Raw genomic sequence first — 57,671 nt, 5'->3', positions numbered from 1 at the left:
TGAAAATCGAAGATGTTTGGGTGAGGAACGACTGGGGAGAGGATCAGGTCAAGGGTGTCTCCCTGGAAATTCGAAGCGGCGAGATTTTAGGATTAGCTGGTGTATCCGGAAACGGTCAGCGTGAACTGGCCGAGGCGTTAGCCGGACTCCGGAAATGTTCCAAAGGGCGGATTATCATCGATAGCATTGAAATGACCAAAGCTTCTCCATATGAAAGGATTCTTGCTGGACAATCCTATATCCCCGAAGAGCGCAATAAAGAAGGAATCATTCGGGAATTTGATATCATGGAAAACTTCATTTTAGAGGATCATGATAAAATCCCGTATTCAAAGCATTGGATTCTGAATTTTTCCAATATAGCCGCAGCAACGCAGAAAGCTGTGGATGATTTTTCTGTAAAAACTCCAACACTGTCAACCAAGGTAAAGAATTTATCCGGCGGAAACGTACAAAAACTTATTCTCGCGCGGGAGCTAAATCGCAATCCGAAAATCCTGATTGCTGCTCAACCTACAAGAGGTGTAGATATCGGAGCAACAGAGTATATTCATCGTCGTTTATTGAAACAACGCAGTGAAGGAACAGCAACACTCTTGATTTCTGAGGATTTGGATGAAATCAGAGCTTTGTCCGATCGAATTGCGGTTATCTTTGAAGGTCGGATTATTGGTATTGTGGATGGACCGACTGCCACTGCGGAAAAGCTTGGATTAATGATGGCAGGAGTACAGGAAGAAGAACAAAAGTAGAACCTCTTCTTGATGCGGAATTACAAAATTTGGAAGAGCCATCCAAAAAAACAACAAATTAAAATTTGAATTTACTGTTCGAATCAAGAAAGAAGGTTTGTCGTTCTTTTTTTTCGATTTAGTGGAGGAAAAGAAAGAAAAAAAAGTAATTGAGTTATTTATACGCGTAGTATAAAACAACTCAATTACTATTGATCCTTCCTATATTTCGAGTTGCTATCCTTTTTGCCAGATTGTGATATCTACAATTTATCCAGATAATGATCTTTATCAGGGAGATATGGCATATCCGGACCTTCCAAATGCAAAAATTCGCATAAGGCTGCTTTCATAGCTGTCCGATCATCCCAGGGAAATTCAGTGGTACCGAAACACATCGACTGTTCATGCCCTTTTCCGCATGAAATCACGATGTCTCCTGGCTTTGCCATGGCGATCCCCAGTCGAATAGCATCCCGCCGATCCGGTTCAATAAAAACATTCTTATTTAGAACAGCACCATCTTGAATGGCTGCATCAACCATATCACTGAGAATATCCGACAGAGGTTCGGTGCGGGGATCTTCCGCAGTAAGGATAGTGATGTCCGCATTCTTAATGGATACTCTCGGCATCATTCTGCGTTTTTCCCGATCACGCAATCCGGCTGAGCCAAAAATTGCGATAATGCGATTTGCCTCTGCTCCGGTTTCCTGATTTTGCACCAGCATGGCTCTGGCAGAATCCAAAGCTTGTTTTAAGGCATTCGGAGTATGTGCGAAATCGACGATTGCGGTAAAATTTTGTTCGTAATCAATGACTTCCATCCTTCCTGGAATGGATTGAACAGCAGCGATTCCTTTTGCAGCGGTTTCAGGAGAAACGCCAAGGCCGTAAATTGCAGCTGTCATTGCAGCAAGCAAATTGGAACCATTATAAATTCCCAACAAATTTGTGGTTACTGGAATTTTTGTTTCACCCGAGATACCCTGCAGATTTTTGAAAACAACATCCGCTTTCAACCCGGAAGGCGAGGAGACGATACTTTCAATCCGGCTGACAGCATTCTGTAATTCTCCGGATGCAGAGTAGGAAACTTTTCTGACCGTAGTGATTTTTTTTAGAAAATTGTAAGAATCAGGATCGTCCACATTAAGAACAGCCAAAGGTTTTGTCGCCCTGTCCTTTTTCCCTAAATTCTGAAAAAGGATTCCTTTTGCAGCAAAATATGCTTCTCGTGAATTATGATAATCCAGATGTTCATGCGTAATGTTGGTTACAACGGCAATATCGAAATCGATTGCAGCTACACGTTGTTGTGCCAGTCCGTGAGAGGTGACTTCACATACCGCATGTGTAACCCCTGCATCTCTCATTTCCGCAAGATAATGCTGGATATCCGGACTTTCCGGTGTGGTGACATGAAATCCGGTATCAATTTCCTGATCGTCAATTACTGCTGACACAGTGGATATCAAACTGGCTTTAAATCCTGCTTCCCGCAGGATGTTATATAAATATGTCGAGGTTGTTGTCTTGCCATCTGTGCCAGTGACACCGATCATGACCATCTCATTTGATGGGAATCTATACAATGCTGCTGATGCCCATGCCATCGCGAGGCGCGCATCAGCAACCCGAATATAGGGAACAGCAAGTTCAGATGGCATGTCTTTGGTACCAATCACTGCGCAAGCTCCTTTTTGGATTGCGTGTTGGATAAAATCATGGCCATCAACATTAATCCCTGCAAGTGCAACGTAAATGCTGCCTGGCTGGATTTTTCTGGAGTCAAAAGCTACTTTATTGTAAGTAATATCTGGGTAATTTCCGGAAATACTGCGTATATCTGGCAGTACTGCGATGCATTGATTCAGTTTTAAACTGTAATCTGTCATTAAAGCGCCACCTTCAAATTTTAGGGTACCTTTATTCTACCAAAGATCGGAATTTTCATTGAGTATAAAAACCGGCAATCAGCTATTCAAACTATAAAACAGCTACATATGATTTTTTCATATTTCGAATTCCTGCTATTTTTTCCGATCACCAGATTTATAATGAATTGCAGATTGTATTGAGAGGAGTGGATGCGGATGAAAGTCGATAAGGAAATAAAATTTGATATTGTCGAGAAAATTGCAATTCTTTCTACTGATTCGAAGGGATGGTCTAAAGAACTGAATCTGGTCAGTTGGAATGATGCAGAACCCAAATTCGATATCCGAAGCTGGTCTGAGGATCATTCAAGAATGGGAAAAGGGATTACGTTGTCGGAGGAAGAGGTTTCCGTACTGTTGGAAGTCTTGAAAACGAAACTGGAATCATAAAAAAAAACAGAGGTCTGACTGACCTCTGTTTTTTTGTGTACTTTTACGAGCGGGATTTCAACGCAGACCAGCCGGCATAGACAGCTGTTTCGCCCAGTTCTTCTTCAATGCGGAGAAGTTGATTGTATTTGGCAACACGGTCTGAACGGCATGGCGCGCCGGTTTTAATTTGTCCCATGTTCAATGCCACTGCAAGATCAGCAATGGTAGAATCCTCTGTTTCACCGGAGCGGTGAGAGGTGACTGCACGCCATCCATTGCGCTGGCAGGTTTCTACTGCTTTAATAGTTTCGGTCAGAGAGCCAATCTGATTTAATTTGACGAGCAGTGCATTGGCAGCTTTTTCTTTGATTCCACGGATAACGCGTTCCGGATTGGTTACCAGCAAATCATCACCGACAATTTGCAGGCGGTCGCCGCACTCTTCAACGAGCATTTTCCATCCGTCCCAGTCATCTTGAGCCAATCCGTCTTCAAGGGAAACGATCGGATACTGATCAACCCAGGACTTCCAGAAAGCAACCATCTGTTCACTGGTCAGCATTTTACCTTCCTTGCGTAGGTTGTATTTCTTCGTTTCTTCATCAAATAATTCTGAGGCAGCCGGATCCAATGCGATTGCAACATCTACGCCTGCTTTATAGCCAGCTTTTTCAATGGCTTCCAGAATTAATTCAACGGCTTCATTATTAGCTTTCAATGCAGGAGCAAATCCGCCTTCATCACCAACCAACGTCGCATATCCATGGGATTTCAGAACAGATTTCAATGTCTGATAGATTTCTGCACCCCAGCGCAGTCCCTCTGCAAACGTGGGTGCGCCTAATGGCATGACCATGAATTCCTGCGCATCAGTGGATTGCCAGGAAGTATGTGCGCCGCCATTGAGGATGTTCATCATGGGAACTGGAAGTGTATGAGCCCAGACGCCGCCGATGTACCGATAGAGCGGTAAACCGAGGGAATTTGCAGCTGCTTTTGCAACCGCTAAAGAAGTCCCTAAAATGGCATTGGCACCAAGTTTGGATTTGTTCGGTGTACCATCTAAATCCAGCAAAGCCTGATCGATTTCCATTTGTTCCACTGCGTCATAGCCAGTGATTTCGTCTGCAATGAGATCATTCACATTCTCAACAGCGGTCAACGTGCCTTTGCCGTTGTAACGCTTTTTATCGCCATCGCGTAATTCCAGCGCTTCATGAATGCCAGTGGACGCGCCCGAGGGAACTGCTGCTCGTCCGTAATTACCATCCATTAATACAACTTCAACTTCTACAGTCGGATTTCCTCGTGAATCTAAGATTTCGCGTCCGATTACTTGTTCGATTATGGTATCCATCATTTCATTTTTCCTTTTTGTGAAAATGTAAGCATCGAATCATGCTATTTTTCTTTAATTATAAGCGAATATCCTGATCCATTTGTGAATTTTGGCAGCAATCAGTAACTCATACTTTAGAAAAGCCTTTTAAAAAAGACAGATGAAATGTGTTACAGCATGATTTTTACAAGGAGCGCAAAAAAAGTCGTAAACTACGAATTATTCCTGAATGTCGAATTACAGAGCAAGGCATGCAGATCACTTCAAGATTTTCCCGATGAAATGTACGGATAAAACCCAGTGATTATTGAAAGAGTATTTGAACTGCTTATGGCTTGATCCACAACACCGTCAACAGGATCAGTACAATCATTAGGATACCAATAATTAGAATCCAACCTAATGAAAGGTCATTGCCTATGATTTTTTTCAACCGATTTATCGCTTTCTGGAAAAAACCGTTATGTTTGGGATTATTCACTTCAAACTGAAATAGCGGTTGGCTAAGTATGACTCTTGTCACAGGTTCCGGTTGTTTCCCTGCCGGATTCAGCCACTGAGTCGGATGTTCGGATAGAACGGTCGGTGGAAGCGGCGGATTGGATTTGGCTGTATTTTGGGTTGATGCAGTTTCCGATTGGATCAGATTCCTGCAAAAATCAGTAACAGAACGAAAACGGAAGACGATGTTGGGAGCCAATGCCCGCATAATAGCAGAATCAGCTTCAGCAGGTAATTGCACTCCCAATTGGGAAGGAGAACGAATTTCATCATGCATCGCTCGAGTTGGAGCATCCGGAGGAACAATTCCTGTTATAGCACGATAAAAAGTGGCTCCGATCGCATAGACATCCGTCCAAGGCCCTTGCGTAGAAGTGCTGGTATATTGTTCCATGGGTGCATACCCTGGTTTGATAATGGTACGGATGCTGTGTGTATCATCCCTTTGATGAAATCTCGCTGCGCCGAAGTCGAGTAACTTCGTCTGTCCGCCCCTTGTAATGTAGATATTATCCGGTGCAATATCACGATGGAGCATTCCTTCATGATGCACGATGTCCAATGACTGCATGACCGGGAAAAGAAGATTTAATGCTTCCTCAAATGGAATTCTTCCACCCCTGCTTTCCAGGTAGTCCTTAAAAGACAAACCTTCAATATATTCCATAACAAAGTAGGCTGTACCATTTTCTTGAAAAAAATTAAAGACGCTCACAATATTGGGGTATCGTATCAATTTTGCTAAAATAGTAGCTTCTTTGTAAAACAGTTCGACACCATGCAAAAAAGCAGTCTGAGTCTCCTGCGTAATTGGCTGCAGGATTAAACCTTGTCGTATGGCTAAGCCTGAAGGGAAATACTCCTTGATTGCCATACGCTGGTTGGAAGACAAATCGTATCCGAGATATGTGATTCCAAATCCGCCCTGTCCTAAAGCTCTGCCTACCAGATACTGACGGTTTAAAATCGTCCCCAGCGGGAGCTGCTGCGGGTAGTTACATGCGCTGTAGTTTTCAAAGCCACAGTATGGACAAGGATTTTGTCCACCTGTGCCAGAAAAACAATTGAAACAAATGTTGTTGTTTGTCAATTTTTCCTCGTTTTTCCGCTTGAAAACCGCAAATTCTTTTGTTTGACCATATCTATATGATAAGATTTTACCATTGCGATAGCGTCTCGCTTTCCTAATCCGATTTGTGTTCATTAATTCCAAATATGGATTCAATCGAAAATAAAAAGAAAATTTGATATTCTTCTCATATTTCGAATTATTGCCATGTAATGTACGTTTGGGAAAACTTTTTTGATTGCAGTATAATTTGTTAGCGATTATGAGGAGTGTCTTTAGACGAAATTGAAAAAGTTGGAGACAGTCCTTTTTTGATTTTTAGAATTGGAATAAGATGACTGATTTAGACCAAAAGAATGAAACCGTATTCCATCATGAATTGGAATACAATCCTTCCCGTTCATTAGTAACTATGCTGATTGGGAAACCATTAAGCACATCGGAAACAGCCCATCAGACAATTGGCAAAACAATTGGATTGGCTGTTTTTGCATCGGATGCGTTATCATCAATGGCATACAGCACCCAGGAAATGATGATGATTCTGGCAGCAGCCGGTACTGCAGCATTCGGATTCACCATGCCGATTACGCTTTGTATTGTCGCTTTGCTGGCGATTCTGACGCTTTCTTATGAACAGACAATTCATGCTTATCCGGATGGGGGCGGTGCTTATATCGTTGCTCGAGATAATCTTGGCGACCTTCCAGCGATGACAGCGGCGGCAGCTTTGTTAACGGACTATATCTTAACAGTAGCTGTTTCTATTTCTTCCGGAGTGGCGCAATTTACCTCTGTTTTCCCGGAACTATATCCGCATCGCGTTGCGATTTCGATCGGATTTGTCTTGCTCGTGATGGTGATCAATCTGCGCGGCGTGAAGGAATCAGGCACAACATTCGCTATTCCGACTTATATCTTCCTATTCTCTATTATTATTATGGTCGGTTCGGGAGTATACCAGTTCCTGACTGGTACGCTGGGAGTTGTACAAAATCCTCCGCCATTAGAACATGAAGGTGCTTTTGCTGCTGTAACGACATTTTTGATTTTGAAAGCTTTTGCCAGTGGGACAACAGCACTGACCGGAGTTGAAGCAATTTCGAACGGTATCACAGCTTTTAAAGAACCGCGCTCAAAAAATGCTGGACAGACGCTTGTAATTATGGCGTTTTTACTGGGTACGCTTTTGTTGGGTGTCGCATTTCTTTCTTATCGGACGGGCGTAATTCCATCCGAACTGGAAGCGAATATCTCGCAAGTTGCAAGAACAGTCTTCCATTCAAAAAATATCTTCTATTTAATCACCGTCGGTTCCACTATGCTGATCTTGATCATGGCAGCAAACACAGCTTTTGCGGATTATCCGCGTTTGAGCGCCATGCTTGGCAGAGATGGTTTCCTTCCGCGGCAGTTTTCATGGCGTGGCAGCCGGCTGGTTTTTTCGAGAGGTATTATCTTCCTGGCGCTGATGGCTTGCGCACTGATTATCTTTTTCCAGGCTAGTGTTAACCGATTAATTCCTTTATACGCTGTTGGTGTTTTTGTCTCTTTTACACTTTCTCAATTTGGAATGGCAAAACGTTGGCATAATGCCGGAAAAATGAAGGAAGGTGAAGAAATTCACGGTCGCGGATCAACTTTGAAATATGATCGTCATTGGTTGATGAAGATGTTCATGAATGGTTTTGGAGCATTTTGCACCTTAATCATCTCGTTGATTTTTGGGGTGACCAAATTCACCAGCGGAGCCTGGTTTGTGTTGATCCTGACACCGGTCCTGGTCTTTTTGTTTTCAATGATTCACTCGCATTACCAGGGTATTCGCAAAAAATTATCTCTTCGCGGAGGCGAAAAAGCCGGATCGCAGATAAATCGGCACAGAGTGATCTTGTTGGTGAGTGGTGTTCACCAATGTACAATGAAGGCGCTGCGCTATGCAAGAACGATTTCTGATGATATTACTGCCGTTCATGTAGCGGTGGATCCTCAGGAATCTGAGAAAATTCAATCTGGATGGCAGGAATGGGGCGATGGATATCGTTTATCCATATTAGAATCCCCCTATCGTCATTTAATTGAGCCGCTTGTTGCGTACATAGAAACCTTATTAGAACGATTGGAGCCCAATGAAGTCGTTACGGTCATTGTTCCTCAATTCGTCAGTAAAAATCCTGCAACAGCGATACTGCATGCACGAGCTGCGGATACATTGCGGAAAGCGCTGATTCATTATCCGAATGTTGTCATCACGGAAGTCCCATATGATATTGACGATCTTTAATCGGGATCTGTAGAAAAAGGAAAATTATCGATGAAAGTAATAGTGATTGGCTGCGGTACCTTCGGTTTGAATGTTGCGATTGAAATGGACAGGGGCGGGCACGAAGTATCGGTAGTGGATATTAAATATAAAAGCTTTGAGATGCTTCCGGATTCTTTCCATGGAAAGCGGATTAATGGGGATGCGCTTGCACATGATGTTCTTGATCGGGCGCATGTTGACCTGGTCGATGCTGTAATATTGACAACTACGGATGATATTCTGAACCTGACTCTGTCTCGGATGTTTCAGGATAAGTTCCATAAGAGTAATATTATTGCTTTGAACACAAAGCCGCAGTATCGTATGTTTTACGATAATATGAACATTCAGACAGTATCCATGGTAAGCTGGGGTATTTTGCGGATAGAAGAGTTATTGACAAATAAATTGGAACAATCTCCGTATTCACTGGGAACGATCGAGGTTGGTGTCTATAACGTCGTTGTTCCAAAAAGCGATATGAAATTTTTGTCGGATGATCTTCTGAAAGTAAAACAATGCATCATTTTTGCATATACACATAATGACAAAACAATGAGTCTCTCTGAAGGAATAACGGTGGAATCGGGCGATGTATTGCACGTAAGCACCAATACAGAAGGGCTTCGTAACCTTTATATGAGTTTGGGAATGAAAACAAAAGAAGGGATGAAATGAATATTCTAATTGCTTCAGCAGGCAGAACCAGTTCACAGTTGGCTAGAGTTCTCATTTCTCAAAAGCACAATGTTTCAGTGGTTGAATCTCGTCCGGAAGTACTGTCGCTGGTTCATAAAGAGTTGCCAACAGAAATCATTTATGAAGGGGATTTTTTAGATATTCCAACGCTGGAAAGAGCCGGTATCAAAGATGCTGATGTTCTTGTCGCTGGCACCGATGATGATCATTTGAATCTGCTTTTATGCTATCTCGCTGAAGAAAGATATCAAGTCCCTCGAAAAATTGCACGTGTCAATAATCCAAAACATGCTTGGCTGTTTGACAGCTCATTCCATGTCGATTATGCGCTGAACCAGGTTGCATTGTTGTCGATGATGATTGAGGAAGAAATTTCGACAGGACATATGATGGTCCTTCTCAAGCTGGGGAAAGGTAATTTTTCATTAGTTAAGGAAGTCGTTCCGGCAAATGCCCCGATCATTGGCAAGTCACTGAAAGATCTGGGACTCCGATCTGTTATTGCTGCAATTATTCGCAATGACGAAGTGATTCCACCACACGGGGATACGGTTTTCATGGAGAATGACGAAGTCATTGCACTCGTGGATCGGGAAAGTGAAACACATCTTGCAGAATTATTCAATTCGTTATCGTTTATCGATTCCGCAAAAAAAGATTCTTAATCGGCGATGATTTCGTTGTAATATGCGTGTCATAAAACTTCAAAATCAGCTCTTGATTTTTTCTTGTATATGATATAGTTGAAGAATCAATATGAAAAATTACAATTCTTTCTTCTTTTTTGGTTATTACTTTTATCACACTAACACACCAGGTGCAGAGTGATCTTTTTGGTTAAGTGAATTTGTAAACAGAGACCTCCTGCACAAACAGGAGGTCTTTTTTTTATATTTTTCAAACAGGAGTAGTAGCATCATGAAAAAATTATCCGTTCTTTCTTTATTAATTGTTGTTTTGGCTTCTGCCATTCTCACCGGTGTCGTTTATGCTCAGGATGAACTTATTCAAATTGGTGTCTTACAGTTAGTGGAACACGCTGCACTTGATGCTGCAAATTCCGGATTTGTTGCCGGATTGAAAGATTCCGGATTTGAAGAAGGGAAAAATATTGAGATCGACCAACAGAATGCCCAGGCTGATCAGGCTAACCTGATGACCATCAGCGACAGGTTTGTCAAAAATAAAGTGGATTTGATCTTGGCGATTGCAACACCCGCAGCGCAGGCTGTCGCTTCTGCCACAACAGAAATCCCGATTTTAGTGACAGCCGTAACCGATCTCGTCGGAGCAAGACTGGTAGAAAGCAATGAAGTTCCAGGTACCAATGTCTCCGGAACAACCGATGCAGCCCCCATTGATAAACAACTGGCGTTATTAATGGAACTGTTCCCTGAAACAAAAACCTTGGGTATTATCTACAATTCTTCAGAAGTGAATTCAGAAATCCAGGCGAAACAAGTTGAAGAAGAAGCAACGAAATTGGGCCTTGCTGTTGAAAAAGGAACGATTACATCGGTCAACGATATCGAACAGGTCGCTTCATCTTTGAGCAGCAAAGTAGATGCAATCTATGCGCCTACGGACAATACTATTGCCTCGGCTATGCCAAATCTGGCCAAGGTAACCGAAGAAAAGAAGATTCCTACCATTTGTGGTGAACCTGGAATGGTAAAAGCAGGCGGTTTGATGACGATCGGTATTGATTACTATAAGTTAGGTTATCAGACAGGATTAATGGCTGCCCGAGTTCTAAAAGGTGAAGCAGAACCTTCAACCATGCCAGTCGAGTCTTTAAAGGATGTAGATATTGTTCTGAATCAGGATACGGCTGATGCTATCGGATATACTTTCCCGGAAAGTATTTTGGAAAAAGCTGCCATAGTCTATCCTGAATAACATCCGTTTTGTTTGTAATAATAAAAAAATATCCTCGTCGAGAGGATATTTTTTTATCTGTCAATTATTAGTTGGATTTTTGTCATCTTTTTACGAAATACTGTGATAAGTCTCTGGCGACGATCGTATTTGGAAAAATGGATTGTGCTTCAGCCAGAATGTCTTTTTCTCTGTGACGACGTGATACATGCGTCAAATATAGCTGCTGCACGCCGGCTGTTTTAGCAAGCATTGCAGAAGATTTCGCTGTCATATGAGAAAATTTTTTCGCCAGGTCGATTTCTTCTTCTAAATAGGTAGCTTCTATAACCAGTGCATCTGCACCCTGAATATATGAGATCAATGAATCAGTCTCGCCGGTATCTCCGACGACAGCGAGGGTTGCACCTGGTTTGAAGGGACCTAATACCTGATCCGGTTCAATAAAGCGGCCATCCGGAAGTGTTACACCTTCTCCATTGGTAAGATCACGCCGCCAGGGTCCCGGCGGTATTGCCAGTGCTTCTGCTTTTTCTGGAAGGAACGGGCGTCGACCATGTTCCTGGAATAAATATCCAACCGAGTCAGAACCTCGATGAATGACGGGGAAACAACTGATAGAGAAATTTTTCTCATCAATAAAGGTTCCATAGGTCAAATTATGAAAATGAAGCTGAGCTGGGATCTGACTGCCGCGTAATACAACGGTATAAATTAAATCCTGAATGCGGTAGATCGCATCTTTCCCGCCATAGATATCCATATCTTCCATACTCTCCCAGCGGATCAAGGTCGCAAGAAGACCTGCCAGTCCGAGAATATGATCCAGATGTCCGTGTGTGACCAGTATTTTATTCAGATTTTTGAATCCTGCTCCGGCAGTCAAAATCTGACGCTGCGTTCCCTCTCCGCAATCCACCAGATAGCGATGATCTTCATGCTGAATCAATAATGAAGGCAGACTGCGATGGACGGATGGCGCAGATGCAGAGGTTCCTAAAAAAAGTAATTCGAACAAATTTTTCTTCCTTTTGAGGCGATCGATGAATAAATCTACACAATTTTACCAGAGAGTACGAATAACCAGTAATTCGAAAACGCAGACTTATTCAATAAAGTAATTTCAAATAGGGGGCGATTGATTCGAAAGGTCGGTTTATATTTCGAATCGCTGGCTCTACTTGACTTTAAGCCGTGAATGAGCTTTAATTAATATGGTGGCTGGCTTATGGGTGACCCCCTCATCTATAATGTCCAGACCACCTTTTTATTTTGATTATCGATGAAAAAATGCAGGTGTGTTTATTGATAGTTGGAGCCCGAAATACTCAAATAGCAAAAAAATCAGGATTTAATCAGTTTTTTGAAACATTGACTTGTTATTCGAATTCAGAGTGAAAACCTATTGTTGTGATATTTTCACATTTCACGAAAAAAATACTATAACAAAAAATCTTCATCATATTTCGAATTACTGATTGATATACCGATTTCTTGCGATGCGGTTTTTTTATCCGTTATACTTAAATAGGGGTTGTTCCATATTATGCAAGTTGTGGAATAGCCCCATTTTTTCTTCCAAAATTAATGAAAATATTGAACTTGCACAGGATTAAAATCCAATCTAAAAATTGCGACAAAAAATCTCTTAGCCTTTTAGCTAAGTTCAGAACTACAAAATACAGAGCAATCATGACCTTGCATGTATGTTCAGTCTTTCCTTTGATACAATCCATTCCATAGAACCGTTTCCCTTCACCAAATTTGCCTTCAACAGCATTCCGTTTTCTGGAATCCATTTGGGCAATTTTTCTTTCCGCTTTCTCCTGATTGACCTGTTTTCTGCCAAGTTTTGGCCCACTCAGTCGTATTCCTAATTCAGCACATTTTCGCCGGTTTTCTTTTGTTCGATAGATTTGATCTGCCAGAACAGCTTCCGGATAATGCCCCGTGCGAAGTTTATACGCTTCTATCTGTGACCAAAGGTCTTCACTTTCATTGTAGGAATCGAATTGGACGCGATCCAAATATGAATACCCATCAATTACGCTGATCGATATCTTTGCTCCGAATTCTGTTTTATTTTTTGCTTTTCCCCGGACAATCGGACGAATGTATGGCTGTGAAATGCTGACAATCCGGTTTTCGACATTATGCTTTTTTGCGCGATACATTTCCTCCTGTTGTTGATATACCAGACGAGTTGTCTCCAATTCCCTTTTTTGTTTCTCACTCAATAATTCAATTAAACCCGGCTCTTTTTCCAGCATCTGATCGATAGTTTTGAAATTCCTCCTGACATAGCCGATTTGTGCTTTTATTGCATTTCGGATCGCTCTTTGACTTGGATTCCGGTTCTTTGCAAACATCAAATACTTTTTTCGGGCAGTTTTTCGATAAGTCCTTGGTTTCTTTTTCCGTTCGCTGCTTCCAGCATACATGATGTCGATGATTTTTTCCTGCTTTTCCCTTCCTTCATTCAATAGATCGGTATCTTTCGGATATCGTATATCGGAGGGTACGCAAGTTGCATCAATTATCAGTTCGCCCTTGTTGTCACCTTTTCTCTCATCATCGCTCTTTTTTCCAGCCGTATTTGAATTTTCTCCGGGACGTCCGATTTCCTCAATCAGTCCCATAATCATCCCCAGATCGATCCTGTCTCGCCATTTGCTCAACATACTGTAACTGAATGGCAGCTCAAATTCAAACCTTTCCAACCCGATAAAGTATTGTAAGTACGGACTTTCCACAATTGCTTCTATCGTTTTCCGATCTGACAAATCCATCATTCGCTGGATTATCAACGTCCCCAATCCCATTCTTACCGGATGCGCTGTGTGCCGGGATTTCTCAGAAAATTGTTTGGCATATTCTTTTTCAAAACTATCCCATGGGATGATTTCTGCTAATCTTACCCATCGGTTTTCCGGATTTAAATTCCGATCGAATTGATACCACTGAGCGGTTTTACACAAATCTTGCTGTTGATTCTTTCGCAGATACATCGGCTTTTCTTTCTGATTGATGCAAGGTTTTTTGGTTCTTTTTGCTTTTTTCCGTGCACTAATTGTATCAGAAAGATCCTTTTTTATCCAATTTTACTCGTAGTTTTATGCCATCCTTAACAAATATTTCCTTTAGGAACAACCCCNNTAGGGGTTGTTCCATATTATGCAAGTTGTGGAATAGCCCCATTTTTTCTTCCAAAATTAATGAAAATATTGAACTTGCACAGGATTAAAATCCAATCTAAAAATTGCGACAAAAAATCTCTTAGCCTTTTAGCTAAGTTCAGAACTACAAAATACAGAGCAATCATGACCTTGCATGTATGTTCAGTCTTTCCTTTGATACAATCCATTCCATAGAACCGTTTCCCTTCACCAAATTTGCCTTCAACAGCATTCCGTTTTCTGGAATCCATTTGGGCAATTTTTCTTTCCGCTTTCTCCTGATTGACCTGTTTTCTGCCAAGTTTTGGCCCACTCAGTCGTATTCCTAATTCAGCACATTTTCGCCGGTTTTCTTTTGTTCGATAGATTTGATCTGCCAGAACAGCTTCCGGATAATGCCCCGTGCGAAGTTTATACGCTTCTATCTGTGACCAAAGGTCTTCACTTTCATTGTAGGAATCGAATTGGACGCGATCCAAATATGAATACCCATCAATTACGCTGATCGATATCTTTGCTCCGAATTCTGTTTTATTTTTTGCTTTTCCCCGGACAATCGGACGAATGTATGGCTGTGAAATGCTGACAATCCGGTTTTCGACATTATGCTTTTTTGCGCGATACATTTCCTCCTGTTGTTGATATACCAGACGAGTTGTCTCCAATTCCCTTTTTTGTTTCTCACTCAATAATTCAATTAAACCCGGCTCTTTTTCCAGCATCTGATCGATAGTTTTGAAATTCCTCCTGACATAGCCGATTTGTGCTTTTATTGCATTTCGGATCGCTCTTTGACTTGGATTCCGGTTCTTTGCAAACATCAAATACTTTTTTCGGGCAGTTTTTCGATAAGTCCTTGGTTTCTTTTTCCGTTCGCTGCTTCCAGCATACATGATGTCGATGATTTTTTCCTGCTTTTCCCTTCCTTCATTCAATAGATCGGTATCTTTCGGATATCGTATATCGGAGGGTACGCAAGTTGCATCAATTATCAGTTCGCCCTTGTTGTCACCTTTTCTCTCATCATCGCTCTTTTTTCCAGCCGTATTTGAATTTTCTCCGGGACGTCCGATTTCCTCAATCAGTCCCATAATCATCCCCAGATCGATCCTGTCTCGCCATTTGCTCAACATACTGTAACTGAATGGCAGCTCAAATTCAAACCTTTCCAACCCGATAAAGTATTGTAAGTACGGACTTTCCACAATTGCTTCTATCGTTTTCCGATCTGACAAATCCATCATTCGCTGGATTATCAACGTCCCCAATCCCATTCTTACCGGATGCGCTGTGTGCCGGGATTTCTCAGAAAATTGTTTGGCATATTCTTTTTCAAAACTATCCCATGGGATGATTTCTGCTAATCTTACCCATCGGTTTTCCGGATTTAAATTCCGATCGAATTGATACCACTGAGCGGTTTTACACAAATCTTGCTGTTGATTCTTTCGCAGATACATCGGCTTTTCTTTCTGATTGATGCAAGGTTTTTTGGTTCTTTTTGCTTTTTTCCGTGCACTAATTGTATCAGAAAGATCCTTTTTTATCCAATTTTACTCGTAGTTTTATGCCATCCTTAACAAATATTTCCTTTAGGAACAACCCCTAAATAATTACATCCTTTTATTATTGAGAAAAACACTCTTTACAGCATGAAACAGCAAATTGGGAGATGAAAATGAACAAAGATATCCATGAAAAAATGAAGACGATCCTTTTGGGTACTTTAACGGTAGGCGTGATTGCTGGAATTTCCGGAAATATTGTTTATGATTATTCGATCAACAGAAACAGAAAATTCTTCTTTGGACCGACTTTATGGAAAAACGATTCAATGACGAGAGGACAATTCCTCAGAACAGATGTGGCAGAGGAAGCTTTGCATTGGGCTGAACGAACTGAAATTTCCGAATTGAACGAAAAAGCATTTGATGGTGTTGCACTGCATGGATATTCTTTCATGCAAAAAAAGCATTCAAATTTATGGGTAATCGCTGTACACGGCTATGCTGGAATGGCTTCCCAAATGTTTCCTGTTGCAAAAATATTTTATGAGCGAGGTTTTAATGTTTTGCTGCCGGAATGCCGCGGCTCAGGTAAAAGCGGCGGGAATTGTTTTGGTATGGGCTGGCTTGATCGTAATGATATCTTAAAATGGACCTATCAGATCATTGACAAAGACCCGGATGCCAGAATTGTATATTATGGAGTATCCACAGGAGCTGATGCTGTGATGATGGCTGCCGGTGAATCATTACCTTCCAACGTTCGATGTGTGATCGAAGACAGCGGTTATTCTGATCTGATAGGCTTGTATAACCATCACTTTGAACGACATTCGATTCCTTGGTTTCCGCTTCATGTTGCAGCCAGCTTTGTGACAAGAATTCGAGCCGGATATTCGTTTTTTGACGCTTCCGCAATCAATCAGGTGGCAAAGAGCAAAACACCAATTTTATTTATTCACGGCGGACGCGATAAAGAAGTTCCTTCTGAAATGGTTTATCAATTATATAATTCCACAAATTGCGTTAAAGATATTTTGGTGATACCGGAAGCTTCTCACGCATATGCGATGTATGTCGAACCAGAACTTTATTGGAAAAAGATCTGGGATTTTACCGACCGTTTTATTGACAATTCAGAAGAGGAAAGAGATTATCGTTCAAAGATCATGGGGCAGATTAATAAAATTCGAGGAAAATAACCATTGATCAGTTAAAACTGAATTTTCTTAAAAAATACCGCGAATTTTCTTGCGCCAGATTCCTTTTTTGTAATAAACAATCATGAAAATACTGGCAAGTGTCCAACACGATGCGATGCATACAAAGATCAGCCGGGAATTTCCCGTCAGTTTGACGATCAGATAAGCGGAAGAAACGCGCAAGATAACATTGCAGAAGAAACTGGCCATGAGCGGAGCCACGGAATCCCCGGCTCCACGCACAGCGCCGCTTAATATCACATACGTATTTACAAGAATATATCCGGCGCTGAGTGTGCGTAGAATGTTTGTTCCGGTTTTTACGACATCGATGTCTTTGGTAAACCATGACATTACATTATCGCCGAAGACAAAGAGCAGTGCAACCAGACCGATTGTAGTAAACTGACTTAGAATAAGCGTCTTTTTAATGCCACTCTGTGTTCGTTGAATTTTTAATGCTCCGATATTTTGCCCGACAAATGTAGTAATTGCCGTTGCAAAAGAATTCATCGGCATCATTACGAATTGATCGACACGGGTTACGATTGTATAGGATGCAATCAGGACTGAGCCAAAACTATTGATCAAATTTTGCTGCAATAAAAAGCCTACAGAAAAAATGGCGCTCTGGAGACCGGCTGGCAGTCCGATGGAAATTAATTCTTTCCCGATTGACCAATCCGGTTTAATTCCGCTCAAATTTATGTCATATTTTTTCTGAGACAATATCAGATAAATAAAAGTAACGACTGCAGCCGTTGTTTGAGCCAGAAGCGTAGCATAAGCTGCGCCTTTGATTCCGAATTTCAGAATCACAACAAAAATGTAAAGAAAGATTCCATTGATTATATTGGATACAATCAGAATAACCAGCGGAATGATCGAATCGCCCATTCCGCGTAAAATGCCGCATAAGATATTATAGAAAAAAACCGAAATGATCCCGAGAAACATAACCCGTGAGTAGGTTAATGCCATATCAAAAATTTCAGCGGGTGTATGAATCATTTGCAAGAGCCATTTGATGATAAACAATCCAATACCTGTAAACAGGATTCCACTGAAAACGGTTAACCAGATAGAAACTAAGATGGATTTGTTTAATTTTTCATTGTTCTTTGAACCGCAAGACTGCGAAACGATGACAGTAGCGCCGGTGGAAATCCCTGTAAATAATCCGATCAGCAGGTTGTTCATCGGCGAATAAACACCGACAGCTGCTAATGCATTGCTGCCGATAAAATTCCCGACAATGATAGAATCAACGGTATTGTAAAGCTGTTGAAAAATATTGCCAACAAATAACGGCCATGAAAACAGAAGAAGCTGCCGAATGATACTTCCTTCTGTCATGTCGAATCTGGCTGTATGAGTTTGTTTTTGCATTCGGATAACGACCGAGTCCTTTTAAAAAGATATGCAAAAAAGCAACTGGATTGACCAGACGGCTGCGTCAGTTTTCCATCAATGGCAAGTCGATCAATGTGTCCCAGAAAAAGGCAATTATGGCAGTTAAGAATAAAAGCGATTGCTCTTCTGTTTCAGTTTTTTGAATTTTGCTGATCCGGTTGCTTACCATTTCAGCTTTCTTCTCTGCCGAGAAAATGGCTTCCAGCCGTTTTTTTGCATCCGCGTCTTTGCGGATAATCTCATAAGCATAATGACATTTTATTACACCAGAGTTTTCAAGTTCCCTGATATCATTTATTCGGATACTCTCTGTCAGACGGTTAAAGGATGGTTTAAAAGAATAAACGCATTTTTTCCGAAGCATTGGCTGATAATGGCAAAAGCCAACCAATTTTTCATCGGAATCATATAATAAATTTGGAATCATCCCATCAAATTTAAAAAGTCGATTGTGTGGAGTAAGTATATCCAATGCTCCAATTTTTTCATGGTTACCGTTCATCAGTGTCAGGCGTTTCTGATTGGCATTCAATTTTTTTAATGGGTGTCTTTCTTTTTTTTCAGAAACAGTGTAGTAAGAAAAGATTTCTTCAGGTGTTTGATTTCCGGGATTAAAAGGATTATAGGAACCGATAATGAATGCTTTCTTCTCTTTTAATTCCTCCGGCTGTTGATAAACGAATGGACTCGCAAAAGAAAACGCGTAATTATGCTGACCATCAGAAAAATGTACTAAACTCTGAACGTTGCCTTCAATCGGAAATTTGATATCCTCGAGATTCATTTTCTCTCCGTTATATTACAGAATGATTCTATGTACTTATATATGATTATACTCTGAATCCCGCCCATATTTCGAATCATTGGCGATGCGAAATATGAAGAGAATTCATCGTGGATCTAATGGCTTTGCGTGAAATGTAAAAGCAATACAATTACAAAATTCCCATTTTATTGAGGCTTTCCTAATTTCATATTATTGTTGCGCCATGAGATCTTCTTGCGTGAAGTTAAAATCTTGAAGATCATGCTGACGATTATTTTTGGCTTAAAAATTGCACACAATTCAATAAAGAGATTTTGGAAATGTTAGAATGGGAAACGGCGGTATTTTGTTCGATCTGAATATACTCCCTATGAATTTGATCAATAACAGAAATCTGGGCGAATTACCCGGATTGCAGGTATTCTCCGCTCCCAAAAAATGTGACAAATCACGCCAAAATGATGTGCTGATTGTATTAATCTCTTCGGGGAATCTTCACCAGTACGGCCAGGAATTGGCAGTCTGGGGAAAAATTATCTCGAACGGGTATTTTTCAGCTCGTGGTTCTTTCACGATGGGTATCAATGCGGCAGTGAAAAAGATTGGCGATTATTTACAAAAGACATGTCCCGGAATGGTGCTTCCGAATGTTGTCATAAATATGATTGTCATGCGTGATCGGACTTTAATGATCGGTCATACAGGGCCGGCAAATACAACGATTGTCTATGCGGATCATATCGATAATTTTTCGAATGAGCTTTCAATCGGCTTTGGGCAGGGAGAGCAAAATGTTCGGTTTTATCAAGCTGAAATTCATTCGGGCGATTTGATTCTGATGTGTCCCTATATTCCTAAAGGGTGGACAAATGAAGCGATTTTGGATGCAACCAGCGAGAGCCCGCTTAATGTGGTTCGATATTTATTGGATCAGGCACACGGGAATTTGCAGGGAGCTGTGATTCAAGTTAAAGCTGGTCATGGCGAGATTCTGTATCGATACAAACCACCGATATCTACCAACATCGCTTTAGGATTCGAAAATGAACCGGAACGAAAACCGGAAATTCCGGAAAAACAATCCACAAACGCCAAAAAGACTGCGAACCTGTTGTCTTCAGAGAAAGCTGTAAGTTTGATGGATAAACCGGGAGTACTGATGGGCAATGATCAGGAATCAGAACGTCCATTATATCGGCTGAGAGTACCTTTTGAATCGTTGCCTGATTTTAATCCGTTGGAAAATATCACGCGTGAAAACCAGTTGCATGAGGAATATGTTGCAAAATCCGATGAAGAGAGCAATGGCGCAACTGAAAAATTCGTTCAAGAAGGGACCGATAATTTGAAGGTTCCGGACGAGAAATCATCAAGTTCGGACGCGCAGAAAGCGGAAGAATTGGGGACATTTTCCGATGCTGGAAGTACGGAAGCCGAAAATTCTGTAGATTCGAGACATGATCCTACAGATCCCGCAATTCCGGATCAACGAACACTTAGTGCAAGAGAGCGAATTGCTCGAAAAAAATTATCTCTAAACGATAGCGCTCTAAATGAAAAAACGATAAAAAAAAAGAATACGAAAAACCTGATTTTATTATTGGTTTTCGGTTTTTTAATTCCAATTTGTACCGCACTCATCTTCTTTTTCATCTATTCCGGTCGCGGGAAAAATGAAATCTATCGCGAAAGTTTAGGTCTTGCGGTCGATACAGCAAAGGTGGCAGTACAGCAAGCGGATCCCGTATTGAGAAGAATTTCATGGGAAAAAGTTCTGGAGTACCTGGATGAGGCTGACCAATATGGCTCATCCAAGGCATCTACTGATTTGCGATATCAGTCCTATGCGGAATTAGAAAGCATCGAAAAGGGCAAACAAACAATCTACCATTATGCTTTATCCAATCAGTTACCCAATGGGACGAATCTGATTCGTATCGAATCTACTCCGCAATATGTATATGCTCTGGATCAAACGACAGGAAGCATTCTGCGTTTTTTTATTTACAGCAACGGTTTAACACTGGATAATTCATTTCAATGCAAACCCGGGACCTATCCGATCTATAAAAAACCGGGATCAGAATCATCCCCTCTGGACCAAACTGATTCGCAAGCAACTGAGCAGGAACTTGTTGTAAAGAATCTGATTGATTTTGTGATTTTGCCAACAGGAGAATTCGGAAACATCACGTTGGCAGCGATTGACGGTGAAGCAAATTTACTTTATTGCGCTGCTGAAGGAAAAAATTCCGCTGTCCATTTGGAAACTCCTCCGATTGGATGGTTGGGTTTGGATGGACTGTTCTTTGCATCGAAGACGCTGTTTGTTTTAGATGCAAGGAATGAGGCAATTTGGAAATTCGATTTTCTGGACGACGATGGATTTTCCACAGAACCCAAAAGCTATTTTGGAGCCGGAGCTCCAAGTATGCGTGATGTCGTTGATTTCGTTGTGTATGGAGATTATTCATATCTGCTACGGAGTAACGGCACACTGATTTTCTGTGATTATACGGGTTATGATCCTGCCTGTTCTTATATTTTTGAATTGAAGAATGCCGAGGGTCAACTGATTGACTTGACAAAAAAGCATATGATCCAAATCCGAATGAACGCTTCTCCGGATACTTCGCTTTATCTGATGGATGAGAAACGACAGTCTGTTATTAACATGACTTTGAAATTGAATCTTATCCGATATATCGTACCGGATCGCTTTGCTGGAGAAGGAGGAGGAAAAATTGTGACCGGGTTCGGTTTATTGAATACTTCCAACATTGTATGGGCATCCGGATCGGATCTCTATATTGGTCAAATGCCTTGAATAAACTTTAAGACAATCTGATTATTGAGCCATCAAGATATTTTTAAATTTTCATCAGCAATTCGAAACGAGGGAGAATTGCTGATGAGATCGAATATTGTCTTACGGTACGTAAATCTGATAACTGAATTCGCAAAAATTTTCTTCGCCGTTGGACAGTGCATAAGTTGCTTCAAATTTACCGTTCGCATTAGTTTCTTCCGGCGCCTTCATCGGAATATTGATCAGAAATGTTTCTTCAGGGACGACGCTTTCAACTGGTAGTGCATAGGCATATTGTTTATCTACTTCAGCTTTTAGACCGCTCAGGTATTGAATGGTCACTTCTTTGCCCCAGGTTTTTGGACCGATGTTTGTAATTTCAACCTGGAAGGAAAAAACGGAACCGCGGTTGAATTGCCCATAGTAATAGGGACTATTAACCTTTGCTTCACAATCATATCCCGAGGGATTCGGTGTTCGGGTAGGTTCAGCCGTCGGAGTTAAGGTTCCTCTGGGAATTGCTGTTTTTGTTGCCGTCGGCATATTTGCAATGATCGAAAGTGTAGCAACCTGTTTTTCATAAGAGGCAACTTTTTCTTCCAGTGTCTTCACACGCAAATCCAATGCTGAAAGAGCGGCATCAAATTTCTCGGTCACGGCTGTTTCGATTTGTTTTATCAGCGCATTCATATCGATGGAAATCAGTGGCGTCTGATCCTGGGGGATGGGAGCGAAGCTTAACGTCAAAAATAGGACGATTAATGGCACCAAGCTAATTTTTAGAATTCTTTTTTTCATTTCAACTCCTGTTTGAAGAATAACTTTCTATTATGAATTAATCTTAACATATCTTATTCATTTTTCGACATACAGGCCTGTGATCTGAAAAGTAAGAAGAGTTCTTTATTGTTGTGATATTTTTACACTTCGCACAAAAACATTACGATAACAAGTAATTTTCGATTGATTCGAATAACAAGTCGATATTTCGAATTACGCAGTGCCAATAAAAACTCATAAATTTTGAATTTATCGATCATAAAATATGCATCTATGCTAAAATTGACGAAATATAATCCAATTGGGAGAATTCAATCATGAAAAAAGGAATAATTTTTGCAATTATTGTTTTGGCTGTTGCAGCCATTAGTGGTTTTGCATTTTTTCAATCCGCAGAAGCGGCATCTGACGATGTAATTCGGATTGCTACTGATGCAACATGGCCTCCATTTGAAATGGTCGATGAGGAATCAAAGGAATTGACCGGTTTCGATATCGAATTGGTCAACGCAATCGCTGAAGTAGAAGATCTGAAAGTTGAATTTGTCAACGTCGCTTTTGACGCTGTGATTGCCGGTTTATCTCAATGCCAATATGATGCTGGGGCCTCAGGGATTTCCATTACGGATGAACGGAAAGAAACGATGCTTTTCTCTGATCCATATTATGCTGTCGGTCAGATTATGTCGATCAATGAAGGAGTCACCGGCCTTGTTAATAAAGAAGACTTCAAAGGAAAAACAATTGGTGCTCAAACCGGGACAACGGGCGCTCTGATGGCTCAAGAATGGGAAGAGGAAGGTCTTGTAACCTATAAAGGCTACGATACCATTGATCTTGCCTTCATGGATCTTAAGAATAAGCAAATTAATGCTGTTTTGACTGATAACACTGTTGCCGAGGGGTATGTCAATTCTCTTGGTGGACTGCAGACCACGGGCGAGCTTTATTCTTCTGAAGATTTAGGCTTCGCATTCTGCAAGAAAGAGACTGATCTTCAGGCGAAATTCAATGATGCGTTGAAAAAATTAAAGGAAAGCGGTAAGATCGACGAACTGGTGAAAAAGTATTTTGCTGTTGCGGAATAACCAATTTTTCTAAATGGACAAGATCAATTCAGGCGTGTCCATCTTTCAAAAATGAAAAGAAGAGGTGCATCGGGATTCCGGTACACCTCTTTTTCTTCATTCTCATGTGGCAGAAGATTGCTTCACCTCCTGTGTAAGGCTCCCATGGCACGCTGTCATTGTGAGGCGGGCATCAGCCCGACGAAGCAATCTAAAGTATTAATCAAATAAATAAAAATTGTCAGTTTATTGATTTCGCAAGAAGATCAATAAACTGACAATACATACAATACATGTTCGGAATCGCTGAATTCAAGCGGATTCCACCTGGCATTATCAATTTATAGATTTAATTTGGGGATGCGCAGCGACAGACAGCTCAATCCGCCATCCTGTTTTTCAAATTCACTCATTGGAACCGGAATTGTTTTAAAACCTGCTTTTTCAACCTGTTCAATCGTACGATCGAAACCCTGTGGGATGATCACATAATCGTTGATGCGGATACAATTCGATGCGTATCCCTCTTCTTCTGTTGTCACAATCCGATTAAATGCTTTCAATTCCGGATCATTCGCAATTTGCGGAATGGAAATGAACGTATGATCACCCAGATAAGACATGCCAGTTTTTAAGTGAAGAACGGATTTGTAATCGCGGATGCTGATAGTACTGCTGGTAAAGCCGTATTTTTTCAGGATTTCGGAAAGCTGGCGAGCCCCTTCATCATTCGTTCGGCGCGATAATCCGATAAAAAAGTGTGTGCCGACCTGGCATATATCTCCGCCTTCCACTGTGCCTGGTGATTGAATTATTTCAATTTTTGTCCCATAGAGTTTTTCAATCAACGGAAGAACTTTCTTTTCCTCCCCTTTTCTGGAGGGAGCCTGAAAACCGGCAATTACTGCAACTCGGTCTGTCACAATTGCTGGATCTTCGATAAAACAGGAATCCGGATAATCGTTGTCCTCTGCTAACACGGTGACTCGTAAACCGCATTGTTCTAATGCGCGAATATATGCTTTATGTTGTTCCCTGGCAAGGGCTGTATCAGCTCTGCCCAGGAATCCCGGCGTAATGCCATCTGCAAAATTCTCACTAGGAGTCCTTACAATCGCTTGCTCAAAAAGTTCCATGAATTGATGTTCCTTTTTTTATTTGATGTGTGTAAGATATAAATAAAAAACCTCCGAAAATGACTTTTCGGAGTGTCTTTAGGTCAAAAATTTATAAAATTTTACTGAGAAAAACTTTCGTTCGTTCTTCTTTCGGATTTTGGAAAAGTTCGTCTTTTGGAGCTTCTTCAACGATTTTCCCTTCGTCCATCAGAATACAACGGTCAGCGGCAGCTCTGGCAAATCCCATTTCATGCGAGACGACTACCATGGTCATCCCTTCCTTTGCAAGTTGAATCATAACTTCCAGTACTTCCTGGATCATTTCCGGATCAAGCGCACTGGTGGGCTCATCGAACAGCATGATTTTTGGATTCATCGCGAGGGCACGGGCAATTGCTACCCGCTGTTGCTGTCCTCCGGAGAGTTGTGAGGGAAAAGATTCCGCTTTATCCGGAATTCCAACTTTGTCCAGAAGGATCATTGCATTTTTTAACGCTTCTTTTTCACTGCGTTTGCGTACAACTTCTTGTGCCAGCATGATATTTTTCAATACAGACAAATGAGGAAATAGGTTGAACTGCTGAAAAACCATCCCGACTTCCATGCGCAGCTTGTTGATGTCTTTGTGATTTACAACCGAAAGGCCGTTAACAATGATGTCTCCATAATCGATTTCTTCCAAATTGTTGATACTGCGGAGAAGTGTGGATTTACCGGAACCGGATGGCCCGATGATCATTACCACTTCCCCTTTGTAAATATCGAGCGATACGCCTCTCAATGCGTGAACATCGTTTCCGCTGAAGTATTTGTGAACATCTTTGATCTGAATGATTGGTGTTTCTTCCATGTTATTTCTCCATCTTCGTCTTCTTTTCAATGATTTTCACGATACGGGCTGAAATCAACGTCATCAGCAAATACAATAAGGCGATCATTGCCCATGTTTCGATGGGAAGGAATGTTTTTGACATAAATTCCCTGCCTCTGCGGGTCAAATCAGCGACAGCTACAACGGAAACCAAAGATGAATCTTTTAATAAAGAAATGAATTCATTACCAATTGCCGGCATAATCGTTCGATATGCCTGAGGAAGAATCACATATCGCATGGATTCCCATTTTGTCATGCCAAGTGAACGTGCAGCTTCCATCTGTCCTGCGGGAAGTGATTCGATTCCCGCTCTGACAATTTCAGCCATATAAGCAGCGTAGCAAAAAGAAATTCCGATGATTGCCATCATGACTGGATTTGCGAGGAAATTCTTCAAAGGTTCAATATTTAATGATTCCCCGATTTTTATAACGATTGCAGGAAATGCAAAATACCATACCAATAATTGAACTAACAATGGAACACCACGCACAAGCTCAATGTATAAAGAGGTCAACCCATATACTACTTTATGCTTCGAGACTCGCCCTAATCCTGCAATCAGTCCGAAAAACATAGTCAAGATAAAAGATATGACCGTTACCTCAAGTGTGACGAAAATTCCATCCTCGGTAAAGTTTATGATGCGTTGATATGGATCAGGTCTTAAAAATGTCAGCAGGATGATGAGCGCCAGGACCAGTACAACCAATCCCCACCAAGGATCGATTTTCGACAGCTCACCGACCTGCGGGAGGTTCATTTGCAGCCATTTATTATTGATGTCATTTTTTGATTTTTTTGAGATCATAAGCCTGTTGTGCCGATACTTTCAGAATCGATTTTTAAAAAAAGACTACTACAATAAAGTCAATTTTAGCACAGACTTCTTATCCGTTTTCAGGTGTTATGACCATTCTATTAATTTGAAATATGAAAAGAATTCATTGTTGTACATATGTTTTTACACACCGCGCAAAAACATATGTACAACAAAAACTTTCCTCTTCATGACGAAAACAAATTTATTTTTTCAACATCGTTTTCATGATGTTTTCAATCAAATTCGCCGCTCTTTCACGTGAAAAATCCTTACAGATGGCTTGATATCCGTTCATTCCCATTTCCCTGCATCGTTCCCGATCAGCAGCCATCGCAGTTACCGCATTTGCCAGTGCCTCGGCGTTTCCGGGTTCGATAAAAATACCGGCATCGTAGGTTTCGACAAGCTCCCGGATCACGCCGTCGATTTGAAGTAGGACCGGTTTTCCTGCTGCCATTGTGTCAAAAACTTTATTTGGATACGTTGTTTTAAATAATGGGATGGGTTTTAGTATCGCAAGCCCCATATCCGAAGCTGCCATCACATTCGCAATATTTTCTTTTGATACGGGTGGTGTGAAAATCACATTCTTTAATTTTTTTTGAGAAGCATTTTCCATCAATCTGGTTTTGTCTTTGCCACTGCCAACCAGCACAAATTTAATGTCTTGACGGTTGCGAAGCATATCCGCTGCATCCAGTACGATATCCAGATCATTGGCCGGACCGTGTGCTCCGCAATACATAACCACAAATGATTGGTCAAGATGGTATTCTTTGCGAAAGGTTTCTCCTTGATCCGATGAGCGGAACATTTCCGGGTCAGAGCCGTTTGCAACCAGAGCTGGAATCTTTCCACATTTTTTTTGGATGGAGGGGATAAACCCAGGTGAATTTACAATCAACCGATCCGCATGCAGATACAGGAATTTTTCAAGTTTTTTTGAAAAATAAATTAATAATGGATTTGTCAGAACGCCAAGTTCGATCGCAAAATCCGGCCAAAGATCGCGGATTTCAAATAAAAAACCGGCTTTTTTGCATTTGGCGCTGAGCCAGGCAGTCAATCCCTGAAATAGATTTGGTGAGGTTCCCCAGACGATATCTACATCCGGGACGGATAAAGCCTTGAAAAAAGAAGAAATCATGAAACTGAAAAATGCGCACAAACGCGAAAAAAAACCTTTATGCATTCCTTTACTGGTGTAACTGTAAAGAATGTTGATGCCATCGACTTTTGAGGCTTTTGCGGCGTTTTCTTTTTCTCCGGTCAAGTAACTGACCGGGCTTGTGATTACTGTAATCTGATGCCCTTTCGTAGCAAGATACCTGGCTATTTCAAAATGCCTGGTTCCTCCTGCATTTCCGGTAGTTGTAAAAGCCTGATGGATCAATAAAATATGCATTTTTTCTCGATTGATTCGAAAGTTCGACTTATATTTCGAATTATTTGTTTCAAAACCTTGCTTATGACGAATTTCATTTTATCACAACGATTTTGCTGAAATGATTGCATCGATCAGTTCGAAATATGGATTAACCTTTAGGATCAACAAGGAATCATTTCATATTTCGAATCATTGGGACGGATCTGAATCGGAAATACGTTGCGAATTGCTGGTTAAGCGTTCACATTTACTGAATTAATCCCGTTCATGGAAACCGCCATTCGGTTTGCAGGGTAAAGGGCGCTGGCGCTTTTCCCGTAATAATTAGGGACAATGCCGGTATTCGTTCGTCGTAAGTCCTTGAAAACCAGCCTGAAATAGCTTGTATGGCTTCCTGTTCAAACGAATCTTCCGTAGAGTATACGGGTTTCCCTGCCCGAATAAGACGTATTGTCAATGGTATTGCGGCATTTGTAACCGCGAGATTGAATTCCGGTGTGGCTAATTTCCATCCGGATTCGATCTTCTGTATCTGAAAGTCAAGATCCGGAAGCAGCCAATGAAGTCGGAAATGAAAATCACCCGCTTTTCGTGAGGACGAAATTGGAATGATACGATCTGTGATCATCCAGCCTTCATCTCTTTCAAGCGTACGGGTGTGTTTCAATCCAATTTTTTGATATGCAAAGTGTTCTGCCTCTGCAGATGAAGCTGTTTTCTTAAGGATTCGTGCCTGGTCCCAGTCCAGCCAAAGGAATTTTCCCGCATCGTCCATCGGTTCAATTTGATTGATTAATAATGAATTATGGACAAACGCTGTTTTCAGTCCATTATTCCAAGGCGGAGCGCTGTTATAACGATACGTTCCGGCATCGAGTGCGAGATATCTCCCATTATGGAAAATATGAATATTCAATTGGTCATCATGCGCTGGACGGCTTTGAAACCCGGATACCTGCAGCAAAGCCCAATCGTGATCATCCCCGATTCGTAGGATCGTATCGTCAAGATAGGATCGGGACTCGGTGCAGGGGAAAATTGAACTGGTTGGGAGCGGGCGATCGATAAACCAGTTATACAATTCATCCCACGGTCCGACAGGAAATACGGTTTGTGCCAGAAATAACTTGCTGAGAGCCTGTAATACTGGACGAAAATCCTGATATTCACCGCCCAAAGGGAATAGATTCGATCCATCATTATGACCAATATTACAAACGCTTCCGCTGATGTGATCTGTGTGTTTAATGAGCCATGTGATCGATCGGCCGATTTTCTGATGGAGGTTTTCAGGCCATTCGATTCTTTTCAAAGAGAGCAATTGATTGACCCAAAGGACCAGTTCCAACATCAAGCGATGATAATTCGGACTATATTGAATGTAAGCACCATCAGGTAAAATTTGATGGTTTAATGCATTTTGGAATTCCCTCCAGCCTAAACGGAACCAATATTCCGATTGTCTTGCTGCCGGCAGAACACACGCGGCAGTCATAAGACCGGCTGCATCGCTTAACCAATGATTATTGTTTTGCGATCGCGCGTACCTTAAAGTTGAAGGGATGCGGCAGGCATGTTCGTAAATCATTTTTGATAAAATCGCAAGATTTTTATTGTCCGATGGAGACGATTTCAGAAAAACACTGGCGCAGAAGGACAACGTGATGATGCGCATAGCCGATTCCTGCGCAGAAAACCAGTTCTCTCCAAAATATGCAGGATTCTGATCATTGAAATGCTGAATTTGTGTCCAAAAATAATCCTGGTAAACCGGATTTTTTGAAATCATCCATGCGCGAACAAGAGAATACATCCATGAGAAACGAGCTGGTTCCCAAATCAGTTTGATATCTTCATTTTGTCCAGGATGAATTTTCGTCCAGTGAAGTGAGGGGTTTTCAGGTTTAAGACTGAGAACTTCACTCACGTTTTTCATAAAAGGGAAAAAACGTCCATTAAGGATCTTTTGTGCAGTTTCTTCGATGCGATTTGAATCAGCCAGTAAAAAAGGCAGAACTTGATCGGATACAGGAACATTCAACGGTCGAAATCTGCCAATTTCATTACTGGTAAATTTGGGCGCTGCTTTTTTATAGGCACCAAGCCGCAGCCGGACAATGTAAATAAAATAATTCCGAATTTGAAACGGTTTCAGCGATTGCAGCGTTTTTCGGAGATGAGCGATTTTTTGCATGTGCGGATGGGACTATTCTTCATGACCATTGAAAGAACTCAGGTTGGGTATCGAAATCACATCGTTTTCCTGAATGGATTTGACAGCCGCAAAACTCGCCAATGAAGTGTAGAAAAGGTCTTCCATCGGTATTGGCCACTTGGATCCTTCCAGGATGGCATTGATGAACATTTGCAAGGATGCCGAATGCCCTTTATCTTGTCGCAGGATGGATTTTATCTGATGATGATTTCCTTTGTCCCACGTCTCAAGCGTTCGGAAATCGTTCAAAACTGCGATTTTTCCACCTCCAAAGACTTCAAATCGTTCTTTGGGATAAGATTTGTCGCCATTTGCCAGGTAACTGATAGTTCCGATGGACCCATTATCAAATTTTATCTGTAGACTCACATTGTCCTGGTTATAACGTCCATTATCCGGTAATGCAATCGAATAGACGCTGGTTGGATGCGATCGGGAAATAAATTGCAGCATGTCAATAAAATGACAACATTCTCCGATGATTCTGCGCCCGCCAATTGCAGGATCCTGTGTCCAGTGGTTGGGCTGAATATATCCGGCGTTGATTGTATAATGCATGGCGACCGGCTCTGGACAATCTGAAAAGAATTCGTATAATTTCTTTCCCATCGGAGAAAAACGTCGATTATATCCAACGGTTAAAATAGGTTCTGAATGGATTTGAATGGCTTGATAAATACATTCAAGTTCTTCGATGGTTAATGCCAGCGGTTTCTCGCAATAAACATTTTTTCCGTTTTGAATTGCTCGCAGAACTTGAGAACCATGCAGATGATGCCGAGTCAGCAGCGCAACCGTGTTGACGGCCGGATCGTCCAGGATTGCATTACCGGAGGTATCCACTTTTTCAAAACCGAATTTGTCGGCGGCATGCCGTGCGCTGCTTCCGCTGCCGGATGCGATGCTAAGCAAACAGAACGGTTTTGTACATTTCTTGAGCGCAGGTAAGAAAGTGGCTGTTGCATAATTTCCGGCGCCCAGCACACCGATTGTGATGGCAAGTGGATGATTTCTGTGGGAGAGTTGAATTGGTTTATTCTGTTGATACGCTTCAGTGTTATTTTGATATTCCAGCAAAACGCCGAGAAAGCGTTCACCTGTTTTGCCGGTGATCAGTTCATATGCTTTTTGACCATCTTCGATCGGAATTCGATGTGTGATCAATTTTTTGACATTCATTTTCCCGGAGGCGATTAAGTCAATAAAACTCTCCATGTTACGGCCTTCTGTCCATCGGACGAAACCGAGCGGATAATCGTGTCCTTTTTCTTCGTATTCTGTGTCATACCGGCCGGGTCCGTAAGAGCGTGAGACGCGGAAATTGATTTCTTTTTCATAATAAAGTTTACGGGGTATATCCAGCCCGACTGCGCCTATGGCAATCACATTCCCGCGGTCACGGCACAACTGTCCGGCTAGTTCGATTGAATCATTGTCTTTACTTCCAGCGCAGATCAGAACATGATCGAATCCGCGGCTTTTTGTAAAGGGATTGGAGAGCGATTCAATTTCTGTTCGTAAACAGGCATTTGCTCCTAATTCTTTGGCAAGTTTAACGCGATCCTGAGAAATATCGAGCCCTAAAACATGACAGCCTGCTGCCAGTGCAACCTGGATGGTCATCAATCCCAATAAACCTAACCCGATTACTAAGACCGTGTCGTTCAACTGCGGTGCTGCCAAACGGAAACCGTGGATGGCAACAGAACCTAATGTGGCAAAAGCTGCTTCTTCAAAATGGACTTCTGCAGGGATCTTGACAAGCAGATTCTTGGGAATAGTGCAATATTCCGCATGAACAGCATATTTTCCGCCTCCGCATGCTACCCGGTCTCCAACCTGAAATCCCGTCATGCCATCACCCAAAGCAATGATCGTTCCGGAGGATGAATAACCGGGGTATAGCGGTTGATCCAGACGATGAAATGCACTTTCAAGCGTGGTCAGCGCTCCTTCTCGTTTGGCTTTGTCAAGAACCTGTTTTACTAAATCCGGCCTTGATGCTGCTTTTTCGAAAATATTTTTCTCAGCAAATTCGACGAGCATTTTTTCTGTACCGGCTGAAACCAGCGAATATGCTGTCTGAACCAATGCCATTCCTTGGGCGGGACGGGGTATTGGGATGTCTTTTACTTCTGTAGTGCCATTTTTCATGTTTTGCAGGAGTTGTTTCATTATTTCTCCTTATAAGCAATTCGAAAAACTGACAATCCGTCGATTCATGAGAAAAAGTCTATTCGCTTTTTTTTGAATTCCTGTCTTATTATCCATGATTCGGGTTATGAGGAATTTTCTCGATTGATTCGATTGTCTTGTCAATATTTCGAATAGCTTTCTCCTTATAGATCCATTAGAAATATTCATTATTATACTTTATGCACGATGAAAGTTTTTTCTCAGTAATCTGCAATGATTCGAAATATGGGGAGTGTTGTTTTTGCGTGAAGCGTAAAAACAACACTTCAATAGGTTATCTCGATGGATTCGAAAGGTTGGTCAATATTTCGACTTGCCGGATTATTAGAGAAAAAAAGGCATTACTCATTTATAATATTTTTACAATGAAAACTTACGCTGAAATTCTCATATACCATTGGCGAAAGTGTGCGATTCTGATGATCATCGGAGGAATTGCAGGATTTTTGCTGTTTTATATTCTTCCGCATGCTTATAGTGCTTCTGTCTATTTGACGACTGCTATTGATCATAATCGTACAGGTTCGCTGGACGAACTGGAAGAAGACCGGATGCTGGGTATTGCAGAAGATATCATCAACTCTGATTTTGTGTTGCAATCCGTCTGTAATCATTCGGAGGCATGTTCAGTGGAAAATTTTCGAAAAGATGCTCGAATCCAACGGACGATTGATTACTGGTCTCTGACCGTCAGCAATGATGACGCAGTAATGGCTGTTACACAAGCCCGTTTATGGCTGGAGACAGCCTATGAGGCTTTGGCAGAAAGCCAGAACCATGCGAGACAGGCAGAAATGCTCGAAATACGATCAGCCGGATTGGAGTCCTGTATTCAGGATTCTGTGAACGGCATCCCTCCTGTCGTCTGTGATGAACCGGATTTTGAAACGCTGTTGAACCAATTACAGAAAACCGCAGAAGAAACCACTCAGGAACGGCTGCTTTCTCATGGAATTTCCTCAGCGATTTTATTTGGACCGATGAATCTGGATCATATCGATTTAAGACAAAACGGATCTTCCCACGGCTTCTTGACATTCTTCGGTTCAACGATCGGATTGTTTTTGTTCCTTTTCAGTATTTTCTTTTTAAATGAATCTTCGGCGAAATTACAAAGCCCTGGTGTGGATCAATCAGAGCTGTCAGATTCGGAAATCTGATGATCGTATGACGAAAATGAGCTTGAGACGAAACATTTTTCGGATCGTGGAATCCAGGTTATGGTACGGAATTTTTTTCGCATTCTTTTTTTTGCTTCCGATCACATCAATGCCGCTGGTTGTGAAACTGGTGCATTCCGATGTTGTTGCCGCACCATCAGGTCTTTTGTTGGTGATAATTCTGTTTTTCTATGTTTTTCCGCGGCTTCTATCTGGTAATTATCTGTCTGAAAATGCGATTCCGCTGATTTGTTTTATAATCATCAGCCTGATTGCCACGTTGATTTCATTTTTTTATGCAATTCCGGATTATAAAAACGCAAGTGTATATTCTGCTTCGATTTCTGCAGTCCTTACTTTGTTGGTTGGATTCGGATTCTATCTGGCGTCTTCGCTTTGGGTTCAGGATGAAAGCAGACTGCGTTTCACATTGCGCGTTTTCAATTGGAGCGGTTTTATTGTTCTCCTGTGGACATTTTTACAGGCTGTTTTCTGGTATTCCAGTTATCGCTACCCGAATTGGATGAAGGAGATTCATTTTTTTCTTTCGATCGGTCCTTTATACCGGCAGCGTTTTGTCGGATTTGCACTGGAACCATCCTGGCTGGCGCATCAGTTAAATTTACTGTATCTGCCATTGTGGTTTGCATCGACGATTACTGGCTTTACTTCACACCGCCGGCGCTTTGGATGGCTGACTTTTGAAAGATTCCTGTTCCTGTTCGGCATGGGGATTTTATATTTGACGCTTTCACGTGTCGGTTTGGTTGCATTCTTGTTGACAGTGACCTTTTTTGTATTCTCATCTCTTTGGCGAAGACGTTCCCGATTGCTGCGAAAATACAGAAGCAATACAATCTCAATACTGATTATTTTGATGATTATTTTACTGATTCTGGCGTTCCTTGTGTTTTTAGGTTGGACGCTCAGCAAATTGGATTACCGAATGGCCAATTTGTTTCAGCTTGATTTGCGTGGAAGAAGTGATCCGCTGATGTATCTTGCTGAAAAACTAAGTCTGGCGGCACGCTTTGTGTATTGGGATAGCGGTTTCAAAATATTTAATCAATTTCCGCTCCTGGGGATTGGTTTAGGACATGCAGGTTTTTATATGCCGAATACCTTGAGCGCTTATGCATTGAAACTGGTTGAAGTACGCGATTTATTGTTTCGGACAGAAACGTTATTAAATATCAAAAGCCTCTGGATTCGAATCCTGGCTGAAACCGGAATATTTGGATTTTCATTTTTTTTCACATGGATTCTGAATGTCTGGATCAAAGCGAAAATGATGACGCAGCATAATTCCCGGTTAATTCAAACGATCGGTTGGATGGGCTGTTTTGTTCTGATTGCTTTTCTTTTGGAGGGTTTCAGTCTGGATACTTTTGCATTGCCTTATCTGTGGACCAGTACCGGAATTATCAGCAGTGTAAAATCTCCACTGTCGTCTAATTCTGTGAAGGCGAAGATATGATTTGTAATATGAGTCAGCGATTTAGAGAATTTTCCAAATTTTTCAAATCGCTGAAAACTGAGGGATAGGATTCTGTTTTGAATCGAGGCGACTTGTGAAGCATTCGTTGATCATAACCAGTCTGTGTCTGGTAATACTTTCCTCAAATTTATTAACGAAATCTAAAGTCGATTCAAAAGAATATGACCAATATTTGGCAGATCAAATGCTGTCTGTTTTACAGAAGACAGAAGTTGAACCGTCAGATCGTGTACAGATTGCCCGTAGGTTCGGTTTGGTTAGCAGCATACCGGAGGAAATCTCTGCACCTCCGGTTTGGAAGACCGGGATGGAACGTTCCTTTTGGGTTATCAATACCGATACCAGCGAGACGCTCGAAACAGAAGCGATTATTCAATTTATAGGCGGACATATTGTCTGCTGGGTGGAACGGGAAGCGCTCGCATGGATTACTGAGGATTTTTATTCAGAGTTGGAAAAATTTGATAAAGAACTATATCCATTTGAGCATGCGGTCTTTGGCAGCGAATTATCACCGGGTGTTGATAATGATCCCTATATTCATGTGTTATTTACCGGAAAAACCGGCGCTAATATTCTTGGTTATTTTTCTTCCAGAGATGAGGATCCTGCCTGGGCGTCAGCGCATTCCAATGCGATGGAATTATTTATTCTGAATACGAGCCTGATGAAAAATGACGTTTTCCATATCTCGAACACGTTGACTCATGAATATCAGCATATGATCCATTTCGCTTACGATCAAAATGAGGGTTCAGCGATTGATGAAGGTTTATCCGGTTTGGCAGAATATTTGCTCAATACACGCGTCAATACAATTTATGAACAATTGTATCTTTCCAATCCGGATAAATCATTGACCATTTGGCCTGTGAAAGATTCCGGAATTCCTTATTATGGCGGATCTTTTTTATTTTTCAAATATATGACTGACCGGTTGGGACTGGACTTCATTCAAAAAGTAGTTCAGCAGCCGGAGAATAACCTGGATGGACTGGATGCGGCTTTAACCGAGTACCACGGAGCGAAGGAAGCGCTGACCGCTGATGATCTGTTTACAGATTGGATCGTGACCAATTTGGCGTATCTGATCGGGCATCCATATGCAAATTACCGTTACACCGATTATGAGCCACCGATTTCGGCTCAATCGGATGTGATACATTCGCTCGATTGCAGCAACGGGGTTTTATCGTCGGAAGTTATGCAATACGGTGTCGATTATTATCAGATGATTTGTCCCGACGGGAATTATCAGATTGAGTTTTCAGGAAACGAATTTGTATCAATAACAAACCGAAAACCGATCAGTGGAAATTATTCCTGGTGGACCAATGCCGTCAATAATTCGGAAACAAGTCTGCAGCGTGATTTCGATTTTCAATCGATCAAATTGGGAGAAGATATCATATTGGAATATGATATCGATTATTCTTTAGAAGAACAATTTGATTTTATGTATGTGTCTTTTTCAGAAGACGGTGGTTTATCCTGGGAAAACTTTCCGACACTCCTGGGCTCTGATCGGAATCAGTCAGGGTTTAATTTAGGCTGGGGTTATACGGGAAACAGCAACGGAATCCGCCATGAACAGATCGACTTGTCTGCTTTTGCGGGGAAGAAAGTATCCATACGATTTGATTACATCACGGATCAGGCGCTCGTTGCTGACGGTGCTCTGATTGATAATATTCGGGTTGACGCGGTCAATTTCTATGATGATGCCGAATCGGATCAAGGGTATTGGAAGTCATCCGGATTCTTGCGATTATATAATCAGGTACCGCAGCCCTTTGTGAATATATTTCTCAGGCGTTCCGGTGATTCTTACACTACGGAAATTGCACGGATTGATCACAGCGGCTCCACCGTGTATCACTGTAATTTTAACGATGTAGAAACTAACGCATGTTATTTCGGCGTCAGCGCTATGAATCGATATGCTTCGCAAAATGCTGATTATTCCATGAAAATCACGCGATTAGAATAACCTGATTCAATCATTATCCCCCAAAAAAGAGCCGCCAAATATTAAATTGATTTCGCGTTCCGAAATTTGGAAAAGACGCAGACCTCTTGATTTTTTTTGATAATTTATCGAAAGTTCCTCGTTTATTTGAAACCTTGAATCGAAGGAATACTTGGAGACTAATTGGAAGGATTTCGCCGTTTTTCTAAATCTTTTTCCATTTCTTCACGATATTCCTGAGCAGCTCGATTGAATTCGACCAATATGTCCTGCGATTTCTTTTGAATTTCATCCAGCCATTCGCTACCTTTTTCAGGAGCGGCTAAAATCGTGATTACTACACCGGCAATTCCGCCTATGAGGACACCTGTTAAAAAATTACTGATTCTTTTCATCTTCCCTCCAAAGGATACTGATCGAATTATTTTCATAATTCATATGTGAAAAAACGTTCAATTCTTAAAAAAAAGACACATCTTCAATGATAAATTATAAATTTTTTTGTTTCGTTAACAGTATACGGATTTTTGTCGAAAAAGGGTCAAATTACAGCAATTCGAAATATAGACTTAATACTTGCATCAATCGGGAAAAAATGATAACAATATCAGAATTTTACTCTCTGTAATCAGTTTTGTGGCTTCGTTTCTGAACATCATTCAATGACCAAATATTGTTTCATGGATTCGATTCTTGCTTCTGTCAATCCCGGGAATACATCCATGGAGTAGTAGGGATTATTCCCTTCAAAAACAAATGAAGCTGCCACATTCCCGTAAACCAGCGCCAAAGCCGGATCATATGTCTCGTTCAATCCTGCAATAAATCCACCGCAGAAAGCAGAACTGATTCCCACTAAATTGATGATCTTTGTTGAATAAGCTTTTAACCGAACACGTTGGCGATGAATTTTATCCAACAGAAGGTTTTCATGGTTTTCTTTCATAACAACCACCAGGTCAATGCCCCATCCGGCAATTTCATCAGCCATCTGCCACAGATCATCGATTCGTTTCTCAAAAAAAAGGCGTCTGATTTTAGATTCTGATGTGATAAATGCAGTAATGCCATGTACTAAATTGGGCAGATATTTATAAAAAGACGGCACCATATAACCATCGCCGGCTTCCATGGTGATTATTTTTTGTCCATGCTGTAAAAAATGCTGGGTAATTAAATTATGTGTCAGAAAATCCATCGGACAAAAGTGGATGCATCTGGAATCCAGATAATCGCTTGGAATGTCCCTGGCGATGATTGTTTGAATGCTTCTTTCCGTAAGACTGTCATCATGAAAAACAGGCGCAGAATAACCTAATAATTCTTTGGGAAAATCCAATCCTTCTTCAGCGTAATGGGCAAGAGGCTGTTGATTCGATTTTTCTCCATGATCGCTGAAGCTGATAAAGAATCTTTGATCCAGCGGCAGATTCGTTTGTTTAATACCGCGAGTATCCATTCCCAACTGCCGCAATTTCTCAAGCCATTCACTGGGATATCGTGTGCCGATTCTGGAAACCAGCCCAATTTGTTTTTCCCAATGATATAATCCCGCAGCAGCGTAAAAAAGGTGCCCGCCTTGAATGTCATTCAGCGGTTTGCCGCCTGGCGCAATAATGAAATCTCTTGTAAGGGAACCGACCAAAATATATGGAAGGTAAGGGAATTCCGACATGATTCAGATGAGTTTTTTTAGAATCTCAACGACTGCCAAACCTACTTTAGCGGTATCTTTTGAATTAAATTGAATCATCTCATGTTTTGATTCTGCTCTTTGTATCTTGATATAAGCCATAATTAATCCTGTAAATAGGGGTTGTTCCATATTATGCAAGTTGTGGAATAGCCCCATTTTTTCTTCCAAAATTAATGAAAATATTGAACTTGCACAGGATTAAAATCCAATCTAAAAATTGCGACAAAAAATCTCTTAGCCTTTTAGCTAAGTTCAGAACTACAAAATACAGAGCAATCATGACCTTGCATGTATGTTCAGTCTTTCCTTTGATACAATCCATTCCATAGAACCGTTTCCCTTCACCAAATTTGCCTTCAACAGCATTCCGTTTTCTGGAATCCATTTGGGCAATTTTTCTTTCCGCTTTCTCCTGATTGACCTGTTTTCTGCCAAGTTTTGGCCCACTCAGTCGTATTCCTAATTCAGCACATTTTCGCCGGTTTTCTTTTGTTCGATAGATTTGATCTGCCAGAACAGCTTCCGGATAATGCCCCGTGCGAAGTTTATACGCTTCTATCTGTGACCAAAGGTCTTCACTTTCATTGTAGGAATCGAATTGGACGCGATCCAAATATGAATACCCATCAATTACGCTGATCGATATCTTTGCTCCGAATTCTGTTTTATTTTTTGCTTTTCCCCGGACAATCGGACGAATGTATGGCTGTGAAATGCTGACAATCCGGTTTTCGACATTATGCTTTTTTGCGCGATACATTTCCTCCTGTTGTTGATATACCAGACGAGTTGTCTCCAATTCCCTTTTTTGTTTCTCACTCAATAATTCAATTAAACCCGGCTCTTTTTCCAGCATCTGATCGATAGTTTTGAAATTCCTCCTGACATAGCCGATTTGTGCTTTTATTGCATTTCGGATCGCTCTTTGACTTGGATTCCGGTTCTTTGCAAACATCAAATACTTTTTTCGGGCAGTTTTTCGATAAGTCCTTGGTTTCTTTTTCCGTTCGCTGCTTCCAGCATACATGATGTCGATGATTTTTTCCTGCTTTTCCCTTCCTTCATTCAATAGATCGGTATCTTTCGGATATCGTATATCGGAGGGTACGCAAGTTGCATCAATTATCAGTTCGCCCTTGTTGTCACCTTTTCTCTCATCATCGCTCTTTTTTCCAGCCGTATTTGAATTTTCTCCGGGACGTCCGATTTCCTCAATCAGTCCCATAATCATCCCCAGATCGATCCTGTCTCGCCATTTGCTCAACATACTGTAACTGAATGGCAGCTCAAATTCAAACCTTTCCAACCCGATAAAGTATTGTAAGTACGGACTTTCCACAATTGCTTCTATCGTTTTCCGATCTGACAAATCCATCATTCGCTGGATTATCAACGTCCCCAATCCCATTCTTACCGGATGCGCTGTGTGCCGGGATTTCTCAGAAAATTGTTTGGCATATTCTTTTTCAAAACTATCCCATGGGATGATTTCTGCTAATCTTACCCATCGGTTTTCCGGATTTAAATTCCGATCGAATTGATACCACTGAGCGGTTTTACACAAATCTTGCTGTTGATTCTTTCGCAGATACATCGGCTTTTCTTTCTGATTGATGCAAGGTTTTTTGGTTCTTTTTGCTTTTTTCCGTGCACTAATTGTATCAGAAAGATCCTTTTTTATCCAATTTTACTCGTAGTTTTATGCCATCCTTAACAAATATTTCCTTTAGGAACAACCCCNNTAGGGGTTGTTCCATATTATGCAAGTTGTGGAATAGCCCCATTTTTTCTTCCAAAATTAATGAAAATATTGAACTTGCACAGGATTAAAATCCAATCTAAAAATTGCGACAAAAAATCTCTTAGCCTTTTAGCTAAGTTCAGAACTACAAAATACAGAGCAATCATGACCTTGCATGTATGTTCAGTCTTTCCTTTGATACAATCCATTCCATAGAACCGTTTCCCTTCACCAAATTTGCCTTCAACAGCATTCCGTTTTCTGGAATCCATTTGGGCAATTTTTCTTTCCGCTTTCTCCTGATTGACCTGTTTTCTGCCAAGTTTTGGCCCACTCAGTCGTATTCCTAATTCAGCACATTTTCGCCGGTTTTCTTTTGTTCGATAGATTTGATCTGCCAGAACAGCTTCCGGATAATGCCCCGTGCGAAGTTTATACGCTTCTATCTGTGACCAAAGGTCTTCACTTTCATTGTAGGAATCGAATTGGACGCGATCCAAATATGAATACCCATCAATTACGCTGATCGATATCTTTGCTCCGAATTCTGTTTTATTTTTTGCTTTTCCCCGGACAATCGGACGAATGTATGGCTGTGAAATGCTGACAATCCGGTTTTCGACATTATGCTTTTTTGCGCGATACATTTCCTCCTGTTGTTGATATACCAGACGAGTTGTCTCCAATTCCCTTTTTTGTTTCTCACTCAATAATTCAATTAAACCCGGCTCTTTTTCCAGCATCTGATCGATAGTTTTGAAATTCCTCCTGACATAGCCGATTTGTGCTTTTATTGCATTTCGGATCGCTCTTTGACTTGGATTCCGGTTCTTTGCAAACATCAAATACTTTTTTCGGGCAGTTTTTCGATAAGTCCTTGGTTTCTTTTTCCGTTCGCTGCTTCCAGCATACATGATGTCGATGATTTTTTCCTGCTTTTCCCTTCCTTCATTCAATAGATCGGTATCTTTCGGATATCGTATATCGGAGGGTACGCAAGTTGCATCAATTATCAGTTCGCCCTTGTTGTCACCTTTTCTCTCATCATCGCTCTTTTTTCCAGCCGTATTTGAATTTTCTCCGGGACGTCCGATTTCCTCAATCAGTCCCATAATCATCCCCAGATCGATCCTGTCTCGCCATTTGCTCAACATACTGTAACTGAATGGCAGCTCAAATTCAAACCTTTCCAACCCGATAAAGTATTGTAAGTACGGACTTTCCACAATTGCTTCTATCGTTTTCCGATCTGACAAATCCATCATTCGCTGGATTATCAACGTCCCCAATCCCATTCTTACCGGATGCGCTGTGTGCCGGGATTTCTCAGAAAATTGTTTGGCATATTCTTTTTCAAAACTATCCCATGGGATGATTTCTGCTAATCTTACCCATCGGTTTTCCGGATTTAAATTCCGATCGAATTGATACCACTGAGCGGTTTTACACAAATCTTGCTGTTGATTCTTTCGCAGATACATCGGCTTTTCTTTCTGATTGATGCAAGGTTTTTTGGTTCTTTTTGCTTTTTTCCGTGCACTAATTGTATCAGAAAGATCCTTTTTTATCCAATTTTACTCGTAGTTTTATGCCATCCTTAACAAATATTTCCTTTAGGAACAACCCCTAAATAATCCGATACCTGCTCCTAAAAGCAACGTTTTTAATTTCCAGTTTTTGTTTTCCATAATAACCTCAGCGAAACATTTTTATTGACGGAAGCAGAAAATCCCGATTCATTTTTTTCATCCGATAATTTGAAATATAGACTTGTTATTCGAATCAATCGGGAAAAACTTGTTGTTGTGTAATTTTTGCACTTCGCACAAAAACATCACAACAACAAAGAATCCTGCCCATATTTCGAATTCATGCTTGTTATTTCATAGCGAAAAAAAAGTATTCTTTTTTATTTTCTTTATTCGTAAGCTTGGTTCAAATAAAGAACTGCTGATTTCTGCTATTCGTGTTTGTCGGATTTCTTTCGATCCAGGATTGATTTTAAAGCAAAACTCCAGGATTTTACTTTAATCATCGGTTCATACGACTTTTTAAGAATATCGTCGACGATTTGATTTAATGACTCAATTTTTCCCTGTTGCGGATCAGTGATTTCAGGTATTTTTTTTATCCAATCGGCTGTTTTGCTAATTCCGTTCATCAGCATAAAGATCAAAATCAGTTCTGCCAGAATTAAAATCACGATCAGGATGAAAATGGTGAAGTCCGAAATTTTTTTAACCGTTTCAGGGCTATTCACGCTAAGAAAAATTAACAATCCAATCAAGAGAAGAATAATGATTGCTATCAGAATAGCCGGTAAAATAATTTGTTTTTTCACCTGCTGGCGATGAAGCTTTTTCCTATCCACCTTACTCCTTTTTCCCTGATTCGGATTCAAATTCTTTTTTCTTTGAGTGTATTAATTCTAACATGGCATCAGCAATTCGAAATTTTTAAATAATACAACAACCTGTTGTGTATCTCAATTCGAAAAGCTTGTTCCTATTTCGAATTGTTAACCTGGGATCAGCCATCTGGCTGCTCTGATGCATCCATAATAGGCAGCGATGCAAATTGGGACAACAACAATACAGGCATATTGTTCCCATTTTGTTCCCCAGAGAAACATAAAAATCATGCCAAAGAGAAACCAGTAAATGTATATTCTCTGTTTTTTAAAGAGGTCTTTTGCTCCGATACAGGCAAGCAGAAAAATCAGTTCATCACAAGAAAACAGAAAGTTTTGCGGTGCTTTGGCAAGCGGGCTCTTTTCAAAGTATCTGCCGGATTGGTGAGCGACAGATCGCGTAACCCATGCCAGTGGCTGCCAGAAAGGATATATATCTCCGGCTTTTGTCTGATATTGTTCATGAAAAGATAACATCATTTTTATTCTTTCTACCGGCGTGTACCACAGCGATGGATTGAATACATAGAAAGATGCTAACGAACAAAAAGCCATACATATCATCGATAAAGCCAAAAATCTCCAACGAGTCTTTTTCTGAAAAAAAGTTTCAATTGTGATGATCAGCATCGGGAAAGCAATCACGCAATAAATGATTTTGCAGGCTGCTGTCATTCCTAAAAAAAGTGACGAAAAAGCAAGAGATTTTAAGGACTTTTTTCTTTGTTCTTTTTTTATCAGGTCAATGAATTGATTGAAAAACCAGATGCTCAAAAATGAAAATAACATCGGTAAAGCTTCCAATCTTGCCTGTGCGCCATATTCTGCTGCCAGAGAATCGATGATCAGGAAAAATGCTGCAAGCGGATGGATCAGGAGACATACTGCCTGGATCAGCCAGATACTAAAAACTGCGCTGACCATCCTGCCTGTAAAAATGGTGTAATCTTCTTTTCCGAGGTTTGCATTATTGATGTTATTCCAACCAAATCGTGCATAATAAGCTCTGCCATCCATGGATGCGGGAATTGCAAATGTCAATTTGACGAAAGCAGGATGCTCATGGTTATACAAAATTGTGGGGATTTCCAATGCTTTGAATGACAAGATTTTTTCTGAATAGCGCATTGCAGCACGCGAGTAAGTGCCCTCATCCCAGCCTAACGGGAAATGATACACACTGATTACCCGATAAAAAATTGTGAATACCGTTAACACTGTAAATAATATCTTGAATTTTTTTGACCTTGTATGTACAAAAATCCATAGAATCAGTTGAATGAGCCATAAAAACAAGAAAAGGGGAATAACGACTGACAGAAGGTTAAAAAAGAAATTCGCTTTCTCGTAGTTTTCTGTTGAAATTCCAAAATCATGCACGATTCTTTTCGAAACCGGAGCGTCTAATTTGGCATTCAGATCAACAACCTCAGTGATCCCATCTCCCCAGTCAATTTCCACAACACCGGCTTTTTTACCTGACAAGAAAAAGAGCTCTGCGATTCTGCCAGTTTTTCCCTGAAAAAAGAGCGTTGCTTGTTCGTTCATGTCACGTAAAAAAAGCTCATCATTCTGCCGCTGCCAACTCCCGGATTGCAAGAAATCTGAAAATGAGATACCGCGATATCCATTATTCAATGACAAAAAGCGGATTCCGACGTCCCCGCTGCCAAATGAGGCATCAAGAATTTTTATTGAAATATTCCGGGATTTGAGGAGAATTTCTTTTTGGGGGAGACTGAGATGGAATAATCCGGTAAGAACTGGAGAAATGCAGATTGACAAGACAAAAAAAAGGACAATCGTTTTTTTCGGAATAATACATATCTTTTTTAACAGGCAGTAAATGCCCGCAGATAATAGCGCTCCAATCAAAAACCCAGCTATGAGCAGAAGCGCTTTTTTTGGCGAGAGGTTATTCCCCGGCATTAATTGGAACAAGGTTAATGCGATGGAAAAACCAGTGATCATCATAATAAATAAAATGGGGAGATGCTTTTTCATATGGCAAAATTATAATGGTTTTCCTTGTTATAATTACTTCAAAAACAGCAATTCGAAATGGAGAAGATCTTTTATTGTTGTAATGTTTGCACGCTTTACGCAAAAACATCACAACAATAAATTTTCTCTTTTTATTCGAAAGGTCAATCCATATTTCGAATTACTACCTCAAAAATAATTTGATTTATGAGGAAACAGTGTCTGAAAAACCAATAATATAAAATATGGACTTATTATTCGAATAAATTGAGAAAAACAATAGTTGTATTTTATTTTACGTGTAGCACAATAACAACTTAGCAATCAATAATTTTTTCTCAAATTCATATTGCTGCAGAATAAAAACAAAATCCTGAATAAATCAATTATTTCGCAATCATTGTTTTTTGGCTGAGCGATTTGCAGAACATAATTTCATGAGTGAGTGATTTCGATGGCGGAAAAAAATTCAAATAATTCACAAAAAAAAACAACTGGCGGAAATCAGTCCAATTATCCGAATTTTCCTTACAACAATTTTAATCCAAATTTTCCCTCGAACAGGGGACAAGAAAATTATTCGGCAGCGCAGCAGAATTACTTTAACCCTGTAAATAGACCACCATCCGTTCCTCCATCGAATATGCCGACCGGGGATCCTCATTTTTGGCAGACGCAAAATCAGCCGCCTGTTACTCCACCTCCTGACAAAAAAAAGAAGTTGAAGAAAACTGTTCACAGAGACTGGGAAGATTTTTTCGGCAGAATTTTTACGGGTATCTTGATTTCATTTGTTCTGGTTTATATGGGATGGCTTTATGCTCCCCGTATTCGGAATTCCATGACATTTTGGCCGACAAAAACACCAACTCCGATAACGCCAATGCCTACTCAGATCTTCACGCCAACGGTAACACCGTTGGCGACTAACACACCGACGCTTGTCCCCACTGCGACTCCTGGGCCGCTTTCGAATTATTGGATATCTGACGGAATGCAGGTGGATCCGCAGATCCCCGATGCGCCTGATGGCGTAATTGTACTCAGCGTGGATAAAAGCGCCGAAGTGAATCCTTCATTGGACAGTGGTTTATGGACAAGCTCCAAAAAAATCGCCGCTGATTTAGGAAAGACGACTTACGATGGTAACTGGTACGCCACATACAGTAGCGGATGGGTTCATTGGTTCATGGATCAGCCGTTAAGAGAAGGTCTGTATGAAATTTACACGATGGATACGGTGTACAGTTCAGGTGGCACATTGGATTTCAGTGTAAAACTGGGTGAACAAATTCTGCCGCCGTTGACGGGTTCTCAGCGTGTAAACTACATGACCAGTCAGTATGAACCGCAACAATCTACGGATGTTTGGCGAAGTTTAGGTATGTATTACATCAATCCGTCCAGAGAAATCCTCACTGTGACAACATCCTGGGAAGACCGTGACGAATATTCGATTGTAGCTGTGGATCGATTGGTAATTGTTCCACGCAGAGCTGCCAATTTGTCGCTGCTCAGCAAGCTGAATGTATCCGGAACCAAATATGTCTTTGATGATTTACAGGCTGAGATTGTGGCAGGTGATTATCGAATTACGCTGAAAGATGAGGAAAGCTGGGATGATTCTTATCAGCTCATCATGAATCCGAAAATGAAAATCTCAATGGTTTATACATTCAAGGATTGCTGGCCGATTGGTAATTATCAGCTTTATGCCTGGATGCCCGCCAACAAAGGTGGTATCAGCGCGTCTGTGAAGCTTTATTCTGATAATACGGTTTTATTGTCTGATACCGGTGAAGAAGCGGTCAGTGTGACAGCTCCTGCTTCTCAGGAAGGATCCTGGATTTCGATTGGTTCCTGGACAACTGATCGGTATTACGAACGGGATCGAAAATTTAAACTGGCTTTTGAAATACCCGCGGATTCAGCAGGTGAGTTCCCGATTGATGCGATCGCACTCGTTCATACGGCCTTTTCGGAACAATAATTCGGATAGATAAATTGGATCATTTCCTGTGTTTCGAAATAAGAATTGACTTTTTGAATCAATCATGAAAATTTGTTGTTCTTATGAGTTTGTGTTTAGCGCAAACTCATAAGAACAACAATGAACTCTTTTCATATTATGCTATGTTGTGACTGAACTTAAAACTTGCCATAAATAAAAGGCTGAAAATCTCCTGCAATTGTGCAACTGATGGTAAAGATTAATAAGATGATTGCGAAGAAATCACTGAGAATTGCGATGGCGTGGGCTGCAGCCGGATGTCGCTGGATCTGTTGCTTGGAAAGCTTACTTTTCATTAACGGATAAACAGGTGCGGAAAAAAGGATTGCAGTAATCAAAATAAAGAGTCTATAACGATCGACCCAAAACAAGACTTGTGCAGGATTCAAGGCTGAAAAAGAAAATAGGTGAGAGATATACTGCAATGCGTCGTTCAAACTGTCGGAACGGAAAATTGTCCATCCGATAAGAATCAGCATAATTGTATAAAAATGCTGCATCCAACGGGGTAATTTTTCAAGGATTTTCTGAAAGCCGGCTTTTTCAATAACGATAAAGAATCCATGAAATAATCCCCAGAAAATGAACGTCCAATTTGCTCCATGCCATAATCCCGTCGCGATGAAGACAATAAGCAAATTCCGGTATGTACGAAAAGCTCCAGTTCGATTTCCTCCAAGCGGAATATAAAGATAATCTCTGAACCAGCTTGAAAGCGAAATATGCCATCGGCGCCAAAATTCCTGAATACTCTTTGATATATAGGGATAATTGAAATTTTCCTTGAAATGGAAACCAAGCATCTCGGAAATTCCTAAAGCCATATCAGAATAACCTGAAAAATCGTAATACAGTTGAAGCGAATAGCACAAAATTCCAAGCCATGCGACGGCGCAGCTTGCTGCCGCTCCGCCGCCGAAGGCATGATCGGCAACTTCTCCCAGTGTGCTTGCCACCAGAATTTTTTTTGAAAATCCGAAAACAAATCGCTTGATTCCGTGATAGATTTGCGCAAATTGGATCTCTCGGCCTTCAAACTGCGGCGCAATATCGCTGTAGGTGACAATCGGACCTGAAATTACCGTTGGAAACAACATGGTATACAACAGCAAGTAATGAAAATGCGGCTGGAAGGCAATTTTTCCGCGATATAAATCGATCAGATAGGTACCCAATTTGAATACCGCAAAAGACAAGCCCAGCGGCATCATCAGCGATTGTTGTTGCGGCAGATTCCAATGGAACAGTGCGTTTATGTTGGAAGCTGCAAACGGCAGATATTTGTACAAAAACAAGACGCCGAAATTAATGCATAATCCAATCGCAAGAAAAAATCCCGATCTTTTTTTTCCAGATTGATTTCCTATAGCGAAGCCGATTATGTAATTGATCAAAACCAGTACGATTAAAACAATGGCAAATTGAATTCCACTGAAAGCATAAAATATCAATGAAAGGACAAGCAACAAGCAGTTCTTCTGTTTTAAACCAGGCAGAATTATATACAGAATGATAGCAAGCGGAAAAAAGATGAATAGAAAAATGCTGGAAGTGAGGCTCACTGTGATCTCCTGCAATCCTGGTCTGACGGAATACCGTTTTGTTCAATATACGTTTTCATCCGGCTGATAAATCCGAAACTCATATTGTTGGCTGCGAATTGATTCACTTCAAAGATGAAAACGTCATTGTCCAGATTCCCTCCGATGCTGATGTCTTCAATTCGATCCACAATTCGCTCACCGTCACAATCGGAAACAATTTTGTTTTCAGCATAAGAATAGCGATCCACGATATTGCTGTTTTGGAATAAATAACGCAGAGGACCCTGAAAACTTCCTCCCTGTATAAAAACACGTGGAGCCTTTTGTGTATTCTCCAAATTGATCAGGGCGACATCATAATAGCGGTCATTTTCATATTCTTGCCATGAAAATTGATCCACAAGGTTCAGAACATTAAAAATATCCCTGTCCGGGTGAATCGGTTTTTTTGTCAGCGTGAAAATTGGTTTTACTTTTCGAAATTTGATATCGGATATTTTGTTTATTTCTTCAATCATCGCAATGCCGGCTGTTATCCCGGCTGCCCATGTGTAATGCGTTCCAGATCTTGGGAATAACGTAACGTCCAACGGATTTTCATGAAAAAATTTTACGCTGTCAAAATAACGTATCCCGTATTGATCAAACAATTGCAATAGTACATCGCAAAAGCGTTCCCTGTCTGTCATTGGTGCATTTTTTTCAAACGCATCCGGAAAATTGGATTCTGTAAAAGATGCCTTGCTGGGAGTATAAAAAACATAACTGATTTTTCCAGCTTCATCCAATTTATCCTGAATATACTTCAGATCCCGCACAATCTGTTCCATATTTTTCAGCGTATCGTCATAATTGTTATCGATTCTGGTATAGCCTAAATATTCCTGCAGATACCAGGGTTCATATAATTCAAAATTTTTACCAACGACGACATTGGGATTAGATGATTTATTGAATATTGTCCAATAGATTTGATTGCGAAATTTGATATAAATTGCCCGAAATGGTATATTTTCTTTCATCCAGGCTTCAGCGGAGGATGCTGTCGTTCCATCAAGCAATCCTTTAATCGATAGAACAGGCTTCTCTGCTGAATTGGAAATTCCATTTAAATACGGTTTCAGTTCGATCCCGATACATCTCAAGAACCATCCGGATAGGATAATCAGTAATATCAAGATCTCAAATAGTCTATGCTTTTGATCAAGGTCTTTCATACGAAATCTGGTCACCGAACTAAAAAAATAGATGTATTATTTATGATTATTGTGTTGTTTTGAGCTCAGTATAAAAACACAATAACAAATCATACCTCTATATTTTGAATCATAGGGAAAAATCATAATTTTTCTTTATTTTTTTTAAGGTATAATGAAAATCAGAAAATTGATTATATCCGTATCGTAGTCTATGGCGGTTTTTGAAACATTTTGGAACTTAATTTTATTGACCTGATCGGTCAATTGATAAAAATGAAATAAGCGGCAATCTATATCTTTCTTGATTATTAGGGTATTGGCTAATAAGAAAACATTAGGTTGAAGAAAAATTTATAAAATTGCTTTTTTTCAGACAGCAAGAATCTACTGTTTTTTTTAATATATTCTTGTTGAATACAAGTTTCAAAGACAAAAACTGTCGAGACGATTATGGCTTGACGGTTTTTTTTATGGATGGAAAGCGAATTACGAAACTTGCTGTTCAAAAGAACGATCAGGAGCGCATCAATATCTTCTTGGATGACACTTTTGCTTTTGGCCTGTCTCGGATTATTGGTGAACGTCTCCGAATTGGCCAGGTGTTGACACAGCCAGAGATTGATAAACTGCTTTCTGAAGATCTGGACGAAACGATCCGCAAACGTGCTTTAAGCTATCTAAGCAGAAAAGCGAGATCAGAAAATGAATTACGAAAAGAACTTTTAAAAAACGGTTATGAGGATAAACGGATCGACAACGCAATTGCCGAATTGAGAAATTCTCATTTATTAAATGACGAAGCGTTTTCGAATGATTGGGTGGAAAATCGAAATTCCCTTCATCCGCGAAGTCAGCGGTTAATTGCGCTTGAACTCCGCCATAAAGGCATAACCGAAGAAATTATTCAAGAGTCCTTGAAGAATGCGGACGATGATCAGACTGCTTATGATCTTGGTTCTCGATATTCGCGGAGACTGGCTGGATTGAAGTGGCCTGATTTTCGAAAACGGCTGAGTAATCATCTCGCTGGTAAAGGATACGATTATGGAGTAATCACCCGTGTCGTACGCCAAATCTGGAATGAGAATGAGCATTCGGCAGAGGATTCTTTATCTTAAATTGTGAAGGATTAAAAAATGATACTGGAAAATTTACGAAATTCGGGGAGATTGCTTTTTCAAGTAGTCGGACCCGGAGATATGAATAAATTGTCGTCTGGAGCGGTAACCGGCTCCAATAGCCCGGGGATCTCCATTGCCCTGGTGATCATTTTAGCGGTTGTCATCAGCCTGATCGTAATTGCAATAGCTACTTACTTCTTTTCTCGTTATTTGAACGAAAAATTCGAGAAGACTCAGCAGCTTGATGCGGACAATATCGTTTTAGCCAGCCGCGAAAAAGCGCAATTGATCGAATCTGAAGCAAAAGATAATGCGATCAAAGTACTGCGGGATGCAGAGATTGATATACAGAAAAGACGCGGTGAATTGACCAGGGAAGATGACCGGCTGCAAAAAAGACGGACTGAGTTAGATCACCGGATTGAGAAACTTGAACAGCGTGAAGCGAATCTGAATAAACGACAGAGCAGTATTGACAAGCGGTTGAACGAAATCGAAAAAATGTCTACCAAACAATTGGAAGAACTGCAAAAAGTCGCTGAGATGACAACGGAAGAAGCACGCCAGGAGCTGCTTGATCGTGTAGAAAAAGAATCTCGGAACGATATGGCGCGAATTATTCGTCAGATTGAACAGGAAGCTCGTATTGAAGGAGACAAAAAAGCTCGCGAAATTATCGCGACAGCCATTCAGCGCGTTGCATCGGATCAGGTCAGTGAAGTGACGACTTCCATTGTGAATCTGCCTGGAGAAGAAATGAAAGGCAGAATTGTCGGCCGTAATGGACGAAACATTCGCGCTTTCGAACAGGCTGCCGGTGTTGATGTCATTGTGGACGATACGCCGGAAGCAGTCATGATCTCTTGTTTTGATCCAATCCGTCGTGAGATTGCTCGTCGTTCTCTGGATCGGTTGATTCAAGACGGGAGAATCCACCCGGCCAATATCGAAAAGGTTTTGAATGAAGAGGAACGGGAAGTTCAGCGGTTAATTGTTGAAGCAGGTGAACAGGCAGCTTTTGAAGCTGGCGTTGTTGGACTTCATCCGGAGATTGTAAAAATGCTGGGACGCTTGAAATATCGTACTTCTTACGGACAAAATCAGCTTTCCCATGCAGTTGAAGTTGCCAAGTTATCCTCCGTTATTGCTTCTGAGCTCGGTGCAAATATCGAACTTGCCCGTCTCGGTGCTTTGCTGCATGACCTTGGTAAGTCTATGGATCATAATACAGAGGGTACACATGCGAAAATTGGTGCAGAATTTGCCAAACGGTATGGCGTGAACCCAAAGGCAGTTAATATCATTGAAAGCCATCACCATGAAGTGGATCAGGAAAGCGTGGAAGCAGTCATTGTCGAAGCTGCTGATGCAATTTCCGGCGCACGTCCTGGCGCTCGACGGGAAGATTTGGAGCAGTATATCAAACGTCTGCGTGCATTGGAAGAAATCGCCAATTCGCATAAAGGTGTTCAGAATTCTTTTGCCATTCAGGCAGGGCGTGAAGTCAGAATTATTGTGACTCCTGAAGATGTTGACGATCTGGCAGCTACCTATCTGGCGAGAGATATTGCTCATCAGGTGGAAGAGACGATGCAGTATCCCGGACAAATCAAGGTCACCGTTATCCGCGAGACTCGGGCAGTCGAATACGCCAAATAAAAGAAAAAAAAACCGCTGAAAAGCGGTTTTTTTTATCTTAACAATTTGAAATAGCGAAGGGTTCTGTTGTTGTTATGTAGCGCTGTACGCAGCTCTTCATAACAACAGATTTTCGTTCCGTTTTTATACTGTTTCTGTAAATTTCGAATTACTGTCCCTTTATGGATGTTATTGATCCTGATCTGAAATGATTTTCTCAGCGTAAGCCAGTTGTTTAGATACCTGTTCTCGTGAAGTTCCTCCCCAACTGGAACGCTGATGGATGGAAGATTCAAGTGAGAAGACTGAAAAAACATCCTGATCGAACAAAGGCGAGATTTTCTGCCATTCAGATAACGGTAAATCTGCCAGATTGATACCGATTGTTTCCGACAGCTTCACTGCTTTACCAACAGCGTGGTGTGCTTCTCTGAAAGGCATTCCTTTCTTAACCAGATAGTCGGCGATGTCTGTCGCAAGCGCCTGCATGTTGATCGCTTGCTGACATTTCTCACGATTTACTTTTAATGTTCGCAGTACGCCGTTCATCACTGCCATTGTGAGACTTGCCGTATCGGCAGCCTGAAAAACAAGCTCTTTGTCATCCTGCAGATCTTTATCATATGCGGATGGCAGTCCTTTTAAAATTGTCAGCATGGCAGTCAGTCTTCCAGTTTGGCTGCCGCTTTTTCCGCGAATCAGCTCCAATGAATCCGGATTCTTCTTTTGGGGCATTAAGCTGGATCCGGTCGAAAACTGATCGGATAATGTAATATATCCATACTCCATTGTCGTATAGAGAATCAACGCTTCAGCGCATCTGCTGAGATGAATTCCCAACATAGACGCCCAATAGAGAAAATCACAGACAAAATCCCGATCCGACACAGCGTCAATACTATTGGGTGCAGGCTGTGAAAAATTCAGATCTGCTGCCAGTTTGAAACGATCAATTGGAAAAGTTGTTCCTGCAAGCGCTCCGCTGCCTAATGGCAATACATTCGTGCGATCACGAAATTCGCGAAGCCTTTGTTTATCCCGTTCCAATGCCCATAAATGTGAGAGCCACCAATGGCTTAATAAAATCGGTTGTGCTTGTTGAAAGTGTGTGTATCCGGATATGATGATGTCGATATCATTTTTTGCCCGATAGAAAAATGCGCTTTGGAGTTCAGTGATCTCTTTGATCAGGTTATCCATCGTGTTCCTAAGCCAAAGACGAAAATCGGTTACGACTTGATCATTTCGGCTGCGGCCGGTATGCAATTTTCCGCCGACTGCTCCAATGATTTCTGTCAGACGGCGTTCAACCGCAGAATGAATATCTTCATCGGATGGGAGAAATTGAAATCTCTTTTCTGAAATTTCGAGGGAGATTTGTTCCAGCCCGGAACAAATCTGGCGGTATTCTTCTTCTGAGAGAATCCCTGCATCCAAAATAGCTCCAGCCCAGGCAATACTGCCGCGAATGTCTTCATGAGCCATTCGCTGATCTGTGTCCAGGCTTCGATTCAGCCTTGTCATATTCTGGTCCAGAACTGCGTCAAGCCTTCCGCCGCTCCATAAAGTCTTTTCTTTCATTCCTTTTTTTCCCTTATAAAAAATACTGCCATCTTTTATCAACCACTGGTTATCAAATTTTCGAAAAAAAAAGACGTCTCCTGTTTTGATATTATTTGAAATAATGACTTGCTATCCGAATCGAGAAGGAAGCTATTGATTTATGTGATGTTTTTTGCGCTCCGCTTATAAACATCACATAAATCATTGTTCCTTCCTCATATTTCGAATTGCTGCCCTTGTTTTATCATGTAACAGGAAAAAAACGTTTTCTCAATCGGACAAACGCAATTTCGGAATTTTTTCACACCGGATCTGAATATTTTAATATCCGGTTGCCTTACTTCAATCCGGCAGCTTTTTCCATCGATGATCTGACTCTGCTTGGAAGGCTGAAACAGCGAATAAATCCGGTGGCATCCTTGTGATCGTATAAAGTTACATCTCCAAAGGAGGCAATTTTTTCATTGTACAGACTGTATTTCGATTTACGTCCTGCTGAGATAATATTTCCTTTATATAACTTCAATTTTACTGTGCCGGTTGTGGTTTTGTTTGTCACATCAAAAAATTTGTTTAGTGCTTCGCAGAGCGGTGAGTACCATTGGCCAAAATAAACCAACTCCGCATAGCGCTCAGCAACAACATCTTTGTAGTGCATTGTATCACGGTCTAAAGTGATTGTTTCCAACTCGGAATGAGCAAAACAGAGAATAGTTCCCCCCGGCGTTTCATATAAACCATGAGATTTCATGCCGACCAAACGGTTTTCGACCATGTCGCAGCGGCCGATTCCATTTCTTCCGCCGATTTTATTCAATTCAACCAGCAGATCTTTGGGGGACATTTTTTTGCCATTCAAAGCAACGGCTTCACCAGCTTCGAATTCAATTTCCACGAATTCCGGTTTATCCGGCGCTTCTTCCGGTGAAACGGAAAGCACCCAAAATTTCTCATCCGGTTCGATTTCAATATTTTCGATAGGGCCACCTTCATGAGAAATGTGCCAGATATTCCGGTCACGGCTGAAAAGTTTCGGATTTTTTGCCGAATCAGGATATGCAATTTTTTTGCTGTCTAAGTACTGGATCAAGTCTTCACGGGAAGTAAAATTCCAAATCCGCCAGGGTGCAATCACTTTCAATTCAGGATTGAGAGCCGCAATGGTATTTTCGAAGCGCACCTGATCATTCCCTTTACCGGTACAGCCATGACAGATAGCGTCGGCACCTTCTTTTTCTGCAATCTCAACCATCCATTTCGCAACGATCGGACGGGCGATGGATGTTCCTAAATAATACTTTCTTTCATAAACTGCACCTGACTTAATCATTGGCCAAATAAAATCTTTGCATAATTCATCGGTCAGATCTTTGATATAAAGTTTACTGGCGCCACTGGCTTTCGCACGTTCTTCAAGTCCTTCCAATTCTTCTTCCTGGCCGACATTGGCACAGCAGCAGATGACTTCACATTGATACGTATCAATTAACCAGGGGATGATTGCAGATGTATCCAAACCGCCTGAGTAGGCTAAAACAACTTTCTTAATTTCCTGTGACATAGTTTCTCTCCAAGAATTTACTCGAATAACCAAATAAAAAAAAACTCCGCATGTATTGCGGAGTTTTTCGTTGATAAGGAAAAGAGTATTCAAAAATACCGCAAAACATCGTTATTCGTTGCGGTAACCTCGTCGAACAAAATTGGTTGAGGATTTCTTATTCATGCCGCTTATTATAAGTTTTACCGTGATACTGTCAAGTGGGGATAGAAAAAATATGTTACAAAAGTGTTGTTTTGATGATTTTTCCTTGGCGCAATACCATTAGAATAACAAAATTTCTTTAATATTTCGAAAGGTTAATCCTTATTTTGAATTGATGGCTTTAATTGACTGAATGGATGAAGTAACATAAACTATAAAATACGAATTCTGATTTTGAGGTGACTCTTATTAACCATTCTATTTGTTACATTATCGGGGCTTCTACAATTGATGAAATCAAGATCAACAAGGAAAAACAAGATTTTGTGATCGCGGTTGATGCCGGATACTCACATCTTGAAAAAATGGGTATTCAGGCTGATCTGGTGGTTGGTGACTTTGATTCTTTGATGCGTATTCCGGATCATCCACATGTGCTGCAATTTCCGGTGGAAAAAGACGATACGGATACGATGATTGCAGTACGAGAAGGATTGAATCGCGGTTATCGGCAATTTGTTTTTTTCGGATGTCTTGGCAATCGTCTGGATCATACGTATGCAAATTTCCAGATTCTGTGTTTTCTAGCGGAGAATGGAGCAAGCGGTTATTTATTGGGGGAAGGATTTGCAGTTTCTGCCATTCAAAACAGGGCAATTGTTTTTCCAGACAGAATGAAAGGCATCCTGTCGATTTTTTGCGCGGGAAGTGCTGCGGAAGGAGTAAATCTGACCGGATTGAAATATGAATTACATCAGTATCATCTTTCAAATACGATTCCCATTGGTGTCAGCAATGAATTTATTGGAAAAAAAAGTGTTGTTTCTGTTGATAATGGATTTCTTTTATTGATGTGGACTGAAGAAATCGATTCTTTGATTTTCAGGTTGAAGAATCCTGATTGATAGGAATCCTTCATCTGATTTGAAGGCATTGAAAACCGATCGAATCGCTGCAATTGGTGACATTACGGAGAAAAACATGAAAATTTCCGGCGCAATATTTGACCTGGATGGAACACTTCTGGATTCAATGTCCGTTTGGAAAACACTCGCCAGCCGTTTTCTGAAATCACATGGTATTGTTCCTGAAGATCATCTGGATGTGAAACTGCAAAATTTCAGTATGTCTCAAGCGATCGAATATCTACAAAATCATTACAATATACAGGAATCATTTGATGCAATTCTCTCCGAACTGAACCGAATGATTGAAACCGATTTTTTGCGTTATGTGACTCTCAAACACGGGGTTATTTCGATGCTTTCTCAAATGCGGCGTTTGGGTATCCAAATGTGTATTGCTACGGCTAACGACAGAAAAATTACTGAGATGGTTTTAGAAAAACACGGCATTGCAGATTATTTTTGTGATGTGATCACCTGCAGCGCTGTCGGCAGCGGGAAAAGTGATGTGTTGATATATCAACGGGCATTAGAAATTCTTGGTACGCCAAAAGAAGAAACACTTGTATTTGAGGATACTTTTTTTGCTGTTCAAACACTGAAGCGGCATGGTTTTTTCGTTGCAGCAGTGTATGATCCCTCCTCTGAATCTCTGAAAAATGAAATTATTAAGATCGCTGATTTCTTTTTACTCTCTTTTGACGAATGGAAGAAGATTCTGGATTAGTTTTTCTTCAATATTAGCGGCTCAGCATCGGAGAGGATGAATACCATTATTCTTAATATAATATGGATCCCATAATACTTTCGTTTTCAAGTAATTAGGAATTTGATGGATCTGCAACAAATCTTTTCAATCGTCAAATAAAAAGACTGGACGGCAATGAACCGTCCAGTCTTTATTCAAGTTACAAATAGTTATTATTATAGTCCAAGGTCAGCCATGCTGATTGAGGCGTCACTGGTATAATTCAGCAATCCGCCTTCCATCTTTGGAGGTTTAATCCGTTCTTCCTCTTTCCCGAATTTGACAACTTCGCCATTTTCAAGAAGGGCTTCCACAGCAAGACCGAGGCTTTGCAGTTCCTTGACTAAGACTCTGAATGAGGCTGGCAATCCAGGTTCCTGAATTGGTTTTCCTTTCACGATTGCCTCATAAGTGCTGACACGTCCCTGGATATCATCCGATTTTACTGTCAGCATTTCCTGCAGCGTATACGCTGCGCCGTATGCTTCCAAAGCCCAGACTTCCATTTCACCAAAGCGTTGACCACCGAATTGCGCTTTACCGCCTAACGGTTGCTGCGTGACTAAGCTGTAAGGTCCTGTTGAACGTGCATGGACTTTATCTTCAACCAGGTGA

At 40.9% G+C, this 57,671-nt stretch carries 43 protein-coding genes (2 of these 43 only partly in view); 17 read left to right on the top strand and 26 right to left on the bottom strand.

From position 1 onward, the window contains the following. Window positions 1-752: the 3' end of an ABC transporter ATP-binding protein gene (locus tag ATC1_RS14485; RefSeq protein WP_062283912.1), read on the top strand. The gene continues 805 nt to the left of window position 1, outside the view; the window shows 752 of its 1,557 coding nt (coding positions 806-1,557); its start codon lies beyond the left edge, outside the window; it ends in the stop codon at window positions 750-752. A gap of 242 nt (window positions 753-994) precedes the next feature. Here ATC1_RS14485 and ATC1_RS14480 read toward each other — a convergent pair whose 3' ends face one another. Next, window positions 995-2,629 carry a UDP-N-acetylmuramoyl-L-alanyl-D-glutamate--2,6-diaminopimelate ligase gene (locus ATC1_RS14480; protein WP_062283909.1) on the bottom strand — a complete coding sequence of 545 codons (1,635 nt, stop codon included), beginning with the start codon at window positions 2,627-2,629 and terminating at the stop codon, window positions 995-997. A gap of 198 nt (window positions 2,630-2,827) precedes the next feature. On the opposite strand from ATC1_RS14480, the gene ATC1_RS14475 reads away from it, so the two are divergent. Then, on the top strand, window positions 2,828-3,061 hold the full coding sequence (locus ATC1_RS14475; RefSeq protein WP_062283907.1) for a YdbC family protein: 234 nt from the start codon (window positions 2,828-2,830) through the stop codon (window positions 3,059-3,061). Window positions 3,062-3,104: 43 nt separating this feature from the next. On the opposite strand, the gene eno is transcribed toward ATC1_RS14475, so the two are convergent. Next, a complete protein-coding gene (eno, locus tag ATC1_RS14470) occupies window positions 3,105-4,400 on the bottom strand; it encodes a phosphopyruvate hydratase (protein ID WP_062284208.1) in 1,296 nt (431 codons plus the stop codon). Window positions 4,401-4,710: 310 nt separating this feature from the next. Next, window positions 4,711-5,973: a serine/threonine protein kinase gene (locus ATC1_RS14465; RefSeq protein ID WP_172667800.1), complete on the bottom strand. Its 1,263-nt coding sequence runs from the start codon at window positions 5,971-5,973 to the stop codon at window positions 4,711-4,713. 313 nt (window positions 5,974-6,286) lie between these two features. Between ATC1_RS14465 and ATC1_RS14460 the strand changes: the two genes are divergently transcribed. The 4 genes from ATC1_RS14460 to ATC1_RS14445 all read left to right on the top strand — a co-directional run bounded on the left by ATC1_RS14460 (window position 6,287) and on the right by ATC1_RS14445 (window position 10,855). Continuing rightward, window positions 6,287-8,236 carry an APC family permease gene (locus ATC1_RS14460; RefSeq protein WP_062283901.1) on the top strand — a complete coding sequence of 650 codons (1,950 nt, stop codon included), beginning with the start codon at window positions 6,287-6,289 and terminating at the stop codon, window positions 8,234-8,236. Between the two features lie 30 nt (window positions 8,237-8,266). Continuing rightward, window positions 8,267-8,935, top strand: coding sequence for an NAD-binding protein (locus tag ATC1_RS14455; protein ID WP_062283899.1), 669 nt, complete (start codon window positions 8,267-8,269; stop codon window positions 8,933-8,935). Further along, complete coding sequence (locus ATC1_RS14450; protein ID WP_062283896.1) at window positions 8,932-9,621, top strand: potassium channel family protein; 690 nt, start codon at window positions 8,932-8,934, stop codon at window positions 9,619-9,621. The genes ATC1_RS14455 and ATC1_RS14450 overlap by 4 nt, the downstream gene beginning before the upstream one ends. A 253-nt stretch (window positions 9,622-9,874) precedes the next feature. Next, window positions 9,875-10,855: an ABC transporter substrate-binding protein gene (locus tag ATC1_RS14445; protein ID WP_062283893.1), complete on the top strand. Its 981-nt coding sequence runs from the start codon at window positions 9,875-9,877 to the stop codon at window positions 10,853-10,855. An 82-nt stretch (window positions 10,856-10,937) separates the two neighbouring features. Here ATC1_RS14445 and ATC1_RS14440 read toward each other — a convergent pair whose 3' ends face one another. The 3 genes from ATC1_RS14440 to ATC1_RS14430 all read right to left on the bottom strand — a co-directional run bounded on the left by ATC1_RS14440 (window position 10,938) and on the right by ATC1_RS14430 (window position 15,470). After that, window positions 10,938-11,852: a ribonuclease Z gene (locus ATC1_RS14440; protein ID WP_062283889.1), complete on the bottom strand. Its 915-nt coding sequence runs from the start codon at window positions 11,850-11,852 to the stop codon at window positions 10,938-10,940. 526 nt (window positions 11,853-12,378) lie between these two features. Next, the gene (locus ATC1_RS14435) at window positions 12,379-13,842 is read right to left on the bottom strand and encodes an IS5 family transposase (RefSeq protein ID WP_062277905.1); all 1,464 of its coding nucleotides are present in this window, start codon (window positions 13,840-13,842) and stop codon (window positions 12,379-12,381) included. A 164-nt stretch (window positions 13,843-14,006) separates the two neighbouring features. Then, window positions 14,007-15,470 carry an IS5 family transposase gene (locus ATC1_RS14430; RefSeq protein ID WP_062277905.1) on the bottom strand — a complete coding sequence of 488 codons (1,464 nt, stop codon included), beginning with the start codon at window positions 15,468-15,470 and terminating at the stop codon, window positions 14,007-14,009. Window positions 15,471-15,688: 218 nt separating this feature from the next. Here ATC1_RS14430 and ATC1_RS14425 point away from each other — a divergent pair, with 218 nt between their 5' ends. Then, a complete protein-coding gene (locus tag ATC1_RS14425) occupies window positions 15,689-16,717 on the top strand; it encodes an alpha/beta hydrolase (protein ID WP_062283886.1) in 1,029 nt (342 codons plus the stop codon). Between the two features lie 27 nt (window positions 16,718-16,744). Here ATC1_RS14425 and ATC1_RS14420 read toward each other — a convergent pair whose 3' ends face one another. Then, window positions 16,745-18,106: an MATE family efflux transporter gene (locus ATC1_RS14420; protein WP_062283884.1), complete on the bottom strand. Its 1,362-nt coding sequence runs from the start codon at window positions 18,104-18,106 to the stop codon at window positions 16,745-16,747. Window positions 18,107-18,173: 67 nt separating this feature from the next. Further along, the gene (locus tag ATC1_RS14415; protein WP_062283881.1) at window positions 18,174-18,914 is read right to left on the bottom strand and encodes a hypothetical protein; all 741 of its coding nucleotides are present in this window, start codon (window positions 18,912-18,914) and stop codon (window positions 18,174-18,176) included. Window positions 18,915-19,224: 310 nt separating this feature from the next. On the opposite strand from ATC1_RS14415, the gene ATC1_RS14410 reads away from it, so the two are divergent. Continuing rightward, the gene (locus tag ATC1_RS14410; protein ID WP_062283879.1) at window positions 19,225-21,723 is read left to right on the top strand and encodes a hypothetical protein; all 2,499 of its coding nucleotides are present in this window, start codon (window positions 19,225-19,227) and stop codon (window positions 21,721-21,723) included. 102 nt (window positions 21,724-21,825) lie between these two features. Here the strand turns inward: ATC1_RS14410 and ATC1_RS14405 are convergent, their stop codons facing one another. Then, window positions 21,826-22,503, bottom strand: coding sequence for a hypothetical protein (locus ATC1_RS14405; RefSeq protein WP_062283877.1), 678 nt, complete (start codon window positions 22,501-22,503; stop codon window positions 21,826-21,828). Between the two features lie 299 nt (window positions 22,504-22,802). Between ATC1_RS14405 and ATC1_RS14400 the strand changes: the two genes are divergently transcribed. Continuing rightward, window positions 22,803-23,573, top strand: a complete 771-nt coding sequence (locus ATC1_RS14400) for a basic amino acid ABC transporter substrate-binding protein (RefSeq protein ID WP_062283874.1) — start codon at window positions 22,803-22,805, stop codon at window positions 23,571-23,573. A 320-nt stretch (window positions 23,574-23,893) separates the two neighbouring features. Here the strand turns inward: ATC1_RS14400 and ATC1_RS14395 are convergent, their stop codons facing one another. The 6 genes from ATC1_RS14395 to ATC1_RS14370 form a co-directional block, all read right to left on the bottom strand. After that, complete coding sequence (locus ATC1_RS14395) at window positions 23,894-24,688, bottom strand: dimethylarginine dimethylaminohydrolase family protein (RefSeq protein ID WP_062283871.1); 795 nt, start codon at window positions 24,686-24,688, stop codon at window positions 23,894-23,896. Window positions 24,689-24,779: 91 nt separating this feature from the next. Beyond that, window positions 24,780-25,520: an amino acid ABC transporter ATP-binding protein gene (locus ATC1_RS14390; RefSeq protein WP_236688146.1), complete on the bottom strand. Its 741-nt coding sequence runs from the start codon at window positions 25,518-25,520 to the stop codon at window positions 24,780-24,782. Between the two features lies 1 nt (window position 25,521). Continuing rightward, window positions 25,522-26,355, bottom strand: coding sequence for an amino acid ABC transporter permease (locus tag ATC1_RS14385; protein WP_062283868.1), 834 nt, complete (start codon window positions 26,353-26,355; stop codon window positions 25,522-25,524). A gap of 214 nt (window positions 26,356-26,569) precedes the next feature. Continuing rightward, a complete protein-coding gene (locus ATC1_RS14380; RefSeq protein ID WP_062283866.1) occupies window positions 26,570-27,772 on the bottom strand; it encodes a glycosyltransferase family 4 protein in 1,203 nt (400 codons plus the stop codon). A 247-nt stretch (window positions 27,773-28,019) separates the two neighbouring features. Next, window positions 28,020-29,948, bottom strand: coding sequence for an alginate lyase family protein (locus ATC1_RS14375; RefSeq protein ID WP_062283863.1), 1,929 nt, complete (start codon window positions 29,946-29,948; stop codon window positions 28,020-28,022). A 12-nt stretch (window positions 29,949-29,960) separates the two neighbouring features. After that, entirely contained in the window at window positions 29,961-32,144 is a 2,184-nt protein-coding gene (locus ATC1_RS14370; protein WP_062283860.1) for a bi-domain-containing oxidoreductase, read from the bottom strand. Window positions 32,145-32,530: 386 nt separating this feature from the next. Here ATC1_RS14370 and ATC1_RS14365 point away from each other — a divergent pair, with 386 nt between their 5' ends. The 3 genes from ATC1_RS14365 to ATC1_RS14355 all read left to right on the top strand — a co-directional run bounded on the left by ATC1_RS14365 (window position 32,531) and on the right by ATC1_RS14355 (window position 36,813). Further along, complete coding sequence (locus ATC1_RS14365; RefSeq protein WP_062283857.1) at window positions 32,531-33,325, top strand: YveK family protein; 795 nt, start codon at window positions 32,531-32,533, stop codon at window positions 33,323-33,325. Between the two features lie 7 nt (window positions 33,326-33,332). Continuing rightward, the gene (locus tag ATC1_RS14360; RefSeq protein ID WP_062283854.1) at window positions 33,333-34,802 is read left to right on the top strand and encodes an O-antigen ligase family protein; all 1,470 of its coding nucleotides are present in this window, start codon (window positions 33,333-33,335) and stop codon (window positions 34,800-34,802) included. A 94-nt stretch (window positions 34,803-34,896) separates the two neighbouring features. Continuing rightward, a complete protein-coding gene (locus ATC1_RS14355; protein WP_062283853.1) occupies window positions 34,897-36,813 on the top strand; it encodes a M6 family metallopeptidase in 1,917 nt (638 codons plus the stop codon). Window positions 36,814-36,971: 158 nt separating this feature from the next. Here the strand turns inward: ATC1_RS14355 and ATC1_RS14350 are convergent, their stop codons facing one another. From ATC1_RS14350 to ATC1_RS14325, 6 genes are all read right to left on the bottom strand, one after another. Then, window positions 36,972-37,187, bottom strand: coding sequence for a YtxH domain-containing protein (locus tag ATC1_RS14350; RefSeq protein WP_062283850.1), 216 nt, complete (start codon window positions 37,185-37,187; stop codon window positions 36,972-36,974). Between the two features lie 260 nt (window positions 37,188-37,447). Continuing rightward, on the bottom strand, window positions 37,448-38,467 hold the full coding sequence (locus ATC1_RS14345; protein ID WP_062283849.1) for a carbohydrate kinase family protein: 1,020 nt from the start codon (window positions 38,465-38,467) through the stop codon (window positions 37,448-37,450). Between the two features lie 151 nt (window positions 38,468-38,618). Further along, a complete protein-coding gene (locus tag ATC1_RS14340) occupies window positions 38,619-40,082 on the bottom strand; it encodes an IS5 family transposase (RefSeq protein ID WP_062277905.1) in 1,464 nt (487 codons plus the stop codon). A gap of 164 nt (window positions 40,083-40,246) precedes the next feature. Then, window positions 40,247-41,710, bottom strand: coding sequence for an IS5 family transposase (locus tag ATC1_RS14335; protein ID WP_062277905.1), 1,464 nt, complete (start codon window positions 41,708-41,710; stop codon window positions 40,247-40,249). A 479-nt stretch (window positions 41,711-42,189) separates the two neighbouring features. Beyond that, on the bottom strand, window positions 42,190-42,600 hold the full coding sequence (locus ATC1_RS14330) for a hypothetical protein (protein ID WP_062283846.1): 411 nt from the start codon (window positions 42,598-42,600) through the stop codon (window positions 42,190-42,192). 147 nt (window positions 42,601-42,747) lie between these two features. Further along, a complete protein-coding gene (locus tag ATC1_RS14325; RefSeq protein WP_062283843.1) occupies window positions 42,748-44,643 on the bottom strand; it encodes a hypothetical protein in 1,896 nt (631 codons plus the stop codon). Window positions 44,644-45,076: 433 nt separating this feature from the next. Between ATC1_RS14325 and ATC1_RS14320 the strand changes: the two genes are divergently transcribed. Then, on the top strand, window positions 45,077-46,612 hold the full coding sequence (locus tag ATC1_RS14320; RefSeq protein ID WP_062283841.1) for a hypothetical protein: 1,536 nt from the start codon (window positions 45,077-45,079) through the stop codon (window positions 46,610-46,612). A 158-nt stretch (window positions 46,613-46,770) separates the two neighbouring features. Here the strand turns inward: ATC1_RS14320 and ATC1_RS14315 are convergent, their stop codons facing one another. Both ATC1_RS14315 and ATC1_RS14310 read right to left on the bottom strand, forming a co-directional pair. After that, complete coding sequence (locus tag ATC1_RS14315) at window positions 46,771-48,195, bottom strand: MBOAT family O-acyltransferase (protein ID WP_062283839.1); 1,425 nt, start codon at window positions 48,193-48,195, stop codon at window positions 46,771-46,773. Next, window positions 48,192-49,394 carry a hypothetical protein gene (locus ATC1_RS14310; RefSeq protein ID WP_062283835.1) on the bottom strand — a complete coding sequence of 401 codons (1,203 nt, stop codon included), beginning with the start codon at window positions 49,392-49,394 and terminating at the stop codon, window positions 48,192-48,194. Before ATC1_RS14310 ends, ATC1_RS14315 begins: the two co-directional genes overlap by 4 nt. A 452-nt stretch (window positions 49,395-49,846) precedes the next feature. On the opposite strand from ATC1_RS14310, the gene ATC1_RS14305 reads away from it, so the two are divergent. Then, entirely contained in the window at window positions 49,847-50,494 is a 648-nt protein-coding gene (locus ATC1_RS14305; protein WP_152024331.1) for a regulatory protein RecX, read from the top strand. 18 nt (window positions 50,495-50,512) lie between these two features. Beyond that, window positions 50,513-52,156, top strand: coding sequence for a ribonuclease Y (rny, locus tag ATC1_RS14300; RefSeq protein ID WP_236688145.1), 1,644 nt, complete (start codon window positions 50,513-50,515; stop codon window positions 52,154-52,156). A gap of 168 nt (window positions 52,157-52,324) precedes the next feature. Here rny and argH read toward each other — a convergent pair whose 3' ends face one another. Together argH and ATC1_RS14290 are read right to left on the bottom strand one after the other, a co-directional pair. Then, window positions 52,325-53,716 carry an argininosuccinate lyase gene (gene argH, locus ATC1_RS14295; RefSeq protein WP_062284201.1) on the bottom strand — a complete coding sequence of 464 codons (1,392 nt, stop codon included), beginning with the start codon at window positions 53,714-53,716 and terminating at the stop codon, window positions 52,325-52,327. Window positions 53,717-54,035: 319 nt separating this feature from the next. Further along, complete coding sequence (locus ATC1_RS14290) at window positions 54,036-55,259, bottom strand: argininosuccinate synthase (protein WP_062283829.1); 1,224 nt, start codon at window positions 55,257-55,259, stop codon at window positions 54,036-54,038. A 383-nt stretch (window positions 55,260-55,642) separates the two neighbouring features. Here ATC1_RS14290 and ATC1_RS14285 point away from each other — a divergent pair, with 383 nt between their 5' ends. Then, a complete protein-coding gene (locus ATC1_RS14285) occupies window positions 55,643-56,308 on the top strand; it encodes a thiamine diphosphokinase (RefSeq protein WP_201777299.1) in 666 nt (221 codons plus the stop codon). A gap of 76 nt (window positions 56,309-56,384) precedes the next feature. Beyond that, window positions 56,385-57,035, top strand: a complete 651-nt coding sequence (locus ATC1_RS14280) for an HAD family hydrolase (RefSeq protein ID WP_152024330.1) — start codon at window positions 56,385-56,387, stop codon at window positions 57,033-57,035. 197 nt (window positions 57,036-57,232) lie between these two features. On the opposite strand, the gene rpoB is transcribed toward ATC1_RS14280, so the two are convergent. Then, window positions 57,233-57,671, bottom strand: the 3' end of a protein-coding gene (rpoB, locus tag ATC1_RS14275; RefSeq protein ID WP_062283822.1) for a DNA-directed RNA polymerase subunit beta. 3,551 nt of this gene lie beyond the right edge of the window; only the last 439 of its 3,990 coding nucleotides appear in the window; its start codon lies beyond the right edge, outside the window; its stop codon occupies window positions 57,233-57,235.

This window comes from Flexilinea flocculi, assembly GCF_001192795.1.
GTDB lineage: Bacteria > Chloroflexota > Anaerolineae > Anaerolineales > Anaerolineaceae > Flexilinea > Flexilinea flocculi.
Note: the sequence above shows the minus strand (reverse complement) of the source record. Positions and strands in the feature narration are given on the sequence as shown.

Excerpts from the sequence above, each read along its gene's own strand:
- ATC1_RS14480 (WP_062283909.1), bottom strand. The coding sequence starts at position 2,629 with ATGACAGATTACAGTTTAAAACTGAATCAATGCATCGCAGTACTGCCA.
- ATC1_RS14475 (WP_062283907.1), top strand. The coding sequence starts at position 2,828 with ATGAAAGTCGATAAGGAAATAAAATTTGATATTGTCGAGAAAATTGCA.
- eno (WP_062284208.1), bottom strand. The coding sequence starts at position 4,400 with ATGGATACCATAATCGAACAAGTAATCGGACGCGAAATCTTAGATTCA.
- ATC1_RS14460 (WP_062283901.1), top strand. The coding sequence starts at position 6,287 with ATGACTGATTTAGACCAAAAGAATGAAACCGTATTCCATCATGAATTG.
- ATC1_RS14455 (WP_062283899.1), top strand. The coding sequence starts at position 8,267 with ATGAAAGTAATAGTGATTGGCTGCGGTACCTTCGGTTTGAATGTTGCG.
- ATC1_RS14450 (WP_062283896.1), top strand. The coding sequence starts at position 8,932 with ATGAATATTCTAATTGCTTCAGCAGGCAGAACCAGTTCACAGTTGGCT.
- ATC1_RS14445 (WP_062283893.1), top strand. The coding sequence starts at position 9,875 with ATGAAAAAATTATCCGTTCTTTCTTTATTAATTGTTGTTTTGGCTTCT.
- ATC1_RS14435 (WP_062277905.1), bottom strand. The coding sequence starts at position 13,842 with ATGTATCTGCGAAAGAATCAACAGCAAGATTTGTGTAAAACCGCTCAG.
- ATC1_RS14430 (WP_062277905.1), bottom strand. The coding sequence starts at position 15,470 with ATGTATCTGCGAAAGAATCAACAGCAAGATTTGTGTAAAACCGCTCAG.
- ATC1_RS14425 (WP_062283886.1), top strand. The coding sequence starts at position 15,689 with ATGAACAAAGATATCCATGAAAAAATGAAGACGATCCTTTTGGGTACT.
- ATC1_RS14420 (WP_062283884.1), bottom strand. The coding sequence starts at position 18,106 with ATGCAAAAACAAACTCATACAGCCAGATTCGACATGACAGAAGGAAGT.
- ATC1_RS14415 (WP_062283881.1), bottom strand. The coding sequence starts at position 18,914 with ATGAATCTCGAGGATATCAAATTTCCGATTGAAGGCAACGTTCAGAGT.
- ATC1_RS14410 (WP_062283879.1), top strand. The coding sequence starts at position 19,225 with ATGGGAAACGGCGGTATTTTGTTCGATCTGAATATACTCCCTATGAAT.
- ATC1_RS14405 (WP_062283877.1), bottom strand. The coding sequence starts at position 22,503 with ATGAAAAAAAGAATTCTAAAAATTAGCTTGGTGCCATTAATCGTCCTA.
- ATC1_RS14400 (WP_062283874.1), top strand. The coding sequence starts at position 22,803 with ATGAAAAAAGGAATAATTTTTGCAATTATTGTTTTGGCTGTTGCAGCC.
- ATC1_RS14395 (WP_062283871.1), bottom strand. The coding sequence starts at position 24,688 with ATGGAACTTTTTGAGCAAGCGATTGTAAGGACTCCTAGTGAGAATTTT.
- ATC1_RS14390 (WP_236688146.1), bottom strand. The coding sequence starts at position 25,520 with ATGGAAGAAACACCAATCATTCAGATCAAAGATGTTCACAAATACTTC.
- ATC1_RS14385 (WP_062283868.1), bottom strand. The coding sequence starts at position 26,355 with ATGATCTCAAAAAAATCAAAAAATGACATCAATAATAAATGGCTGCAA.
- ATC1_RS14380 (WP_062283866.1), bottom strand. The coding sequence starts at position 27,772 with ATGCATATTTTATTGATCCATCAGGCTTTTACAACTACCGGAAATGCA.
- ATC1_RS14375 (WP_062283863.1), bottom strand. The coding sequence starts at position 29,948 with ATGCAAAAAATCGCTCATCTCCGAAAAACGCTGCAATCGCTGAAACCG.
- ATC1_RS14370 (WP_062283860.1), bottom strand. The coding sequence starts at position 32,144 with ATGAAACAACTCCTGCAAAACATGAAAAATGGCACTACAGAAGTAAAA.
- ATC1_RS14365 (WP_062283857.1), top strand. The coding sequence starts at position 32,531 with ATGAAAACTTACGCTGAAATTCTCATATACCATTGGCGAAAGTGTGCG.
- ATC1_RS14360 (WP_062283854.1), top strand. The coding sequence starts at position 33,333 with ATGACGAAAATGAGCTTGAGACGAAACATTTTTCGGATCGTGGAATCC.
- ATC1_RS14350 (WP_062283850.1), bottom strand. The coding sequence starts at position 37,187 with ATGAAAAGAATCAGTAATTTTTTAACAGGTGTCCTCATAGGCGGAATT.
- ATC1_RS14345 (WP_062283849.1), bottom strand. The coding sequence starts at position 38,467 with ATGTCGGAATTCCCTTACCTTCCATATATTTTGGTCGGTTCCCTTACA.
- ATC1_RS14340 (WP_062277905.1), bottom strand. The coding sequence starts at position 40,082 with ATGTATCTGCGAAAGAATCAACAGCAAGATTTGTGTAAAACCGCTCAG.
- ATC1_RS14335 (WP_062277905.1), bottom strand. The coding sequence starts at position 41,710 with ATGTATCTGCGAAAGAATCAACAGCAAGATTTGTGTAAAACCGCTCAG.
- ATC1_RS14325 (WP_062283843.1), bottom strand. The coding sequence starts at position 44,643 with ATGAAAAAGCATCTCCCCATTTTATTTATTATGATGATCACTGGTTTT.
- ATC1_RS14320 (WP_062283841.1), top strand. The coding sequence starts at position 45,077 with ATGGCGGAAAAAAATTCAAATAATTCACAAAAAAAAACAACTGGCGGA.
- ATC1_RS14310 (WP_062283835.1), bottom strand. The coding sequence starts at position 49,394 with ATGAAAGACCTTGATCAAAAGCATAGACTATTTGAGATCTTGATATTA.
- ATC1_RS14305 (WP_152024331.1), top strand. The coding sequence starts at position 49,847 with ATGGATGGAAAGCGAATTACGAAACTTGCTGTTCAAAAGAACGATCAG.
- rny (WP_236688145.1), top strand. The coding sequence starts at position 50,513 with ATGATACTGGAAAATTTACGAAATTCGGGGAGATTGCTTTTTCAAGTA.
- argH (WP_062284201.1), bottom strand. The coding sequence starts at position 53,716 with ATGAAAGAAAAGACTTTATGGAGCGGCGGAAGGCTTGACGCAGTTCTG.
- ATC1_RS14290 (WP_062283829.1), bottom strand. The coding sequence starts at position 55,259 with ATGTCACAGGAAATTAAGAAAGTTGTTTTAGCCTACTCAGGCGGTTTG.
- ATC1_RS14280 (WP_152024330.1), top strand. The coding sequence starts at position 56,385 with ATGAAAATTTCCGGCGCAATATTTGACCTGGATGGAACACTTCTGGAT.